The organism is Arthrobacter sp. P1_D12, assembly GCF_056406175.1.
In genome coordinates, this window is record NZ_JBFUAR010000037.1 from 1 (window position 1) to 56,429 (window position 56,429).

At 66.2% G+C, this 56,429-nt stretch carries 52 protein-coding genes and 3 pseudogenes (1 of these 55 running past the window's edge); 35 read left to right on the forward strand and 20 right to left on the reverse strand.

The genetic code is table 11. The features are described 5' to 3' along the window. The coding region (locus AC1DZV_RS20765) for a M20/M25/M40 family metallo-hydrolase (RefSeq protein WP_476954489.1) at nt 1-684 on the forward strand (684 nt) is incomplete at its 5' end. Between the two features lie 112 nt (nt 685-796). Here the strand turns inward: AC1DZV_RS20765 and AC1DZV_RS20770 are convergent. After that, on the reverse strand, nt 797-1,768 hold the full coding sequence (locus tag AC1DZV_RS20770; RefSeq protein WP_476951021.1) for a polysaccharide deacetylase family protein: 972 nt from the start codon (nt 1,766-1,768) through the stop codon (nt 797-799). 15 nt (nt 1,769-1,783) lie between these two features. Next, nucleotides 1,784-3,313 (reverse strand): purine-cytosine permease family protein, encoded by a 1,530-nt coding sequence (locus AC1DZV_RS20775; RefSeq protein WP_243178254.1) that lies wholly within the window; start codon nt 3,311-3,313, stop codon nt 1,784-1,786. A gap of 107 nt (nt 3,314-3,420) precedes the next feature. Between AC1DZV_RS20775 and AC1DZV_RS20780 the strand changes: the two genes are divergently transcribed. Continuing rightward, entirely contained in the window at nt 3,421-4,965 is a 1,545-nt protein-coding gene (locus AC1DZV_RS20780) for a PucR family transcriptional regulator (protein WP_476951020.1), read from the forward strand. 36 nt (nt 4,966-5,001) lie between these two features. Here the strand turns inward: AC1DZV_RS20780 and AC1DZV_RS20785 are convergent, their stop codons facing one another. From AC1DZV_RS20785 to AC1DZV_RS20800, 4 genes and pseudogenes are all read right to left on the reverse strand, one after another. After that, nucleotides 5,002-5,823: an IclR family transcriptional regulator gene (locus tag AC1DZV_RS20785; RefSeq protein WP_476954511.1), complete on the reverse strand. Its 822-nt coding sequence runs from the start codon at nt 5,821-5,823 to the stop codon at nt 5,002-5,004. Between the two features lie 45 nt (nt 5,824-5,868). Next, nucleotides 5,869-7,122 (reverse strand): annotated as a pseudogene (locus AC1DZV_RS20790) (aminopeptidase P family protein); the annotation flags it as partial. 61 nt (nt 7,123-7,183) lie between these two features. Then, entirely contained in the window at nt 7,184-8,593 is a 1,410-nt protein-coding gene (locus AC1DZV_RS20795; protein ID WP_476951018.1) for an MFS transporter, read from the reverse strand. 594 nt (nt 8,594-9,187) lie between these two features. Next, a complete protein-coding gene (locus AC1DZV_RS20800; protein ID WP_476951017.1) occupies nt 9,188-9,868 on the reverse strand; it encodes a GntR family transcriptional regulator in 681 nt (226 codons plus the stop codon). A 297-nt stretch (nt 9,869-10,165) separates the two neighbouring features. Here AC1DZV_RS20800 and AC1DZV_RS20805 point away from each other — a divergent pair, with 297 nt between their 5' ends. From AC1DZV_RS20805 to AC1DZV_RS20820, 4 genes are all read left to right on the forward strand, one after another. Continuing rightward, nucleotides 10,166-11,524 (forward strand): MFS transporter, encoded by a 1,359-nt coding sequence (locus AC1DZV_RS20805; protein WP_476951016.1) that lies wholly within the window; start codon nt 10,166-10,168, stop codon nt 11,522-11,524. 86 nt (nt 11,525-11,610) lie between these two features. After that, on the forward strand, nt 11,611-12,999 hold the full coding sequence (locus AC1DZV_RS20810) for a protoporphyrinogen/coproporphyrinogen oxidase (protein WP_476951015.1): 1,389 nt from the start codon (nt 11,611-11,613) through the stop codon (nt 12,997-12,999). 47 nt (nt 13,000-13,046) lie between these two features. Next, nucleotides 13,047-13,940, forward strand: a complete 894-nt coding sequence (gene dapA / locus AC1DZV_RS20815; RefSeq protein WP_476951014.1) for a 4-hydroxy-tetrahydrodipicolinate synthase — start codon at nt 13,047-13,049, stop codon at nt 13,938-13,940. Between the two features lie 3 nt (nt 13,941-13,943). Beyond that, a complete protein-coding gene (locus tag AC1DZV_RS20820; protein WP_476951013.1) occupies nt 13,944-15,452 on the forward strand; it encodes an aldehyde dehydrogenase family protein in 1,509 nt (502 codons plus the stop codon). A gap of 12 nt (nt 15,453-15,464) precedes the next feature. Here the strand turns inward: AC1DZV_RS20820 and AC1DZV_RS20825 are convergent, their stop codons facing one another. Beyond that, entirely contained in the window at nt 15,465-16,136 is a 672-nt protein-coding gene (locus AC1DZV_RS20825; RefSeq protein WP_476951012.1) for a GntR family transcriptional regulator, read from the reverse strand. Between the two features lie 143 nt (nt 16,137-16,279). Between AC1DZV_RS20825 and glyA the strand changes: the two genes are divergently transcribed. The 9 genes and pseudogenes from glyA (at nt 16,280) to AC1DZV_RS20870 (ending at nt 26,985) form a co-directional block, all read left to right on the forward strand. After that, on the forward strand, nt 16,280-17,620 hold the full coding sequence (gene glyA / locus AC1DZV_RS20830; protein ID WP_476954490.1) for a serine hydroxymethyltransferase: 1,341 nt from the start codon (nt 16,280-16,282) through the stop codon (nt 17,618-17,620). Beyond that, nucleotides 17,617-18,837 carry a sarcosine oxidase subunit beta family protein gene (locus AC1DZV_RS20835; RefSeq protein ID WP_476942735.1) on the forward strand — a complete coding sequence of 407 codons (1,221 nt, stop codon included), beginning with the start codon at nt 17,617-17,619 and terminating at the stop codon, nt 18,835-18,837. The genes glyA and AC1DZV_RS20835 overlap by 4 nt, the downstream gene beginning before the upstream one ends. 15 nt (nt 18,838-18,852) lie before the next feature. Then, a complete protein-coding gene (locus AC1DZV_RS20840) occupies nt 18,853-19,182 on the forward strand; it encodes a sarcosine oxidase subunit delta (RefSeq protein ID WP_028278136.1) in 330 nt (109 codons plus the stop codon). Then, on the forward strand, nt 19,179-22,136 hold the full coding sequence (locus tag AC1DZV_RS20845) for a 2Fe-2S iron-sulfur cluster-binding protein (protein ID WP_476954491.1): 2,958 nt from the start codon (nt 19,179-19,181) through the stop codon (nt 22,134-22,136). Before AC1DZV_RS20840 ends, AC1DZV_RS20845 begins: the two co-directional genes overlap by 4 nt. Beyond that, on the forward strand, nt 22,129-22,764 hold the full coding sequence (locus AC1DZV_RS20850; protein ID WP_476951009.1) for a sarcosine oxidase subunit gamma: 636 nt from the start codon (nt 22,129-22,131) through the stop codon (nt 22,762-22,764). The genes AC1DZV_RS20845 and AC1DZV_RS20850 overlap by 8 nt, the downstream gene beginning before the upstream one ends. Then, nucleotides 22,764-24,179, forward strand: coding sequence for an L-serine ammonia-lyase (locus AC1DZV_RS20855; RefSeq protein WP_476951008.1), 1,416 nt, complete (start codon nt 22,764-22,766; stop codon nt 24,177-24,179). Before AC1DZV_RS20850 ends, AC1DZV_RS20855 begins: the two co-directional genes overlap by 1 nt. A 2-nt stretch (nt 24,180-24,181) precedes the next feature. Next, the gene (gene purU, locus AC1DZV_RS20860) at nt 24,182-25,057 is read left to right on the forward strand and encodes a formyltetrahydrofolate deformylase (RefSeq protein ID WP_028278140.1); all 876 of its coding nucleotides are present in this window, start codon (nt 24,182-24,184) and stop codon (nt 25,055-25,057) included. A 10-nt stretch (nt 25,058-25,067) separates the two neighbouring features. Further along, a pseudogene (locus AC1DZV_RS20865) lies at nt 25,068-26,292 on the forward strand (N-acetylglucosamine-6-phosphate deacetylase). Between the two features lie 99 nt (nt 26,293-26,391). Further along, the gene (locus AC1DZV_RS20870) at nt 26,392-26,985 is read left to right on the forward strand and encodes an NADPH-dependent FMN reductase (RefSeq protein WP_476951006.1); all 594 of its coding nucleotides are present in this window, start codon (nt 26,392-26,394) and stop codon (nt 26,983-26,985) included. A gap of 55 nt (nt 26,986-27,040) precedes the next feature. Here AC1DZV_RS20870 and AC1DZV_RS20875 read toward each other — a convergent pair whose 3' ends face one another. Continuing rightward, on the reverse strand, nt 27,041-27,745 hold the full coding sequence (locus tag AC1DZV_RS20875) for an ANTAR domain-containing protein (RefSeq protein ID WP_476954492.1): 705 nt from the start codon (nt 27,743-27,745) through the stop codon (nt 27,041-27,043). 501 nt (nt 27,746-28,246) lie between these two features. On the opposite strand from AC1DZV_RS20875, the gene AC1DZV_RS20880 reads away from it, so the two are divergent. Beyond that, on the forward strand, nt 28,247-28,708 hold the full coding sequence (locus tag AC1DZV_RS20880) for a hypothetical protein (protein ID WP_459383551.1): 462 nt from the start codon (nt 28,247-28,249) through the stop codon (nt 28,706-28,708). 113 nt (nt 28,709-28,821) lie between these two features. Further along, nucleotides 28,822-29,499: a M15 family metallopeptidase gene (locus AC1DZV_RS20885; protein ID WP_476942741.1), complete on the forward strand. Its 678-nt coding sequence runs from the start codon at nt 28,822-28,824 to the stop codon at nt 29,497-29,499. Between the two features lie 90 nt (nt 29,500-29,589). On the opposite strand, the gene AC1DZV_RS20890 is transcribed toward AC1DZV_RS20885, so the two are convergent. From AC1DZV_RS20890 to AC1DZV_RS20905, 4 genes are all read right to left on the reverse strand, one after another. Beyond that, nucleotides 29,590-29,826: a hypothetical protein gene (locus AC1DZV_RS20890; RefSeq protein ID WP_476951005.1), complete on the reverse strand. Its 237-nt coding sequence runs from the start codon at nt 29,824-29,826 to the stop codon at nt 29,590-29,592. A gap of 281 nt (nt 29,827-30,107) precedes the next feature. Continuing rightward, nucleotides 30,108-31,724: a glycoside hydrolase family 32 protein gene (locus tag AC1DZV_RS20895; protein ID WP_476954493.1), complete on the reverse strand. Its 1,617-nt coding sequence runs from the start codon at nt 31,722-31,724 to the stop codon at nt 30,108-30,110. A 115-nt stretch (nt 31,725-31,839) separates the two neighbouring features. Beyond that, nucleotides 31,840-33,438, reverse strand: a complete 1,599-nt coding sequence (locus AC1DZV_RS20900; protein WP_476954494.1) for a glycoside hydrolase family 68 protein — start codon at nt 33,436-33,438, stop codon at nt 31,840-31,842. Nucleotides 33,439-33,750: 312 nt separating this feature from the next. Next, a complete protein-coding gene (locus AC1DZV_RS20905; RefSeq protein ID WP_476954495.1) occupies nt 33,751-35,229 on the reverse strand; it encodes an MFS transporter in 1,479 nt (492 codons plus the stop codon). Nucleotides 35,230-35,313: 84 nt separating this feature from the next. Between AC1DZV_RS20905 and AC1DZV_RS20910 the strand changes: the two genes are divergently transcribed. Beyond that, nucleotides 35,314-35,691 (forward strand): MarR family winged helix-turn-helix transcriptional regulator, encoded by a 378-nt coding sequence (locus AC1DZV_RS20910; protein WP_459383547.1) that lies wholly within the window; start codon nt 35,314-35,316, stop codon nt 35,689-35,691. A 124-nt stretch (nt 35,692-35,815) separates the two neighbouring features. Continuing rightward, nucleotides 35,816-36,691, forward strand: a complete 876-nt coding sequence (locus AC1DZV_RS20915; RefSeq protein WP_476954496.1) for a PhzF family phenazine biosynthesis protein — start codon at nt 35,816-35,818, stop codon at nt 36,689-36,691. Between the two features lie 5 nt (nt 36,692-36,696). On the opposite strand, the gene AC1DZV_RS20920 is transcribed toward AC1DZV_RS20915, so the two are convergent. Both AC1DZV_RS20920 and AC1DZV_RS20925 read right to left on the reverse strand, forming a co-directional pair. Next, the gene (locus AC1DZV_RS20920; protein ID WP_476951000.1) at nt 36,697-36,903 is read right to left on the reverse strand and encodes a hypothetical protein; all 207 of its coding nucleotides are present in this window, start codon (nt 36,901-36,903) and stop codon (nt 36,697-36,699) included. Between the two features lie 430 nt (nt 36,904-37,333). After that, nucleotides 37,334-37,591 (reverse strand): hypothetical protein, encoded by a 258-nt coding sequence (locus tag AC1DZV_RS20925; protein ID WP_079552554.1) that lies wholly within the window; start codon nt 37,589-37,591, stop codon nt 37,334-37,336. A 274-nt stretch (nt 37,592-37,865) separates the two neighbouring features. On the opposite strand from AC1DZV_RS20925, the gene AC1DZV_RS20930 reads away from it, so the two are divergent. After that, nucleotides 37,866-38,579, forward strand: coding sequence for a TetR/AcrR family transcriptional regulator C-terminal domain-containing protein (locus tag AC1DZV_RS20930; RefSeq protein ID WP_476950999.1), 714 nt, complete (start codon nt 37,866-37,868; stop codon nt 38,577-38,579). Between the two features lie 34 nt (nt 38,580-38,613). Here AC1DZV_RS20930 and AC1DZV_RS20935 read toward each other — a convergent pair whose 3' ends face one another. Next, nucleotides 38,614-39,090, reverse strand: coding sequence for a DUF4188 domain-containing protein (locus AC1DZV_RS20935; protein WP_476954497.1), 477 nt, complete (start codon nt 39,088-39,090; stop codon nt 38,614-38,616). A gap of 71 nt (nt 39,091-39,161) precedes the next feature. Between AC1DZV_RS20935 and AC1DZV_RS20940 the strand changes: the two genes are divergently transcribed. Next, the gene (locus AC1DZV_RS20940) at nt 39,162-39,779 is read left to right on the forward strand and encodes a MerR family transcriptional regulator (protein ID WP_476954498.1); all 618 of its coding nucleotides are present in this window, start codon (nt 39,162-39,164) and stop codon (nt 39,777-39,779) included. Here the strand turns inward: AC1DZV_RS20940 and AC1DZV_RS20945 are convergent. The 3 genes from AC1DZV_RS20945 to AC1DZV_RS20955 all read right to left on the reverse strand — a co-directional run bounded on the left by AC1DZV_RS20945 (nt 39,776) and on the right by AC1DZV_RS20955 (nt 41,506). After that, nucleotides 39,776-40,261: an N-acetyltransferase family protein gene (locus tag AC1DZV_RS20945; RefSeq protein WP_476954512.1), complete on the reverse strand. Its 486-nt coding sequence runs from the start codon at nt 40,259-40,261 to the stop codon at nt 39,776-39,778. The genes AC1DZV_RS20940 and AC1DZV_RS20945 overlap by 4 nt on opposite strands. A 32-nt stretch (nt 40,262-40,293) precedes the next feature. Then, nucleotides 40,294-40,644 (reverse strand): ArsR/SmtB family transcription factor, encoded by a 351-nt coding sequence (locus tag AC1DZV_RS20950; RefSeq protein ID WP_459383543.1) that lies wholly within the window; start codon nt 40,642-40,644, stop codon nt 40,294-40,296. A 121-nt stretch (nt 40,645-40,765) separates the two neighbouring features. After that, nucleotides 40,766-41,506 (reverse strand): aquaporin, encoded by a 741-nt coding sequence (locus tag AC1DZV_RS20955; protein ID WP_476954499.1) that lies wholly within the window; start codon nt 41,504-41,506, stop codon nt 40,766-40,768. A 45-nt stretch (nt 41,507-41,551) separates the two neighbouring features. Between AC1DZV_RS20955 and AC1DZV_RS20960 the strand changes: the two genes are divergently transcribed. The 11 genes from AC1DZV_RS20960 to AC1DZV_RS21010 all read left to right on the forward strand — a co-directional run bounded on the left by AC1DZV_RS20960 (nt 41,552) and on the right by AC1DZV_RS21010 (nt 50,424). Further along, entirely contained in the window at nt 41,552-42,226 is a 675-nt protein-coding gene (locus AC1DZV_RS20960; protein WP_476954500.1) for an arsenate reductase/protein-tyrosine-phosphatase family protein, read from the forward strand. A 163-nt stretch (nt 42,227-42,389) separates the two neighbouring features. Then, on the forward strand, nt 42,390-42,812 hold the full coding sequence (locus AC1DZV_RS20965; protein ID WP_476954501.1) for an arsenate reductase ArsC: 423 nt from the start codon (nt 42,390-42,392) through the stop codon (nt 42,810-42,812). Nucleotides 42,813-43,007: 195 nt separating this feature from the next. Next, nucleotides 43,008-44,438 carry an FAD-dependent oxidoreductase gene (locus tag AC1DZV_RS20970; protein WP_476954502.1) on the forward strand — a complete coding sequence of 477 codons (1,431 nt, stop codon included), beginning with the start codon at nt 43,008-43,010 and terminating at the stop codon, nt 44,436-44,438. After that, nucleotides 44,435-44,857 (forward strand): arsenate-mycothiol transferase ArsC, encoded by a 423-nt coding sequence (locus tag AC1DZV_RS20975; protein WP_476950994.1) that lies wholly within the window; start codon nt 44,435-44,437, stop codon nt 44,855-44,857. Before AC1DZV_RS20970 ends, AC1DZV_RS20975 begins: the two co-directional genes overlap by 4 nt. A gap of 3 nt (nt 44,858-44,860) precedes the next feature. Then, nucleotides 44,861-46,078 (forward strand): MFS transporter, encoded by a 1,218-nt coding sequence (locus AC1DZV_RS20980; protein ID WP_476954503.1) that lies wholly within the window; start codon nt 44,861-44,863, stop codon nt 46,076-46,078. An 81-nt stretch (nt 46,079-46,159) separates the two neighbouring features. Further along, nucleotides 46,160-46,702 carry a DinB family protein gene (locus AC1DZV_RS20985; RefSeq protein ID WP_476950992.1) on the forward strand — a complete coding sequence of 181 codons (543 nt, stop codon included), beginning with the start codon at nt 46,160-46,162 and terminating at the stop codon, nt 46,700-46,702. A gap of 69 nt (nt 46,703-46,771) precedes the next feature. Continuing rightward, complete coding sequence (locus AC1DZV_RS20990; RefSeq protein ID WP_223914797.1) at nt 46,772-47,149, forward strand: ArsR/SmtB family transcription factor; 378 nt, start codon at nt 46,772-46,774, stop codon at nt 47,147-47,149. Next, on the forward strand, nt 47,146-48,222 hold the full coding sequence (locus AC1DZV_RS20995) for a cation diffusion facilitator family transporter (RefSeq protein WP_476950991.1): 1,077 nt from the start codon (nt 47,146-47,148) through the stop codon (nt 48,220-48,222). The genes AC1DZV_RS20990 and AC1DZV_RS20995 overlap by 4 nt, the downstream gene beginning before the upstream one ends. Before the next feature lie 114 nt (nt 48,223-48,336). After that, nucleotides 48,337-49,251 (forward strand): alpha/beta fold hydrolase, encoded by a 915-nt coding sequence (locus AC1DZV_RS21000; RefSeq protein WP_476954504.1) that lies wholly within the window; start codon nt 48,337-48,339, stop codon nt 49,249-49,251. A 153-nt stretch (nt 49,252-49,404) separates the two neighbouring features. After that, a complete protein-coding gene (locus tag AC1DZV_RS21005; RefSeq protein WP_243178220.1) occupies nt 49,405-50,010 on the forward strand; it encodes a PadR family transcriptional regulator in 606 nt (201 codons plus the stop codon). 237 nt (nt 50,011-50,247) lie between these two features. Next, complete coding sequence (locus tag AC1DZV_RS21010) at nt 50,248-50,424, forward strand: CsbD family protein (protein ID WP_243178219.1); 177 nt, start codon at nt 50,248-50,250, stop codon at nt 50,422-50,424. Between the two features lie 48 nt (nt 50,425-50,472). Here AC1DZV_RS21010 and AC1DZV_RS21015 read toward each other — a convergent pair. Beyond that, nucleotides 50,473-51,387, reverse strand: a pseudogene (locus AC1DZV_RS21015) (5'-3' exonuclease); the annotation flags it as partial. Between the two features lie 166 nt (nt 51,388-51,553). Between AC1DZV_RS21015 and AC1DZV_RS21020 the strand changes: the two are divergent. Next, nucleotides 51,554-52,303 carry a phosphotransferase enzyme family protein gene (locus tag AC1DZV_RS21020; protein ID WP_476954505.1) on the forward strand — a complete coding sequence of 250 codons (750 nt, stop codon included), beginning with the start codon at nt 51,554-51,556 and terminating at the stop codon, nt 52,301-52,303. A gap of 23 nt (nt 52,304-52,326) precedes the next feature. Here AC1DZV_RS21020 and AC1DZV_RS21025 read toward each other — a convergent pair whose 3' ends face one another. After that, nucleotides 52,327-53,844 carry a CYTH and CHAD domain-containing protein gene (locus AC1DZV_RS21025; RefSeq protein ID WP_476954506.1) on the reverse strand — a complete coding sequence of 506 codons (1,518 nt, stop codon included), beginning with the start codon at nt 53,842-53,844 and terminating at the stop codon, nt 52,327-52,329. 417 nt (nt 53,845-54,261) lie between these two features. On the opposite strand from AC1DZV_RS21025, the gene AC1DZV_RS21030 reads away from it, so the two are divergent. Next, nucleotides 54,262-55,764 (forward strand): xylulokinase, encoded by a 1,503-nt coding sequence (locus AC1DZV_RS21030; RefSeq protein WP_476950986.1) that lies wholly within the window; start codon nt 54,262-54,264, stop codon nt 55,762-55,764. After that, a protein-coding gene (locus tag AC1DZV_RS21035) for an iron-containing alcohol dehydrogenase (protein WP_476954507.1) crosses the window boundary here: on the forward strand, nt 55,748-56,429 show its start. 725 nt of this gene lie beyond the right edge of the window; 682 of the gene's 1,407 nt are visible here — the first part of the coding sequence; its start codon is at nt 55,748-55,750; its stop codon lies off the right edge, out of view. The genes AC1DZV_RS21030 and AC1DZV_RS21035 overlap by 17 nt, the downstream gene beginning before the upstream one ends.

The following is a 56,429-nucleotide window of genomic DNA, read 5'->3' on the forward strand; positions in this document are numbered from 1 at the left end:
AACATCCTGGCCGACACCGCAGGGGACGCCGGGAACACGGTGGTGGTGGGCGGGCACCTGGACTCCGTGCGGGAGGGGCCCGGGATCAACGACAACGGCAGCGGGGTCGCGGCGGTCCTGGAGACCGCGCGGTGGATGAAGGASRSCGGGTTCAGCCCGGCGAACCGGGTCCGGTTTGCGTTCTGGGGCGGCGAGGAGGACGGCCTGTACGGGTCCCAGCATTACGTTGACGAGCTGAGCGCGGCCGAAGTCCGCCGGACGGCGCTTTACCTGAATGTGGACATGGCAGCCTCGCCGAACGGGGTGCGGTCCTTTCACGACGGCGACGGATCGGATTTCGGGGAGGCCGGGCCGATGGGCTCCCAGGAGATTGAGGAGGTCTTTTTCCGGTTCTTCGAAAGCAACTCGCTGCCGGCGGAAACAACGCCCTTTGTCGACGGCGACTCCGATTACGAACCGTTCCTCATGGCCGGCATTCCCGGCGGCGGGCTGTTCACCGGCGATGAGAAGTCAAAGACCAAAGCCCAGGTSCAGGCCTACGGCGGGGTGGCCGGCAAGGACCTCGATCCCTGCTACCACGAGGCGTGCGACACGATCGCCAACACCAACCCGGAACTGCTCAAGGAAATGGCCGGCGCCCTGGCCTACGGCACCGTGGCCTACGCGATGGCCAAGACCGGCTAAACACCAGCTTCGCCGCCGGCTCCGGGCCGCCCCGCAGGAAGGTCCCCGGCCCAGCCACCTCTGCCGAGGGGCCGGGCCGGGGACCTGTGCCTGCCAGGGCCGAATTTGTGCCCTAGATTCCGGCACCGCGCCGCGCCGTGGCTCCCTGGGGCTGCCGCACGGCGGCCGGCGTGAACTGTGCGCCGGTGTCCGGGAATCCGGGCACGGCAATGCGCGCGTGGGTGTGGATCTCCTCGACGGAGTCGCGCGTGTGCTGCGCGATCTTCTCCATGGTGGTGACCCACATGCCGTCCATCGACTTGACCCGGTCCATCAGCTGCTCCAGGGCCACGGCCTTGGACGGCCGGCCGGAAATGAAGGGGTGGTTGGTCAGGACGAAGCAGCTCCCGGCAGCGTGGTGGGCTTCGGCCTCGAGCGTCCACATTTCGAGGACCTTGGCCGGGCTTTCGATGACGCCGCTTCCGGTGACGCCCGGGTAGAAGGCATACTGCTCCCAGTCGTCCAGAGCCCAGTCGACGGGGATTTCCACGAGATCGCGGGGGTCTGCCTCGGCAACGCTGAAGCGGTACGGCGCGTCGCCGTCGAGCAGGCTTGAGTCATACAGGAACCCGCGGTCGGCAAGGAGGGCGGGGGAATGCCAGTTGAGCTCCCACCATGGTGCCCGGTAGCCGGCCGGCCGGACGCCGGCGGCCTTGGCCAGGGCATCCAGGCCCCGGTCCAGGTACCGCGCCTCCGTGGCGGCGTCGATGCCTTGCATGGGTTCGTGCAGGTACCCGTGGTGTGCAATCTCGTGGCCGCCGTCGGCTATCCGGCGGACCACGTCCGGGTAGCATTCGGCGGTGAATCCCGGGACGAAGAACGTCGCCTGGATCTGCTGGCGCTCAAGGATCTGCAGGATCCGCGGGACGGCGACCTTGGGCCCGTAGGACTGGTGCGTCATGAGGGACATGCGCCTGGTGCTCTGCGGGTCATGGGCGATGGTGCAGGATTCGGCGTCGACGTCGAAGGTGAAGGACGCCGCGGCACGATTGCCTTCGGGCCAGGTGATGGGATGGGCGGTGTCGGCGAACGCGGGGAAGTTCACGGGGTTGATCTCCTGCTAGAGGGCGGCGGGCGTGGTTGATGTGACCGGAAGGCCGGTTGCCTCAGGTGAATCTGCGGTCTGTTCGCTGGGGGTGGGGACATCCAGGAACTTCCTGTGGAACCGCGGACCGAGGACGGCGTAAGCCGCGGCGCTGGCCAGTCCCCCGGCGAGCCAAGACAGATCCCACCCACCCAGGGCGACGGCGATGGGGCCCTGCATGGCCGGCACCAGTCCGTACATGAACAGCCAGGTGGCGAAGATGCCGATGAGCAGTGAAGCGACACCGGCCGGATTCACGCCCGGCAGGCGTTTGGTGCCGACGGCGTCAAATAGCCGGGACGGGTCGCCGGGCCAGCGCTTCTCGATCCAGAAGTAATGGACCAGCATGACTCCGCCCCAGGCAGCCACCCAGGCGACCAGCCCAATCAGCCAGGCGTCCAGCACGGAGGCGAAATCCTCCTGGAAGATGAAGAAGATCACGGCCGCGAGGGAGAAGACGCCGACGAACAGGTTCAACTTGCGTCGGCTGATGGAGATGTCCAGGGCCTGCGTGGCGACGGAAAAGGTGTAGATGTTCAAGATGTTGGTCGCGATCGGGCCGTGCAGCACCATGAGCAGCACCGGAAGGGCCAGCGCGCCGAAGTTCTGGACGATGAGTTTGCCGGGATCAATTTCACCTGTGTTGGTGGCCAGGCTGGCCCCTAGGATGCCCAGCCAGACGACCGGGATGAACTGGCCCAGCACCGAGGCGAGGTAGACCTTGCGCTTGGGCACCGTGGTGCTGACAAAGCGGGAGTAATCCGCAGCGTAGGTAAACCAGGTGATGCCCCAGCCGATGCCGATGGCCGTCATGACCGCGCTCATCGCGGCGATGCGTTCCGAGCCTTCCAGGATGTGGCCGGCAGGACCGGCGTAGGTCCAGTTGATCTTCATGCCGAACCAGGCCACTGCCGACATCACGGTCAAGATGATGATGGTGGGCGGCACGGTCCACTTCTCGAAGGCAGCGATGGCTTTATAGCCGAACCAGGCGATGGCTACCTGTACAGCCATGATGAAGGTGGCGATGCCAATCTTCCAGGCATAGTTCTTGGCCTCCGGGTCAACCCAGCCGAGCGTTCCGAACAGGGCCATGACCAGATCCAGGATGATCCAGGTGTTGACCGCACACCAGCCGATCACCAGGAGGGCCTGGATGCCGGCGGGCAGGTAGTTGCCGCGCCGGCCGAAGGCGGCGCGGGCCAGCACCATGCCGGTCGCTCCGGTCTTTTGGCCCAGCAGGACGAAGCAGCCGAAGAGCAGCATCCCGATGAGGTTTCCGAGGACAAGAACCGTGACGGTGTCCGCGAATCCCAGGCCAAGCTGGATGCCGAGCGCTCCGAGCACCCAGTTGATCGGGGCGAGATTGGCGCCGGCCCAGATCCAGAACTGGCCGGAGACCTTGCGGGTCCGTTGTGATTCGGGGATGGGCTGGAGCCACGCTTCGTGGTCTACGCTCGCTTCCGGCGCGGTGCCGGCAGGGGCCGCTGGGGATTTTTGACGCATGTGGAGCCTCCGAGGATGTGTGGGATTCCTCAAGATTATGTGTCGTGGGCCACATATAACTATATACAATGTGTCTTAATATACCCAGAGCAACGCGACGGAGTGTAATGTCCATCCTTCTTCAAGACGTCCTGAACCATCCGACCATGGCTGCCGCCGACCCCATTGTCCGCGCCGCGGCCAGGGCCGCCGCCCGGGCGCAGCTGCGGTGGATCCACTCCAGTGAAATCATTGATATCGCGCCCCTGCTGGCCGGCGGGGAACTTCTGCTGACGGGCGGAGAAGCCCTGGCCCTCGCCTCAGAGGAGCGGCAGGTCAACTACATCCGCCAACTGGCGGAGCGGGGCGTTGCCGCCGTAGCTATCGAAACCGGGTCCGCCCTGCCGTCCCTGCCGTCCTCAATGGTGGCGGCCGCCGAAGCAGCCGGCCTTCCGCTGATCGAACTTCGCGGGGTGGTGCCGTTCGTCGGAGTCACGCAGGCCATTAATTCGATGCTGGTCAGTGACTCGGTGTCCCAATTGCGGCGGGCCGATGAGGCCAGTCACGCGATGGCTGTCGAACTGGCGCACGGCGGTGGCCTGGACCGGATCCTCGCCGTGCTGGCCGGCATCATCAATGCCGAGGTGACGCTGACGTCCATAGCCGGCGCGACCCTGGCCAGCGCAAGCCCGGGGCGGGCCGAGGCCGCCGGCCCCGATGCCTCCACCGTTGGGCCGCAGGAGCAGGCACGCCTGATTCACATCGACGTGCCGATCCGCGGCATCCTTGCGGCTCAGCTGTTGCTGCGGGTCCCGGCGGACGAGGACCAGAACCTGGCCCGGACGGCCGGAAATCGTTCTGTCGACATCCTGGCCCTGGCGTTGCTGCAGCGAATGTCCCCCGGGCTCAAGGAAGTCGCCGGGGCGGCCCTGCTTCGCGCGATTGATTCCGGCAGCCAGGCCTGGCGGCTCCAGCAATTGGCTTCCGCGGCCGGGATTCCGCCGGGTGCCACAATCGTGGCCATCATGGTCCGCTCCGGCATGCTCCAACACCTCCGCGCTTCTGTGGAGCAGCTCTTGGCCCGGCGGGCGCAGCCCAGCGCAACCTATGTCGATAATGCCGAGCTGCTGGCGGTGGTGGTCCTCCCGGGCGATAGTCCGCTGGACAGCAGGGACGCACTTCTGGCTGGCCTGCGGGCGCTACCGGCCCCATCAGACACGCTGGTTGCCGTCGGCCCGGTGGCCGTCGGGATTTCGGAAGCCCCCTGGTCCTTGTCGGAGGCCAGGCTGACCCTGGAATTGGCGGGCGCGCTGGGGCAACCACATACGGGAACCCAAGGTCCGCACGGTCCCGTGATCGATTGCGAGGCATTCGCCGTCGAACGCCTTGCCGTGGGGAGCCTGGACCCTGGCCAACGGCGGAACTTCGTGCGCCAGCAGCTGGGGGCTCTCTTGGATTATGATGCGCAACGCAATTCCCGGCTGCTTGGCACCCTGGCCATGTGGCTGGATTCCGGCTGCAACACGGCCCAGGCGGCGAGGGAACTGCACGTGGAGCGGCAATCGATGCATCAACGGCTGCAGCGGATCTTCGAGCTGTGCGGCGGCGACCCCCGGCGGACGGGCCGGCTCGCAGCGTTGCATTTGGCCGCGCGGCTGGCCCGGCTCAGCTGACGTGCGCTCGGCGCCTTAGTCCGGGCGCGGGCCGCGCTAGCCGTTGCTGGACGCGCGCCCGCCCAGCCGGCTGGTGATTTTGTCGGCCGCAGCGGCGCACGCTTCGCCCAGGCTCTGCAGAGCCTCGCGTGAGACGCGGAACCGGGGCGCCGGGATCAGGACGGCCGCCACGATGTCGCCGCGGTGGTCGTGGACGGGAGCGGCGACGCCCACTTCATCGATGGAGGATTCGCCGTAGTTGATGGCCCAGCCCCGGGCCGTCACGTCCTTGAGCTTGATCTGGTAGCCATCCAGGCCCGCGTCATCGAGTCCCGGGTAGCTGATCGCTCCGCTGCGCAGGAGCACACGGACGCGTTCGACGGGCGCTGCGGCCAGGAAGACCTGCACGGAGGCGCTCATGGCGTCGGTGTACCGGGCTCCCAGCGGGGTGGTGTGTTTGATCTGGTGGTGGCTGGCGATCTGCTCCACGCACATTGACTCTGCGCCGTTCCACACCATGAGGGCGCTGGTTTCGCCGGTCTGTTCGGTAAGTTCACGCAGGACGGGATACGCCACCCGCCGTTCTTCCAGTTCGGCCAGCAACGGCCCGGCGACGGCGATCAGTCCCAGCCCGAGACGGAAGCGGCGGGTTTCCGGATCGCGTTCCACCAGGTGTTCCTGCTCGAAGGTGGCCAGGATGCGGGAAACGGTGCTTTTGTGCAGACCCACCCGGTTGGCGATCTCGGTGACTCCGAGCAAAGGTTCGTCCGCCGTGAAGGTTCGCAGCACGGCGATGGCGTTAACGATGACGGAGGTGCCCTTGGTGTCGCCGTTTCCGGTGGTCCCGGGAGATTCTGCTGGGGTCATGGTGTCTACCATCATTCCGTATGAGGGCCGAAAAGCGGCGCCACGGTGGACGTGGCAGGCTCCGATGATGTTGTATTCAGGGCCGAACGGGAACTTCGTGATGTTCTCGGCCCCGTCTTCGCCGACCACCAGGATGTCGTGCTCGCGGTAGCCGCCGGCGCCGGGCTGGCCATCCAGGACCGTGATCATGGGTTCCATGGAAACCACCATGCCCGGTTCGAGCACGGTGTCGATGTCCTCGCGGAGTTCCAGACCGGCTTCGCGGCCGTAGTAGTGGCTCAGGACGCCGAACGAGTGTCCGTAGCCGAAGGTCCGGTTGGCGAGCAGTCCGTGGCCCACGTAGATCTCGTTCAGTTCGGCGGCGATGTCCTTGCAGACAGCTCCGGGCTTGATGAGCTCGAGGCCGCGCTTGTGGACCTCCACGTTGATGTTCCACAGCTCAAGGGAGCGGGCGTCGGGTTCGCCGTAGAACAGGGTGCGCTCCAGGGCCGTGTAGTAGCCGGAGGTCATGGGGAAGCAGTTCAGGGACAGGATGTCGTGTTCCTGGATCTTGCGCGTGGTGGCCCAGTTGTGGGCGCCGTCGGTGTTGATGCCGGACTGGAACCACACCCAGGTGTCCCGGATTTCCGAATCCGGGAAGGTCCGGGCGATTTCGTGGACCATGGCTTCGGTGCCGATCAGGGCGACCTCGTACTCGGTGATGCCGGCGGTGATGGCGTTGCGGATGGCTTCGCCGCCGAGGTCGCCGATGCGGGCCCCGTGCTTGATCACCTCGATCTCCTCGGCCGATTTGATCATCCGCTGGCGCATCGCGGCCTGGGCCACGTCCACCAGGGCTGCCCCGGCAAAAGCCGCCTGGATCTTGTTGCGGTTATCCAGCGGGAGCGAATCGTCTTCGACGCCGAGCCGGCGGGGGTTGATGCCGCGGGTGCGCAGCGCCTCCTGGATGGCGAAGATGTAGTTGTCCCGGCGCCAGTCCGTGTACACCACGTTGTCGCCATAGCTGCGCCGCCACGGCATGCCGGCGTCGATGTTGGCCGTGACGGTCACGGTGTCGTCCTTCGTGACCACCATGGCGTAGGACCGCCCGAAGTAGGTAAAGAGGAAGTCGGAGTAGTACTTGATGGAGTGGTAGCTGGTCAGGACGACGGCGTCCAGGTCCTTATCGGCCATGATGCGGCGCAGTCCGCCGAGCCGGCGCTCAAATTCGGCGTTGGAAAAGGTCAGCTCTTCCTTCTGCCCGTTGTGCAGGACTTTCAGTCGCTCCAGTTCGGCGATGGACGAAGCGTTGTTCGACGTTGCGATGGTCATGGTGGTGGTGCCTTTCTGCGGTTTGATTTCTTAGGAGGAAAGATGTGGGCGTCGGCCGGGACTACTCGTGGCGCAGCGGTTCCTTGCTGGTCTCACGGGAGAGGACGACGGCGATCAAGGAGATGACCGCGGCGCCGGCGAGGTACCAGGCAGGAGCCAGGGCATTGGCCGTCGCGGCGATCAGGAGGGTCGCCATGAACGGCGCGGTGCCGCCGAAGAGCGCGTTGGAGAGATTGAAACTGACGGCGAAGCCGCTGTAGCGGACACGGGTCGGGAACATTTCCGCCAGGAAGCTCGGAAGCGTGCCGTCATTGAGCGTGAGCATGCCGCCCAGCAGGATCTGGACCAGGACGATCACCAGGAAGTTCCCGGTGCCCAGCAGGGCGAAGGCCGGCACGGTCAGCACGATGAAGCTCAAGGAGGCGGCAATGAGGACCTTTTTGCGGCCGTAGCGGTCCGAGAGCATTCCGGTCAGGAAGATGAACCCGATGTACGTCACGAGTGCGATGGTGGTGGCCAGGAAAGATTCGGCAGCGCCGAGTCCCAGTTCCGAGGACAGGTAGGTCGGCATGTAGCTGAGGATCACGTAGAACCCGACGGCGTTGAGCAGCACTGCTCCGACGGCCTTCAGCAGCAACCGCCAGTGGTTCCGGAAGAGGCTGGATACCGGGGCCTTGATGGCATGATCCTCCTCTGCCAGTTCGCGGAACACCGGGGTGTCTTCGAGCTTGGTGCGGATGTAGCGTCCGATCAGGCCCATCGGGGCGGCGAGCAGGAACGGCAGGCGCCACCCCCAGCTCTGCATGGCCTCGGCGGTGAGCAGGATGGTCAAAAGGCCCGCGAGCAGGGAACCCAGCAGGAGGCCCGCGGCCGTGCTGGCCGGAACCACCGCTGCGTAGAGGCCGCGCTTGTTGGCCGGGGCATACTCCACCAGGAAGGCGGACGCGCCGGCGTATTCGCCCGAGGCGGAGAAGCCCTGGACGACGCGCACCACCAGGAGAAGGATCGGCGCCCAGATGCCGATGGAGTTGTACCCCGGGATAAGGGCGATGCAGAAGGTCGCTCCGGACATGATCAGGATTGACAGGGAAAGCGCGGTCCGGCGCCCCACCCGGTCACCGATGTGGCCCCAAACAAAGCCGCCGAGCGGCCGCACCAGGAACGAGATGGCGAAGAGGGCGAAAGTCAGCAGAAGCGCGGTCTGGGGATTGGACTCGGGGAAGAAGACCGCGGCGATGGTTGCGGCCAGGTAGCCGTAGACGGCGTAGTCGAACCATTCGACGAAGTTTCCGATGAAACTTGCGGCGACCACCCGCCGTCGGGTTTCCTTGCTGACTGCGGGATCGTGCCCGCCCGGGGCCGCCCGGCCGCTCACCGTGGCCTGTCCGGAGGAAGTACTGCCATGCCCGCTATTCGACTCTGGGCTGCTCGACCCCGCAAGTGCCGACGGGGAGAAATTTTCGTTACTCATGTGTCCACCAAAGAGTTTTGGGAGTTGCAATCAATGCAACGCTGTTGCACCAGAGTAGGCGTGACGCCTGACACAGTCAATGCTTTTTGTGATTTCTCCTACACGGATCAATCTGGATTAGAGACCCAGACAGCGCCGCGGGCACCCAGTCGGACCGCACAACAATAGTTGCAATGAACGAAGCGGTGTTGCATAAATTGCGCGATGTGTCCGTCAACTTGGGGAAAGCTTGAGCCGGGCGGCGCCGCGGTTCCGCCCAGTCCGGCGCGGTGGCACACTAAGTGGACTATCGAGTGACTGGGGGGATCCACGTCAGGAGATCGTCATGGGCATTCTGGTACGCACGCGCACTTCCGGCCGCCGGACGGCGGGCGAGCCATGATGGCCGGGTGGGCCTATCTCATGGCCGCAATCATGACCGTTGATTCGCTCCTGCTGGGGCTGCTTCTGATGAACGTGAAGTGGCCGAAGCGCTGGAAGTGAACCGGCCAAACCGGACGCGCATTTAGATCAGCGCCGCGGGAAATACCTGCCGCGGCCCGTATTCGGGTGTCGCTGGTTATTTCCCGCGTGCCGGGCACAAAGTGCGTCGGGTTAGCCCTCGCCCTGCGCGGCAAGTCGGGCCCTGATTCGGTCAGAGGCATCCAGAAGTGATGCCGCATTGATTGAAGCGGCCGCGTCGGCATCATTGCCCCGGGCGGCCGTGATCAGGTCCTGCTGGTACCGCCACAGGGAGTCGTCCCCTGTCGTGTCCAACGAACCCTGGGCGCCGACGATCTTGTACGCCCGGCAGTGCTGCCAGAGCGAGCGGATCGTTTGGACAAGAACGGGGTTCCCCGCAGCTTCGTAGAGGACCGTCAGCAGAGCCTCGTCATGATCCAGCAGCGCGATGACCCTGCGCTCGTCAATAGCTGCGCGCATCAGCTCGTACTCCGCCTGCATCTTGTCGCAGTCCTGAGCCGTGACCCGCCGGCTTCCCAGCCGCGCCGCCTCGGTCTCCAAAAGCCGGCGGACGTCGTAGACATGGATCAGTTCCTCCAGCGTGAGGCTCTTCACGACGGCGCCCTTGTGCGGTTCCCGCTCGGCCAACCCGGCCTCTTCAAGACGCCGGATCGCCTCGCGAACAGGCATAACACTGGTTCCGACCTGCTCCGCAAGATCGCGCACCCTTAACCTGGCACCAGCCGGGAGGTCGCCATTGAGGATTGCCTCGTGAATCATCGCGTAGACCTGATCGGTCAGCAGGGTTGGGACTACGCGCTTGGATATGACCACAGATCAAATATAGCCTCCTGCCGCCCTCTGGCACCTCCCGCACCTGCCGCCAGGGTTCCGGAACGCAGGAAAGTTCAGTTTCCCCTCTTGTGTGATTTGTGATCACATCCTACAGTGGTTTATGTCACACAGCCCGCTGACAGCCCCTCCTGAGACTCGGCGGGGATGGGCTCGCAAGTTCTACGCACACCGGTCGTTCGTTGCCAATGACGACTGCGCACAGGCCGGGAAACGGCAAAAATACTCTTCTCGGGGGCCCGCGATAACCGGTCCACCCAAGTTCCGAAAGGAAACGCAATGTCCCACCCACTCGATGACGCGCCCCTCTCGTCTTTCCACAAGAAACTGGCGCTGTATTCTTCCGGGGGCCCGTTCCTTGACGGGTACATCCTGAGCATCATCGGCGTTGCGATGATCCAGATCACTCCGCAGTTCAACCTCTCCGCCTCGGAACAGGGGCTGGTGGGGGCTGCCGCCCTGGGCGGCATCTTTTTTGGCGCTTTCCTCGGCGGCTGGCTGACCGACAAGTTTGGCCGGCACCTGCTCTTTACGGTGGACCTCATAGCGCTGGTGATCTGTTCGGTCCTGCAGGCCTTCGTCAATGACGCGTTTTGGCTGATCATCCTGCGCCTGCTCATCGGCTTCGCCGTCGGTGCTGATTATCCGATTGCCACCTCGCTGCTCGCCGAATTTACCCCGAGCCGCTGGCGCGGCCCTCTGCTGGGCGCCTTTGTCACCATGTGGTTCGTCGGTGCCGCAGCCGCGTACATTGTCGGCCAGTTCCTGCTCACGTTCGAAGACGGGTGGCGCTGGATGCTCGCCAGCGCAGCCATTCCGGGACTGATCATTGTCCTGCTGCGCATTGGAACCCCCGAATCGCCGCGCTGGTTGGCCAAAGTCGGCCGCGATGAAGAGGCCAACAAGGTGCTCGCCAAGGTGTACGGTCCGAATGTCTCGCTGGCCGATCTGCCTGAGGAAAGCGGTAAGAACGTCAGCGTCGGCGAACTCCTGAAGTCCGGCTACGGCAAGCGCATGGCCTTCATCACCATCTTCTGGACCTGCTCGATCGTTCCGCTCTTCGCGGTGTACGCGTTCGGCCCGGCCATCCTCGGGGCCCTCAAACTCGGCGCCGACCTGGCGCACCTCGGTTCCGCGGCCATCACCGTCATGTTCCTCGTCGGGTGCCTGATTGCGGTGGCCCTCGTCAACAGGATGGGCCGCCGGCCCCTGATCATCCACAGTTTCCTGTGGAGCGGCCTGGCGCTTCTGGGCCTGGGACTGTTCCCGGAGAGCGACCCGTGGATCATCTTGTCCCTCTTCGCCGCCTACGCCGTCTTCATCGGGGGCACCCAGATCATGCAGTGGGTCTACCCCAACGAGCTGTTCCCCACGGAAGTCCGCGGCTCGGCAGTGGGCCTGGCCTCATCCCTCAGCCGCATCGGCGCCGCCGTCGGAACCTACCTGGTACCTCTGGCCCTGACAACGCTGGGCATCGGGACCACCATGATCATCGCCGCAGTGGTCACCCTCGTCGGCCTCGCCGTATCCATCGCGTGGGCCCCCGAAACACGGGGCCTGACCCTGGGCGAGGCTGCTGCCCTCCCCGGCCGCACCGCCAAGGCAGGCAGTCCGATCAGGAAGCACGCCACGAGCTAGGTCCTCGAAAAAGGGTTTTCGGCGGAGTCGCCATCACCGGCGGCTCCGCCCCGCATCAACACAACAGCTATGAAGGAACGCGAACCATGAAAGATGTAGTTATCGTCGGAGGAGGTCTCGCCGGGCTCTCGGCAGCCTGGCGGCTGCGGCACTGGGACACCGTGCTGCTGGAATCGGGGCACCGCGTCGGCGGCAGGATCCGCTCGGAGCGCCGCGGCGCCTACTGGCTGAACTGGGGAGGACACGTCTTCGCCGGAGCCGGATCCTCCACCGATGCCTTGCTCGCTGAAGTCGGCGTGACGGCCGTCCAGATCCCCGGGTCCCTCCAGGCGCTGTCGATGAACGGGAAGTTCATCCGCGAAGGACACATCGCGACGTATCCGTTCCGCATTCCCATGTCCCTCACATCGCGCATCGACACCCTGCGGGCCGGTATGAAGGTGGTCAGCGGAGTAGCCAAGTACACGGCCGTCGTGAAGAAGCGTGCGGGCGAATCCGGCGCTATGCGGCAGCAGCGCATCTATGACTTCGAGAACGACAGCTCGTTCCAGGACTTCATCGGAAACCTCTCAGAAGACGCCGCCGCACTGTTCAAGACCACGGTCACACGCTCCGCGGGCGACATGAACGAAATCTCTGCCGGCGCCGGCATCGGGTATTTCAGCCTGGTACTGGGCATCGGCCAAGGACTCAGCCAGGGCATCGTCGGCGGCCCGTCCACCCTGACCGAGTCGATCGCGGCCTCGCTGGGCGACCGGATCCAGCTCGGAGCCACCGTGCAGGAGATCGTGCACAAGAAGAACTCCGTTCTCGTCCGGTACAGCCAGGGTGGTGCCGACCGGGAAGTGGAGGCCCGCGCCGTCGTCCTTGCCAGCACCGCCGATGTGTCGCACAAGATCGGCGTCGACCTGCCGGAAGACCTGCGCGGCGCACTCAGCCAGATCAAGTACGGCCCGCACGTCAGTACGGCCTTCCTGACCAACGAGACATCGGCAAGGCCCTGGGACGACATCTACGCCATCGCGGCGCCGAAGCGCTCCTTCGCGATCGCCCTGAACCAGGCGAGCATCGTCCGTGGCTCCGAGTCCGTGCGGAAGCCCGGCGGCAGCTTCATGACGTTCTCGCCGGCCAGTCTGGGGCGGGCGCTGCTGGATAAGAGCGACGAGGAAGTCATCCAGACCCATCTTGCCGATCTCGACCAGGTCCTCGGCCACGGATTCGCCGACAGCGTGGTGGAGGCCCAGACGGATCGGTGGAAGATGGCGTCTCCCTACTGCTTCCCCGGCCGGGCCAAGCTCCAGTCGACCCTCATGCGCGGGACCGACCGCGTCTTCCTGGCCGGAGATTTCCTCGGAACCCTCTACACCGAAAGCTCCATCACCACCGGCTTCTCGGCGGCCCAGGAAGCTGCCAGCCTACTGGCCACGGAACGGCAAAGCTCCACCACACACCTTCGCCTGGCATCCGGATCCTGATCCGGCCCCCTACGACCCCACATCCTAAGCAAGGAGAACAACCAACCATGTCAAAGCAACTCAAGGGCGTCCTCACCGCACTCGCCACCCCGTTTGACCAAGACGGCGCCATCGACGTCGACACGCTGCGGCGTATTGTCGACCGCTCCATTGACGCCGGCGTCGACGGCGTCGTGGCTGCCGGATCAACGGGCGAGGTCGGTGCCCTGTCCTCCGAGGAGCGGCTGCTCCTCATTGACACCGTCATCAAGCAGGCAAAAGGGCGCGTCCCCGTCATCGCCCAGACCGGCGCCACCTCGACGGCCGAGGCCATCCGGCTTTCGCAGGCGGCTGAGAAGGCAGGCGCGGACGTGCTCATGCTGATCACGCCCTACTACGAGCCATTGTCCCTGGCGGAAACCGTCACCTACATCAAGGACGTTGCCCGGTCGGTCAAGCTTCCGGTCATGCTCTACAACATCCCGGCCGTCACCGGCGTCAACCTGGATCCGGCAACGGTCCGTGCGCTGGTCGAGGAAGTGGAGAACATCCGGTATATCAAGGACTCGAGTGCGAACTGGGAACAGGCGCTGCAGCTGATCCACCACCACGGGGATGTCATCGGCACGTTCATCGGGTGGGATGTCTACCTCTACAGCGCCCTTGCTGAGGGCGCGGCCGGCGTGATGGCCGGCACGGCCAACGTCGTACCCGACGAAATCGTTGCCGTCAGCCGGCTGATCGCCGACGGCGACCTCACGGGTGCCCGTGACCTGTGGAACCAGCTGTACCCGGTCATCGATGCGCTCCTCTCCGTCCCCTTCATCCCGGCCGTGAAAGCCGGTCTATCCTTGCAGGGACTTCCGGCCGGCTCACCCCGGCGCCCCACGTCCGAACTCAGCGCCGGGGACCTTGCACGGGTTCAAGACGCCCTGTCCGCCCTCTACCAGAACGTGGGATAAGCGATGTCCATCTCGGTCAGCAACCCGGCACAGATCCGCCGGAGCCAGACGCCCGAAAAGCTCATCAGCGCCGAGGATCTGGCACCCGGCGAGCACTTCATTGACGGAGCCTTCCGGGCCGGCAGCTCCGGCGCCGTGACCGACGTCGTGGATCCCTGCAACGGGGAGCCGATCACATCAGTCGCCGACGGCACGGTCGGGGAAGTCGACGCCGCCGTGGCGGCCGCCGTCGCCGCGAAGAGGCAGTGGGGATCCCTGGTGCCCAAGGAACGCTCCGAAATCCTGCACCGGATCGCCGACCGGCTCAGCGAACACTCCGAGCTGCTGGCCCGGATCGAATCAGCGAACACCGGAAAGCCGTTCATGGTCTCCGAAGACGACGTCGCCGGAACCATCGATACGTTCAGGTTCATGGCAGGCGCCCTGCGGGCCACCACCTCCATGGCCGCCGGCACGTACGCGGCAGAGCATCTGTCCCTGATCCTGCGGGAACCGCTGGGCGTGGTGGGAGTGGTGACACCCTGGAACTACCCCCTGCTCATGGGCGCCTGGAAGATCGCCCCCATCCTGGCCGCCGGCAACACCCTGGTGCTGAAGCCGTCCGAACAGACACCGCTGACCACCCTGAAGTTCGCGGAACTCGTCGCCGACATCCTGCCGCCGGGGGTCTTCAACGTGGTCACCGGCCGCGGCTCGATCGTCGGGGCCCGGCTCTCCGACCATCCGGACGTGGATATGATCGCGCTCACCGGGTCCGTCAACAGCGGCCGTGCCGTTGCCCGCGGAGCCGCGGAATCACTCAAGCGCGTCCACCTCGAGCTCGGCGGCAAGGCCCCGGTGGTGATCTTCCCTGACGCCGACCTGGCGGCAGCCGCGAAGTCCCTGCGGGCCGCCGGCTACTGGAATTCAGGTCAGGAATGCGGAGCGGCCTGCCGGGTGCTGGTCCACGAATCCGCTGCCGACCGGTTCACGGAGCTGCTGGTTCAGGAGGTCAGCACGCTCAAGGTGGGCGAACCCGGTGCCGGGCCGGAGATCGAGATCGGACCCCTGACGTCCAAGGGACACTTCGACCGCGTCGTCGGCTACCTCGAGCGTGCCCGGCGCGCCGGCATCCGCGCGGCCGCCGGCGGCGCAGCCCTTGAGGGTCCGGGCTACTTTGTCGCGCCGACCGTACTGGTCAGCGTGCCCGACGGCGCCGAATGCTCCCGCGAGGAAATCTTCGGACCCGTCATCACCATCGAGACCTTTGAGACCGAAGAAGAAGCAATCGCCCGCGCCAACGATGTCCCGTTCGGCCTGGCCGCCTCCGTCTGGACCGAAGACGCCCGGCGCAGCCATGACGTGGCATCCAGGATCGACGCCGGCACCGTCTGGGTGAACTCGCATCTGGTGCTGGCCAACGAGGTCCCCTGGGGTGGATTCAAGGGTTCAGGCTACGGACGTGACCTGTCCATTTACGCCCTGGACGACTACTCCAGGACCAAACATGTCATGCACAACCGCGGCCGCTGACAGGGCGGACTCCTAGAGGACCTTGCGGATGGTCTCCTCGAAGCTGGTGACGTGGTGCAGGGCGAGTTCGCCGGCCCTGTCCGCGTCGCCCTCGGCCACCGCCTTGAGCAGCTCCACGTGCTCGCTAATGTGGCCGCTGACCGAGGGGACCTTGTCCAGGACCAGGCACCAGATGCGCGTGGCCAGGTTGTCGTAGCGGATCAGCGTATCCTCCAGGTGCGGGTTGGCCGCGGCCCGGTAGATCAGGCGGTGCACTGTCAGGTCGTAGCGCATCAGCTCCCGGGAATCTGCTGGGCTCGGGGCCAGTTCCGCAATGGTCTTGGCGACATCCAGCAGCTCGCGGCGCATGGCGGCGTTGGCCCGCGTTGCCGCCCGCCGCGCCGCCAGGGGTTCCAGCAGTTCCCGGATTTCCGAGACGTCGGCCAGTTCCGTGAAGTCCACGGTGGTGGCAAAGGTTCCCCTTCGCGGGTATGAAACCACCAGGTGGTCCACTTCCAGCCGCTTGATCGCCTCGCGCACGGGAGTACGGCCGAACCCGAGCTCGGCGGCGAGCTGCCCGTCATTGATGGGTTCGCCCGGCCGGATTTCGAGCATGATCAGCTTGTCGCGCAACTGCCTGTACGCGGCCTCCGCCTGGGAGATAGCTTCGTCCTCTGCGGGCGGCAGGACGGTGAGTGCATTCACAGCTCGGCTCCGTTTCTGGATTTCAACCGGAAGCCTGGTTCCACTTGGCTTCCAGCTATTGACTCTGGTGTGATCTCAATCATACCATTGTTCTCACACTGATATATCAGTCATAGCAATAGTGGTATTTCAAAGGAGTAACCGTGGTTGAGCAGTTGAACGAGCGACTTTCCGTAGTCGATCCCGAGGTCGAAGAGGCCGTGGCGCACGAACTGAAGCGCCAGCAGTCCACCCTCGAAATGATTGCGTCCGAGAATTTCGCCCCCGCCGGGGTCATGGAGGCACAGGGTTCGGTGCTGACCAACAAGTACGCCGAGGGATACCCGGGCAAGCGCTACTACGGCGGCTGCGAGCACGTTGACGTGATCGAACAGCTCGCGATCGACCGGGTCAAGGCCCTGTTCGGCGCCGAGTACGCCAACGTCCAGCCGCACTCCGGCGCGCAGGCCAACGCCGCCGCCATGTTTGCCCTCCTGGAACCGGGCGACACCATCATGGGACTTGCCCTCGCCCACGGCGGCCACCTCACCCACGGGATGAAAATCAATTTCTCCGGCAAGCTCTACAACGTGGTCCCGTACCACGTGAGCGAGCACAACCACCTGGTGGACATGGCCGAAGTGGAGGCCCTGGCCCTTGAACACCGGCCCAAGATGATCGTGGCCGGCTGGTCCGCCTACTCCCGGCAGCTGGACTTCGCCGAGTTCCGGCGCATCGCCGATTCCGTGGGCGCCTACCTCATGGTGGACATGGCACACTTCGCCGGCCTCGTGGCCGCCGGGCTTCACTCGAACCCGGTCCCCTACGCCGACGTCGTCACCACCACCACGCACAAGACGCTCGGCGGCCCGCGCGGAGGCGTGATCCTGGCCAAGGAGGAGTACGCACGCAAGATCAACAGCGCCGTGTTCCCCGGCCAGCAGGGCGGCCCGCTGGAACACGTGATCGCAGCCAAGGCCGTGGCTTTCAAGATCGCGGCGTCTCCGGAGTTCAAGGAACGCCAGGAGCGCACGCTCGAAGGCGCCGGGATCCTCGCGTCCCGGCTCCTGAAGGACGACGTCGCGGCGGCCGGGATCTCCGTGGTCAACGGCGGCACCGATGTGCACCTGGTCCTGGTGGACCTGCGGGACTCGGAACTGGACGGGCAGCAGGCCGAAGACCGGCTCCACCGGATCGGCATCACCGTCAACCGCAACGCCGTCCCGTTCGATCCCCGCCCGCCCATGGTCTCCTCCGGGCTGCGGATCGGCACCCCCGCCCTGGCCACCCGCGGCTTCGGTGCCGCGGAGTTCACCGAGGTGGCGGACATCATCGCCTCCGCCCTCATCTCGCAGGCGCCCGGGGACGAACTCAGCGACCAAACCGCCGCTGAACTGCGCGTACGCGTCAGCGCCCTCGCGGACCGGTTCCCCCTTTACCCGCATCTCGGCACCGGCACGACGGCGACCGGGCTTGAGGCAGAACTGATTGGAGCAGCACAATGACCACCGAACACCTGCCGGAGCACCCGGACTTCCTCTGGCGCAACCCGGACCCCAAGAAGAGCTACGACGCCGTGATTGTGGGCGGCGGCGGACATGGACTGGCGACGGCGTATTACCTGGCCAAGAACCACGGGATGACCAACATCGCCATCCTGGAAAAGGGCTGGCTCGCCGGCGGCAACATGGCCCGGAACACCACCATCATCCGCTCCAACTACCTCTGGGACGAGAGTGCGGCGATCTACGAGCACGCCCTGAAACTCTGGGAGATCCTGCCCGAAGAACTCGAATACGACTTCCTGTTCAGCCAGCGCGGGGTCATGAACCTGGCCCACACCCTGGGCGACGTCCGCGAAAGCGTCCGCCGCGTCGGAGCCAATAAACTCAACGGCGTCGACGCCGAGTGGCTGGACCCGCAGCAGGTCAAGGAACTCTGCCCCATCCTGAACATCAACGACAACATCCGCTACCCGGTCATGGGCGCCACCTACCAGCCGCGCGCCGGCATCGCCAAGCACGACCACGTCGCCTGGGCGTTCGCCCGCAAGTGCGACGAGCTCGGCGTGGACATCATCCAGAACTGCGAGGTCACCGGCTTCGTCAAGGACGGAAACCGCGTCACCGGGGTCAAGACCACCCGCGGCACCATCCACACCGAGAAGGTCGGTCTCTGCGCCGCAGGGCACAGCTCGGTGCTGGCGGAAATGGCCGGGTTCCGGCTTCCCATCCAGTCCCACCCCCTCCAGGCACTGGTGTCGGAGCTCCACGAGCCCGTCCACCCCACCGTCGTCATGTCCAACCACGTCCACGTCTACGTCTCCCAGGCGCACAAGGGCGAACTGGTCATGGGCGCCGGCGTGGACTCCTACAACGGCTACGGCCAGCGCGGATCCTTCCACGTGATCGAGCACCAGATGGCAGCCGCCGTCGAACTCTTCCCGATCTTCGCCCGGGCCCACGTGCTCCGGACCTGGGGCGGGATCGTTGACACCACCCTGGATGCCTCCCCGATCGTAGGCACCACCCCGGTGGAAAACATGTTCGTCAACTGCGGCTGGGGCACCGGCGGATTCAAGGGCACACCGGCGGCCGGGCTGACGTTCGCCCACACGATCGCCACCGGAGAACCGCACAAACTCAACAAGCCCTTTGCCCTCGAGCGCTTCGAAACCGGCGCCCTGATCGATGAACACGGCGCCGCCGCCGTGGCCCACTAGAAGAGAGGTACGGACATGCTCCTGATTCCCTGCCCCAACTGCGGTCCCCGCGACGAGACCGAATTCCACTACGGCGGCCAGGCCCACGTGGCCTACCCCGAAAACCCGGCAGAGCTCACGGACCGCGAATGGGCCGAGTACCTGTTCTACCGCGACAACACCAAGGGCGCCTTCGCCGAACGCTGGCTGCACAGCACCGGCTGCCGGCAATGGTTCAACATGCTCCGCGACACCGTCACCTACGACATCCAGGCCGTCTACCCGATGGGTCAGCTCCGTCCCGCCACAGGCCCCACAGCCCCCACCGTCACCAGCCCCGTCTCCCCGGAAGGAGCAGTCAAATGACCGCTCAGCCGCAGCCCGCGCGTCTTAGCACAGGCGGACGCATCGACCGCAGCGTCACGTGGCGCTTCACCCTGGACGGCCGTGAGTACACTGGCCACCCCGGCGACACCCTCGCCTCCGCCCTGCTGGCCAACGGCCGGCTCCGCGCGGGCGACTCCCTGTATGAGGGACGGCCCCGCGGCATCATGTCCGCCGGCGTCGAGGAATCCAACGCCCTGGTCAAGGTCGCGGCCCGGTTCCCGGGCCACGTGGCCGAATCCATGCTCCCCGCCACCACGGTGTCCCTCGTGGACGGCCTCAGCGCCGAATACCTCAGCGGACTGGGCAAGCTGGACCCGGCCGAGGACCACGCCGAATACGACAAGAAGTATGTCCACACCGATGTCCTTGTGGTCGGTGGCGGCCCGGCAGGCCTGGCCGCGGCCCGCGAGGCCGTCCGCTCCGGCGCCCGGGTCATCCTTATCGACGACCAGCCCGAACTGGGCGGATCGCTGTTGTCCGGCTCCACGGATCCGGCCCTCGCGGAGAGCATCGAAGGGCAGCCCGCCCTGGAATGGGTGGCCAATGTTGAAGCCGAACTGATCTCCGCGGCCGAATGCACCGTGCTGAACCGCACCAGCGCCTTCGGCTCCTACGACTCCAACTACGTCATTGCGGCCCAGAACCGGACCGACCACCTCCTGACCCCGGCCGCCCCCGGTGTTTCCCGCCAGCGGATCTGGCACATCCGGGCCGCCCAGGTCATCCTGGCCCCGGGCGCCCACGAACGCCCGCTGGTCTTCGAAAACAACGACCGCCCCGGCATCATGCTCGCGTCCGCAGTCCGCACCTACCTCAACCGCTACGCCGTCGCCGCAGGTTCCCGGGTGGTCATCAGCACCACCAACGACAGCGCCTACGCCTTGGCCGCGGACCTGCGCGCCGCCGGCGTCAAGATCGCCGCCGTCGTGGACGCCCGCCCCACGCTGACCGAGGTGGCTGCTGCCGCCGCCGAAGCCGGCACCCGGGTGCTGGTCGGCAGCGCGGTGGCCAACACCGCAACTGCATCGGAGTCCGCAGACGGCCGGCTTGCCGGCGTCACCGTCCGGAGCATTAACGACGACGGCGAACTCACCTCGGGCATCGAGCAGATCGCCTGCGATCTGCTGGCCGTCTCCGGCGGCTGGTCCCCCGTGGTTCACCTGCACTCGCAGCGGCAGGGCAAGCTGCGCTGGGACGACGAGCTGGCCGCTTTCGTGCCGAGCACCGTGGTTCCGAACCAGCAGACCATCGGCTCGGGGCGCGGCAGCTTTGAGTTGGCCGACTGCCTGGCTGAGGGCATCTCCGCCGGGGCGTCCGCCGCCATCGCCGCAGGCTTCGCATCCGCCGTCGAACCGTCCCCGCTCGGTGAGCCGAGGGCCTCCGCTTCCACCCGCCAGCTGTGGCTGGTCCCGGGCGAGCAGGGCGGCCCGGATGACTGGCACCACCACTTCGTGGACTTCCAGCGCGACCAGTCCGTGGCCGATGTCCTCCGCTCCACCGGTGCCGGCATGCGGTCCGTGGAGCACATCAAGCGCTACACCTCGATCAGCACCGCCAACGACCAGGGCAAGACCTCCGGGGTTAACGCGATCGGCGTCATCGCCGCCGCGCTCCGGACAGCCGGCGAAGCGTCCCGCGGGATCGGCGACATTGGCACCACCACCTACCGGGCACCGTTCACGCCCGTGGCGTTCGCCGCCCTGGCCGGACGCCAGCGCGGCGAACTCTTCGACCCCGCCCGCCTCACCTCCATCCACCCCTGGCACGTCGCCCAGGGAGCCCTCTTCGAAGACGTCGGGCAGTGGAAGCGCCCCTGGTACTACCCGCAGGACGGCGAGGACATGGACAGCGCGGTGCTCCGTGAATGCGCCGCCGTCCGGGAATCCGTGGGTTTCATGGACGCCACCACCCTGGGCAAGATCGAGATCCGCGGCAAGGACGCCGGCGAGTTCCTGAACCGCATCTACACCAACGCGTTCAAGAAACTCGCTCCCGGTTCGGCCCGCTACGGCGTCATGTGCACCCCGGACGGGATGATCTTCGACGACGGCGTCACCCTGCGCCTGGACGAGGACCGGTTCTTCATGACCACCACCACCGGCGGCGCGGCCAAGGTGCTGGACTGGCTGGAGGAATGGCTGCAGACCGAATGGCCGGAACTGGATGTGCACTGCACCTCCGTCACGGAGCAGTGGTCCACGATCGCCGTCGTCGGTCCGAAATCCCGCGCCGTTCTCGCCAAAGTGGCTCCGGAACTGGCAGCCGACGGCGGCCTGGACGCCGAGGCCTTCCCGTTCATGACGTTCAAGGAAACCACCCTGGCATCCGGTGTCCAGGCCCGGGTCTGCCGGATCTCGTTCTCCGGCGAACTGGCCTACGAAATCAACATCCCGTCCTGGTACGGGCTGAGCACCTGGGAAGCCGTGGCGGCGGCCGGCGCGGAGTTCAACATCACCCCGTACGGTACCGAGACCATGCACGTGCTGCGTGCAGAGAAGGGGTATCCGATCGTCGGCCAGGACACTGACGGGACCGTGACACCGCAGGACGCCGGCATGGAATGGGTCGTGTCCAAGGTCAAGGACTTCATCGGCAAACGCTCCTACACCCGCAAGGACGCCGGCCGCACCGACCGGAAACACCTGGTCAGCGTCCTCCCCGTGGACGGCACCATTCGGCTCCCCGAAGGCACCCAACTGGTGGAGCAGGGCATCACAGTCAACCCCGCCTACGGCCCCGTGCCCATGCAGGGATTCGTGACCTCGAGCTACCACAGTGCGGCGCTTGGCAGGTCGTTTGCCCTGGCCCTGATCAAGAACGGCCGCAACCGCATTGGCGAGACCCTGGTGGCCGCCGCCGGCGACCAACTCGTGGACGTAATCGTCGCAGAAACCGTACTATTTGACTCTGAAGGGGCCCGCAAAGATGGCTGACACTGCAGCACTCGAAAATTCCAAGAAGATCCAGACCCTCAGGAAGAGTCCGGCGTCGCTCCTGAGAACGGCTTTTGAAGCGGGATCCGTTGCGGGCACCGTGGAGCTGCGTGAGGTGCCGTTCCTGACCATGGCAGGGCTCCGGGTCGATCCTGCCGGCGACGCAGGGAAGCGGCTGGGCGCCCTCACAGGTGGCCTGCCCTCCGCTTCCGGGGAAGTCCGCGGCAGCGGCGACACCGCAGTGCTGTGGCTTGGCCCGGCAGAATTCCTGCTCGTGGCCCCCGCCGAATCCCACGAAAGCCTGGGCGGTGAGCTCCCCCGGACGTTCATCGCCGCACTGGGTGACGGCCAGGGCCAAGTGGTGGATCTCTCGGCTAACCGCACCACGCTCGAGCTCTCCGGACCCCGGGCCAGTGCCGTGCTGGAGAAGGGCTGCGCCCTGGACCTGCACCCCCGCGTCTTCCAGCCCGGAACGGCCCTGTCCACGGAAATCGGCGGCATCCCCGTCGTTCTGTGGAAGACCGGGGACGAGACCTACCGGATCTTCCCGCGGGCATCCTTCGCGGAGTTCCTCGGCCGCTGGCTCCTCGACGCCATGCGCGAATATGCCTCCACCGAGGTCCCCTGATGGCGCTCAGCGTCCTCGACCTGTTTTCTGTTGGCATCGGGCCGTCCTCCTCCCACACGGTCGGCCCGATGCGGGCGGCCAAGCGCTTCGCCGACGGGCTCAAGAGCGACGGGCAACTGAGTTCCACTGCGAGGGTGCAGGCCGAGCTGTTCGGTTCCCTCGGCGCCACCGGCCGGGGCCACGGTTCGGACAAGGCCGTCGTCCTGGGCCTCCAGGGCCAGGACCCCGAGACAGTGGACACCGCTACGGCGGATGACCAGGTGGCTGCCGCTGCCCTGGATGCTGAGCTGCAGCTCGCCGGCCATCACCGGGTGGATTTCAACTGGGACGAGGACGTGGTCCTGCACCGCCGCAAGTCGCTGCCCGCCCATCCGAACGGCATGACCTTCCGGGCCCTTGACCACGCCGGCGACGTCCTCAGCGAACGGAGCTTCTATTCGATTGGGGGCGGCTTTGTCGTCGATGGCAATGCACAAGGCGCCGACCACGTGGTGGCCGACGACACGGTGCTGCCCTACCCGTTCACAACAGCTGACGAACTCCTCGAAATATGCCATCGAGAGAATATGTCCGTCTCCGACGTCATGCTGGCCAACGAACTCGTCTGGCGCACCGAAGCCGACCTCCGGGAGAAGCTCTTGGCCCTGTGGGCGGTCATGCGCCAGTGCGTGGAAAACGGCTGCGCTGCCGAGGGAATCCTGCCCGGCGGGCTGAACGTCAAACGGCGCGCCCCGTCGTTGTTTCGGACGCTGGCAGCATCCGCCGTCAGCGCCGAGGCGGACGCCCGGAACCCATCGCCGGTCCAGGTCCCTGCCGACCCGCTGCTCGCCATGGAATGGGTGAACCTCTTCGCGCTGGCCGTCAACGAGGAAAACGCCGCGGGGGGCCGGATCGTCACGGCGCCCACCAACGGTGCCGCCGGCATTGTGCCGGCCGTGCTGCACTATTACGTCAAGTTCGTCCCCGGCGCCAACGACGACGGCGTGGTCCGCTTCCTGCTGGCCGCGGCCGCCGTCGGGATCCTGTTCAAGATCAATGCCTCCATCTCCGGAGCAGAGGTCGGCTGCCAGGGTGAAGTCGGATCGGCGTGCTCCATGGCGGCGGCGGGGCTCTGCGAAGTGCTGGGCGGCACCCCGGAACAGGTGGAAAACGCCGCCGAAGTCGGGATCGAACACAACCTCGGCCTGACCTGCGACCCCGTCGGCGGGCTGGTGCAGATCCCCTGCATCGAACGCAACGCCATTGCCAGCGTCAAAGCCATCAACGCCGCCCGCCTGTGCCTGCACGGGGACGGCAGCCATAAAGTCTCGCTGGACAAGGCCATTAAGACCATGCGCGAAACAGGAGCAGACATGAAAACCAAGTACAAGGAAACCTCCCGCGGAGGCCTCGCCGTGAATGTCGTGGAGTGCTGACCATGGCCGAGAACCAGAGCACCGAAACCGTGGAGCACATCCTGACCCTGGACTGCCCGGAAACGCGCGGGATCGTCCACGCCGTGTCCGGCTTCCTGCTGGACCAGGGCTGCGACATCCTGGAAAGCAAACAGTTCGACTCACAGCTGGACGGCCATTTCTTCATGCGGCTCCACTTCGCCTCGGCCGGGGACCAAACCACCCTGGACACGCTTCGGGAAGCCTTCGTTCCGGTCGCCGACAAATTCGGCATGCGCTGGGACCTGCGGCGGCACGGCAGCAAACGGCGGGTCCTGATCATGGTCTCGAAGTTCGAGCACTGCCTCAACGATCTGCTGTACCGGGCCCGCACCGGGGAACTGCCCATCGAGATCGTCGGCGTCGTCTCGAACCATCCCGATCACCGGCGGACCGTCGAATGGCACGGAATCCCGTTCTTCCATGTGCCCATCACCCCGGACACCAAGCCCGCGGCCGAGCAGCGGCTCCTGGAACTGATCGACCGGATGGACGTTGAACTGGTGGTCCTGGCTCGCTACATGCAGGTCCTCAGCGACAACCTCACCCGCCAGCTGGATGGCCGCGCCATCAACATCCACCACTCCTTCCTGCCCAGCTTCAAGGGCGCGAAGCCCTACCACCAGGCGCACGCCCGGGGCGTGAAGACGGTCGGCGCCACAGCCCACTATGTCAACGCCGAACTGGACGAGGGGCCGATCATCGCCCAGCAGGTGGTGGAAGTAGACCACACCTTCGGGCCCGAGGACCTCGTGGCCGCCGGACGCGACACCGAGTGTAAGGCGCTCTCCAACGCCGTCCGCTGGCACTGCGAGGGACGCGTCATCCTCCAGGGCAATAGGACGGTCGTGCTGCGCTAGGTTTGGCAGCATGATCCTGCCCTTCGAGGACCGCGAAGCCGCCGCCCCTGCCTACATCCTGCGGGGTGCCCTCATCACGGACGGCGACTGCACACCGGGCTGCGTGGTGGCGGTGAACGGCGGCCTGATCGCCTACGCGGGACCCGGCGACGGCTTTGACGCCGCACATTTCCCGGGTGCGGAGGAGCTCCCGCTGCCGCCCGGCAGCTCCCTGCTTCCCGGGCTTGTCGACCTCCATTGCCACGGCGCCGCGGGCGGCGGATTCCCGGCCGGCAACGACCGGGCCTGCCGGGCGGCCGTGGACTTCCTGCACCGCAACGGGACCACCAGCCTCCTGGCCAGCCTCGTCACGGCCCCGGAAGATGAGCTGGTGGGGTCGCTCGGCGTACTCAAGGTCCTGGCGGCCGAGGGCCTGATCGCCGGCGTGCACTGCGAGGGACCCTTCCTCTCCGCCGCCCGCTCCGGCGCGCAGGACCCGCACTGGCTCCGCGCCCCCGACCCTGCGCTGCTCCGGCGGCTGGTGGCGGCGGCCGGCGGAGCCCTGCGGACCATGACGTACGCCCCCGAACTGCCCGGCGCGGGTGAGCTCCTCCGGATCCTCACGGACCACGGGGTGATCCCCTCGCTGGGCCATACCGATGCCGCTGCCCCCGTGGCCGCGGCCTCACTGGCAGAGGCCGCGGACCTCATCCGCGGGGGCGCGGCTTCCGGGGCCTTCGGGCCGCGCGCCCGGCCCACGGTGACCCATCTGTTCAACGGCATGCCTCCCCTGCACCACAGGAGTCCCGGACCGGCGGCCGCGTGCCTGCGGCTGGCGGCACCTCGACCCGGAGACGGTCCGGATGGTCTTTGACCTGGTCGGAGCCGGGGGCATCGCGCTGGTGACGGACTCCATGGCGGCGACCGGGCTGCCCGACGGCGACTACGAACTCGGCCCCGCGGATGTGGTGGTGCACGACGGCGTGGCCACCCTGCGGAGCAACGGCGCCCTTGCCGGGGGAACGGCGACCCTGTTGGAGGTTGTCCGCGCCACCATCGCGGCGGGAGTGAGTCCGGCCGACGCCGTCGCGGCGGCCACCCTGGTCCCGGCCCGTGTCCTGGGCCTGGAGGCCGAGATCGGCGCCCTCCGGGCTGGAATGCGCGCGGATATCATCGCCGTCGACCCGGGTTTCGACCTCGTGGCCGTGCTGCGCGGCGGACGGATCCTGCCGGACCATCGACGTGCCGCGCGTTAGCCCCTGAACCCGCGGGGCCCACGGCGGTGCGGAAGTTTCGAGCCCCTCGTTTTGTTGTTCTGAGTGTGGGCAAACATTACTTCCGGAAAGGAGCCCGCCATGATCCGCATCGCTATCGTGCTCGGGAGCACCCGGCCCGGTCGCCTCGGAAAGGCCGTCGCCGACTGGGTAAGTGCCCGGGCATCAGAACGCGGCGATGCCACCTTTGACGTCCTCGACGTCGCCGATTTTGATCTTCCGCTGCTGGACGAGCCGCTGCCACCCTCCCTCGGCCGGTACAGCCAGCCCTACACCAGGGCCTGGTCCGAAGCTGTCGACGGATTCGACGGCTACATCTTCGTCACGGGCGAGTACAACCACTCGATTCCCGGAGCACTGAAAAACGCTGTGGACTACCTCTACAAGGAGTGGAACAACAAGGCGGCCGGGTTTGTCAGCTACGGAAGCAGCGGCGGCATCCGCGCCGTCGAACACTTCCGCGGAGTGTCCGCGGAGCTGCAGATGGCCGACGTCCGGGCCCAGGTGGCGCTGCCCCTGGCCACGGAGTTCGCGAATTACCGCACTTTCATCCCGACGGCGGCCGCGGAAAAGAGCCTGCAGATCCTGTTTGACCAGGTGATCGCGTGGTCCGGCGCGCTGAAGGTCCTCCGGCCAGGCCATGCCCACGGAACAGAAGACGCCAGCGCGGCCTGACCGCTGCCCTGGCTTAGCCCGGTTAGCCGTCCCGCGGGGGCGTGCCGGTGTCCGCCTACGCCGGAGTCCCCGTCCTGCGCCGCCGCCGACGGACGGGGGGCGTGTCTCCGCCGTGTGGCGCCGCGGCATAGGGACTGGGCTGGGGCACGTTCTGGCCCGGAACGGAATCTGGCACCAGGACGTGGACTGTGCCGCCGGATGATTCCCGCGCGGCTCCGCCTGCGACGCTGCGCAGGTAGTCCAGGGCGCCTTCTTCGCTGAACCCGTATTCCCGCACCAGCGTCCGCAGCGCCAGCCCGGCCAGTGCCCGGGAGAGCTGCGCCGAGGAAAGGTCTGCGCCGCCGCCGGACCTCAGCGCCAACTCCTGGACCAATCGCAGTGCACGGGAGATGTAGCGGGCCAGCCGAGCCGCTGCGATGATGTCTGCGCTGGTGAAGACGTGCGGCCACGCGGCGTAAAGGTTCACGGCGGCATGGAAGACCGCTTGTGGTGCCAGTGGAACGGATACGAGGGACCGGACCCCGAAGGCTGCGGCGGCGCTGGCGTATCCGGGCCAGCGCCCCGCGGTCAGCGTGAGTGCCTCCGCGGACCCGACCAGTGTCACTGCCCAGCTGATCCCACGGCCGGGACCACCGATGTCGTCGACAAACTCACTCACGGCTTCGCTGAGGAAGGCACCGACATCCGGGTCGTTGAAGTGCAGCTCCCAGAAGGAGGCATAACGATCCTGCCGGCCGTCTCTTGCAATTCCTTGGGTCATGTTCCACGCTCGAGATCAAAGCACGCAGCTCACTGCTGAACCGATGAAAACAGCATACGTCCGGGCGGACACCGCCGCGCCTCCCATTTGTCAGAGCCAGGGCCTCTGTCGCATTGGGATGGTTCCGGGCTGTCCCGGCGACCTGTTTCGATTAACTGTTCCTCAGCTGTTCCGGCAGCTGTTCCGCTGAGCTGTTCCCGTGACAGCGGGAAATCCGCTTCAGCGCCGCGGCGGCCCAGGGAGGCTTTTAACATCCGCCCTGGACCGCCCGCCCCGGCTTCAACACCAGTCGCGGAGGACCCGTCCCGCCGTGGCACAACCATTAATACCCGCGTTCCGCCGGTCCCAAAAGGGCCTTTGGGCCCGTGCGGGCCGGCAGGGCACTACCGCCCATTTCACCCCCGGCGGATGAGGTCCGCACCCGCGTCCCGGCAGACGATGGATATGCCCTTCGATGCCCCACTGCTCGGGGGCGATCCCAGCTGGGAGAGGAGCCCTCAAATGTCAAGACCGCACGCAATCACCGTGGGATCCATCGCGCTTGCGACCGCCGTCGTACTGCTCACCGGATGCAGCCCCACGAGTCCGCCGGCTGCCACCCCAAGCCCCACAGCGGCCATCTCGAGCCCGCCCGCGAGCGTGTCGGAAATCTGCGCTGCTGCCGATGCCCATGCCGCGGCTCTGGCGAATTTCAAGGCCACGCTGAAGCCGGACGCCACCATCGAGCAGGTGCGCGCGGCCCAAGACCAGGTCTCCAAGACCTATGAAGAGCTGGCCAAGGCAAGCGAGAACCTCGCCCAGCAACGGGCGGAGGCGGTGATGGCCGCCGAAGCCAAGTTCAATGCCGCAGTCGCCGCGGTGCCTGACAACGCCACGTTGACTCAAGCAGCTGATTCCCTCCGGGACGAAGCCTCCAACGTCGAGGCCGCGATTCGCGACCTCAGGACCGAGGTCAAGTGCTGACGGTCCCGTGCGGACCGCCGTGGGCGCGTAGTTGTTCCGGATCCCTCTCGACCACGGACCCTGCAGGCCGGTAGAGTTCCCGAATCTGTTCCGGACACTTCTAGGAGGCCACCGTGCTTAGAGGAATCAGCAGGATGACGGGTGCTGTGGCGGGGCTGGTGCTTTCGCTCGGCATGATCGCACCGTCCGTGACGGCAGTGGCCGCGGCGGGCTACGACTTTGATTCTGCCTCCAGCCTGCAGGTGGTGGTCAACAAGCACCGGCAGCTGAACCCGGCCGCTTATGTACCGGGGCAGCTGGTCAGGGTCCAAGCGGAACGGTTGCGGGCGCCGGCCGCGGACGCCTACAAGCAGTTTGCCAAAGCCGCCAAGGCGGCCGGCGTGAACGTCATGCCGATCAGCGGCTACCGTTCGTTCAGCGAGCAGGCCAGCCTCTATGACAGCTACGTGCGCCAGTACGGACAGGCGACGGCGGACACCCTTGCTGCCCGGCCCGGCTACAGCGAACACCAGACCGGCCTGGCGATGGACATCGGCAATGCCAGCGGAACCTGTGCCCTGCAAGCCTGCTTCGCCAATACCCCGGCAGGGCGGTGGGCGGCCGAGCACGGCTGGGAGTACGGATTCATCATCCGATATCCGGCCGGGGCCGAGGCCACTACCGGCTACACCTACGAGCCATGGCATCTGCGCTATGTGGGAAAGGTTATCGCCGAGGATATGCAAAGCACCGGGATTGCCACCCTTGAGAAGTACTTCGGTCTGGAAGCGGCGCCCGATTATCTCCAATAGAGGGTTCTCTGTCCCGTCGCGGCCGATTGGGCGCCAAGGACAGCTCGCCCACGCAGGACCCCCCGGAGACGGGGTTAGGGTTGGGCGGAATCAAAGAAAGCGGTCATCCGAAAGGCCGCGGGCGGCTTCGCGTGCCTTGCCCTGGATGAACTCCCTGTCCTCGTCGCTAAGCACGGCTTCGCCATGGGTGTCGATGTCGGCGTTTTCGCCCGTTTCCTTGTTGAAAATTGCCGTCAGGGTGCGGGGCAGCACCATGCATCCAGGGTTGTCCATCAGCCACTGCTGGGTGGTCGGATCGAGCCGGTTCCATTGTTCCTTGATGTGCATGTTAGTCACTGCTGCCTCTCAGGCATCGGTTCAACGAAAAACCTGTCGGGCTTTTGCTGACAGGGGAATACGTGCGATGCCATCGGGCTGACTGGATATTGACTGCCGATGCTGACAACCCTACGTGTTCCAGGTTCGAATGAACCGTCCGTCAACATGACAAAACTAAAAACTCGTAGCCTCGTTCCCATGGAACCTGGCCCAGGCCTCTTGCCGGTAGCAATAGAGCGGAATTTCATCTCATCGACGTGGATCTCTGTGATCCTCCAAACGGGTGCTGGTCAGTGTGTGGCGGCCAGCTGCCTGGAGCTGAAGGACTTCAGCGTCAGCGTGCCCCCCGCCGTGACGGCCTTGATGTTCGGCGTCCCCGCGGTGGGGAAGACCAGTGACGTGATGGTCTTTTCTCCGCCGTTGATGAAAACCTCCACCGAGCTGTAGTCGACGAAAATCGACAGCTCCACTTTCCCGTCTCGCGCTGGGCTGACTGCCCGCCGCGATGCCCGATAGTCCGGACTGAGTTCGGCCTTGCCGGTGGCGGCAGCATCAGCCTCGCGGGAGATGAATGCCGATTCTTCGGAAAAGTCATATCCGATCGTCGCGAACGTTCCGCCGTCGCTTCCGAGCTCGATCCTCGCTTCGGATCCGTCGTCTTCCTCCGTCCGCTCAAGAGTCACATCGAGCCGGTACGCCCGGCCCTCCGGAACCGGCAACTGCCCTGCGCCATCCTGTGTCAATCGACGTTCCCCAGTTGTTGCCGCCGGGCCTTCAATGGACTTCATGGCGGCGGTGGGGTTCGAGACAAGAGTCGGCTCTCCCGCGATTGTTTCCAGCCGAATGTCGCGCACAATGGTGTCGGCACCGCCGTGCCAGTCCTCGGTGGGCAGTTGCCGGGCGTACGCCCAGTTGTTCATCCACCCGAGAGCGTGCCGGGAGGACATCCGCTGGCTTTCGCTAAGCCTCGGATCATCCCACGTCACGGCGGCGTAGAAGTCGGAGCCGGCGTCGAGCCACTGATGCGGTCGGCCGGACGGGGTGAATCGGGTCCCGTCCCACTCGCCAGTCCAGTAGGCAACGCCCGTGGTGAATCCCTCTTCACTCCCGTTGGCGCTGGCGGCAAGGACCCAGGTCCGTTTGGCTGGATCACCGTCGAGATCCAGCTGGAAGAGGTCCGGGCATTCCAGGGTGCCAAGACCGGTGCGTTCGACGCCCGAGGCGTAGCGCCAATTCTTCAGGTCCGGCGAGGTATACATGCCGATTTTGCTCCCTTCGGCCAGGGCCATCACCCATTGGCCGTGGGCTTCATCGCGGATGATCTTAGGGTCCCGCCAGTCCGGTTCGCCAGGATTTTCCATGACCGGATTCTGCGAATACGCGGTGAATGAGTATCCGTTGTCGGTGGAATAGAACAAGGATTGGCGCTGGATGCCCTGGTCCTGCTGCGTCATGACCGCGATGACGGCTCCCTTGCCGAAGCCGGCCGAATTGTCGTGGTCCACCACGGCGCTTCCGGTCTCGATGTCGCCCAGCCCGTTTTTGTACTTGCTGATCGCCACCCCCTCCTCCTTCCAATGCACCAGGTCCGTGCTGGTTAAGTGGTACCACTCGGTGCCGTTCTCCTTCGGGTAACCCGCGTTGTAGAGGTAGTAGTAGTGCCACACGCCGTCGAGCAGGATGGGACGCTGCGGATCATTCATCCAGTGCTTTCCGGGCGTGATGTGATAGCTCGGCCGGAACTCGGATGCTCCCTCGGCCCGGCCGAAAGCTGAAACAGTGGGCGCCGGCTCGGCCTGGCTCTGGGGGCCCGGACGGGATCCCGTCGCAGGGACCAGCGCCACAGCGACAAGAACGGCCACGGCCGTTGCTGCCAGCACAATCCAGATCGTCCGACGGTTTTTCATGATTCAACATTCCTGGTTCTGGCGGAAGCCATCCCGCCCCACCTGTGGCTTGTATATGCGAAGGGCGGAAGCACCCGGGATTCCGGGCGCTTCCGCCTCATGACTGCCTACTGCACTACTTGTACAGCCCGGCACCGCCGACGTTGAGGTTCGTGGGCAGGTACCCGAACGGGCCCAGGCCGTTCTGGCCGAAAGTGCGGTCAACGGCCGAAACTCCGTTGCGGAAGTTGATCTTCACGGTGGGCGAGAGGGAACCGCCGCGGACGCCGTCCACGTTGTCGATAAAGGACTGCACCAGCCCGCCCGGCTGCACGTAGTGCGAGTAGGCCTGGAACTGGCGGCCATTCTGGCGGGGATCCGGCCCTTCGGGCGCATTGGCTGGCATGTTCAGGTCCGTGGGGGATGCCAGCGTCAGGCCGCTGTTGTTCATGGGCTGGTAGTCGGAACGGACGCCGTCGCCAACGAAGCCATAAACGCCGTCGGGGCCGCGCATTCCATCCGCATAGGTGAACTGGTGGCTGATGGTGAACAGGTAGTACTTGTTCTTGCCGCCCTCGCTCTGGATGAAGATCTGCGGACGCTCGGTCTGGTCGTTGACGCAGTTGGCGGACAGGATCGGCGGCAGGAAGTGCCACTTGGTCAGGTCTTTGTTGTCCGCCACGGCCAGGCCCACGTTGGCGGTCTGGAACCATGCACCGGTGGTGGCGTTGACGGTGTTCGCGGATTCGGCGCGGGTGTCCCCGGGCTGGTAGCCCAGGTCCTGGTCCGTGCACTTGTAGTCGCCCCGCTGGCCACCGGTGTTGCCTTCGAAGACCATGAAGGTCTTGCCCGGGTGCGCCGGGTCTGCGAACGTGTAGGGGTCCCGGAAGGCGAACCCTGGGTTCTGGGCCTTGTTCTGGTACATGACGCCGTCCGGCTCAAGGAGTTTGGTGTGCTCGAAGCCGTCGAAGCTCACGCCGTTCTTGTCAGCGTGGATGTTGCCCAGCGCCTTGGCAATCACGGCATCCGGGGCGATTCCGCCGCCGCCGGCGTTGCGCTCGGCAACGTCGTAGAACGTCGTTGCGGTGTAGAAGACGTTGACGTGGTTCCCCTGCATGAGGCGGGTCGAACCGGACCATTCGGTGTTGCCGACGGAGGTGTTGTCCAGGAACAGGTGTCCGCCGTAGTTCCACTTGTCCTTGGCCGGATCGGCGTTGGTCTTGCGGAAGAAATAGCCGATCCGGGCGTTCCAGTGCCGCTGGTCGAAGCCGTAGCCGGCGTGGCGGTCGGCAACGAGTGAGAAGATCACGTCCCAGCCCTTGTAGCTGATCTGGTTTGCGTTCTCGTCGGTCAGGGACCAAGTGTCCCAAACCCAGACGTCGTCGTTCATGACCGGGAAGTCCTGGGGGATTTCCGGCATGGTGACGTTCGGGCTCATGGAGTTCTGGCCCGGGGTTACGCTTGTGCTGCTTTGGGCCATAATCTGCTTGGCATCGGCACGCGTCCACTTGGAGGTGAAGGCGGCGGCCGGATCGAACGCCTGCTGGGTGTGCTTCGTGGGCAGGGGGAAGCCGGGGGTCGGAGCCGGCATCTGCCCGCCGCTCGGCGGATCCGAGGGCGTGTTTGCCTGGGCTGACGGAACGGCAAGGAAGACGGAGGCCGCCACGGCCGCCGCCAGTGCCGCGGCGACAGAACGCCACCGCAGCTTCCGGTGTGTATTGGGGTGCTCGTGCATTTTTGCTCTTCTCGCGGAGTTGAGGCCATTCGTGGAAGACGGGCATATGCCCTCATTCCCCGAAACTCCGGCGTGGGCCCGCTCACCCTCGTCAATGTAAGCGCTTGCACAACTCATTCCGCGCGCGTGCCATGACTCAAATTTTGAGTCAAATGTGTCAAATAAATATGTTTTATTTTGCAAGTTGCCGGCCGTTGCCCGTTTGTTGCTCCGTAGTCGTCCGCCATTCAGTCCACCACGGCGGATTGGCCATCGCGAACCAGAGCCCTCGGCCTAAGCCGAGGGCTCTGGCTGGAAGTCACGTCCAGCCGGTCAGTGTTCTACTGCCACCCGTTTCCGGCTCCGGGAGGGCGCCGCTGCGATCAGCAGGGCTGCAACCGCCACAGCTGCGCTCAGGATCAGGCCGGGGCGATACAGTTCCAGCATGGCCGCCGCATCCAGGCCAGCGCCGCCGTCGGACGCGTTGCCGTGACCGCTGACCATAGCGGTGGTGACGGCGAGAACCAGGGCGGCCCCCACCTGGGTGCTGGTCTGGATCAGGCCGGCTGCCAGGCCCTGTTCAGAATTCCGGATGCCCGCGGTGGCCTGGACGTTGATTGACGGGAACGCCAGGGCGAAGCCGACGCCCAGCAGCAGAACTGAGGGCAGAATGTCCGTCACGTAGTTCGGCGAGGTGCCCACGCGCAGGAACAGGAGATAGCCGAGCGCCAGCGAGGCCAAACCGGTCCGGATCAGCCACGGGGCGCCAAACTTGTCGATGAGCCGGTCCGCGAAAGGTGCGCTCGAGGCCACCAGCAGGCCCGTGGGAAGAAGCGCCAGGGCCATGCCGAGGGGGCTCCATCCCAGCACGGACTGCAGGTACAGCGTGAGGATGAACTGGAAACTCAAATATGAGCCGAACAATCCCACGGCGCTGAGGTTCGCCCGCGCCACCCAACCTTCCCTGAGGATGCTGAACCTGATCAAGGGGCGCCTGACCCGGTTCTCGATCAGGGCGAAGGCCGCCAGCACCGCTGCGGACGCCACGAATCCGGCGATAGTTGCCACAGATCCCCAACCGTTCCCGGGTGCCGCAACGAGCGTGTAAACGAGCCCCAGCATGCCGGCGGCGAGTGTGACGGCGCCCCAGAGGTCATGCCCGCTGTCCTGATTACTGCCTTCGGCCCTGCCGGCGGCGTTGTCCCGGGGGATGTATTTCAGGCCAAGAATCACGACGGCGACCGCCACCGGCACCGAGACCAGGAACGTCCAGCGCCAGCTCATCGCGGTCATCAGGCCTCCGACGACCAGGCCGAGTGAGAAACCGCTCGCACCGAAAGTGGTGAAGATAGACAAAGCCCGGTTGCGTTCGCGACCTTCCGCGAAGTTGGTGGTGATGATCGAGAAACCGGCAGGAGCGGTGAATGCGGCGGCAAGGCCCTTGAGGAAGCGGGTGCCGATCAGCAGGGCTGGGTCATCCACCAGGCCGCCGAGCAAGGAAGCTGCGGCAAAGACGCTGAGCGCGATCAGGAAGATGCGCCGCCGGCCGAGCAGATCGGCTATCCGGCCGCCGAGCAGAAGAAGACTTCCGTAACCGAGCACGTAGGCAGAGACGATCCACTGGAGGGACTCGGTTCCAAGGTGAAGTTCGGTTCCGATTGAAGGCAGTGCCACACCGACCATGGATACGTCCAGCGCATCGAGCGCCAAAACGGTGCACAGGACCAGGAGAAGCATCCACTGCGCACGGCTCCAGCGGACGGGAGCAAGCCGTTCTCCGGCAGGTCTTTCAAGAGTGGAAGTTGAGGTCATGGCACCAATTTATATGACGCGTCATTGAATGACAAGGAATATTATGACGTGGACTTTTATTTCGTCATGAACTAGAATTTCGGCATGGCAAGACCGCAGGACCGCCAGCTGGTAGAGCAATGGCGCAGCATCCAGACCACGTACTTTCGCACCGCGGGGGCGATCGACCGCGCCCTGGAGTCGCGGTTCAACATCGGCCTGACTGAGTTTGAAATCCTGGATCTCGTGGCCGAAAGCGCAGACTCAGCATGCCGGATGAAACAGCTGGGTGAGCGCACTCCCATGACCCAGAGCGCCATGTCCAAGGTGGTGGATCGGCTCGACAAGGCCGGGCTCATTTCCCGCCACTCCTGCGAAGATGACCGGCGTTCACTCTTTCTGGAACTCACCGACGCCGGCCGCGCACTCCACCGCGAAGCCGCCATCGAGCACCGCGCCCTGCTCAAGGAAAACCTGGCCTGAGCCGCATCGCCAGGATTTGCCGCGACGCGCCACCGCTTTTTACCTCTCCGTGATGCCCTGTCATAGACCGCCCGCATGGGTGGATCAACGCTGAGGCGGTGGCTGGAGGTGGGAGGATCGGGGTATGGAAAACACCCCCGAGGTCCTCCGTTATACGGCTTTTTCCACGACGCCAGACGGCGGTAATCCTGCCGGTCTGGTCCTGGATGCCCGCCATCTCGACGATGCCGGGATGCTGGCGGTGGCGGCCGCCGTCGGGTACTCCGAAACTGCCTTCGTGACGGAGCCGGGTCTCGGCGGGGACCCGCGCCGGAGCCGGGTTCGATACTTCTCGCCGATCGCCGAGGTGCCATTCTGTGGCCATGCGACCATTGCACTGGCCGTTGCGCTGAGCGCACGCGACAGGGCAGGATCCTTCACCTTCGACACCCCCGTCGGCCCCGTCCTCATCGAAACAGCGGGCGACGGCGACGACATCACCGCATCGTTCACGGGTGTTGAGCCACAGCTGGCCGTCTTCGACGACGACATCCTGGCTGACCTTCTGGGCTTGCTCGGCGTCGGGCTGACCGATCTCGATCCCGCTTATCCGCCGCGGATCGCGTATTCAGGGAACTGGCATCCGGTGCTGGTCTTCGCCGACAGCACCCTTTTCGACTCCTTTGCCTTCGATCCGGAGACGGTGCGCCAGCTCATGGACGCACAGGGCTGGGCCGCAACGGTAGCCGTCCTGCACCGGATTGCAGACGGCGAATTCGAAGCCCGGAACCTGTTCCCGGTGGGAACAATCACGGAGGACCCCGCAACAGGGGCCGCCGCGGCGGCGGTCGGCGCATACCTGCGCATCCTGGGCCTGGTCGAGCCCCCGTCGAGAGTCTTGATCCACCAGGGACGGCACGTCGGCCGCCCGAGCCTACTCACAGTGGACATTCCCGCGGCCGGCGGAATAGTGGTCAGCGGCAGGGCCGTCCGGATCCCCGCCGGTGCGGGCCACATCTGACTTGGTTAGCTGTTGCCGGTGTAGACGAGGCTGTCCGGGTCGACTTCGTTTGCCGGGGCATCCGCGAGTCCCTGCGGGGACAGATCCATGTCCATAAGCCCGGGTCGTTGAATGTGGGCCGCGGAGGGTCCGGTGATGGCAGTGCTGTGGCTGGAAACGGTATGCCCCTCATGCTTTGTTCGTTGCAGACCCTGGAGGGTGCTGTTTGTCACGGGCGGGGTATCTCCATCTGGAACCCGCACCGGCACCGGAGAACACGCGTCCGGAGATAGTCACCCAGAACATCCGGGCTCCCGGCGTGTGTGGACACCGCCCGGTGCGCACTTCGCCGTTCGGGGTCCACTGCGGACATCGGCTCCTGGCAGTGGCGGTATGCGTCCTCCCGGTGCATGGCGCCGCCGCTGTTCCCGTTCCGCGCCGGGATAATAGCGAGAAACGCCGCAGTCGTAGCTACCACGTGCGAGCTGCCGCAGTTGGTACAGCTGATGGCGGCCGCGAGGGTTTCCTGCTGCGGATTCATGGTGGCGACAGAGTCCAGGAGCAGGTGCCGGTCGGTCTCACAAGTCGCACACCAAGGCCGGCGCCCTCGGGGCTGGTGGGCATCCCGGGGCAAGTACGTGCTTGACGTGATTGTCACCCGGGTCAGACCAGGCCCGGGTAGCTGGCCAGGATGTAGTCCGCCGCGGCTGGTCCTTTCATGCGGAGGCCGTTGCGCTTGGGGTGGACCTGCTTTTCTTTCATGGCCGCCCAGAAGGCATCTTCGGGGCGGGGCGCGGTCTGGCTCAGGAAACACCAGCTGGTGTAGAGCCCGTAGAGGCAGTCCCGGCCCAAGGCGTGGTCGGATGCAGGGTCCCGGGTGGTGGCTTCCTGCAGGAATTGGTCGTATTGGGAAGTTGCCATGAGTGGCTCGTTTCTTCGCGGTGCATTGTGTGCCGCCGTGTGGCTACAGCAGCTGAGCGTCAAGGCCATGCACGGGGCGATGAAGCAAGATCCCGCACTGCTGCGTCACCGCAGATCCGGGAGTAAAGCGTTACTGGGCTGGCGGTCTACGTCCTGCGGAAACCAGCCAATGCAGCTTCTCTACAATGTAGACTGTAGGCGTAGACTACACATTAAGCAACCGGCTTTTCATCCCGGAACTGTAACCACTCTGTATCGACCCGAACGGAAAACCATGTCGCCCGAAGAGCACCCGGCGCCCCCTGCGGCTCCCGGCAAGAAGGCTCGCCTCAGCCGGGAGATTGTCCTGTCGTCGGCGCTGGCACTGGTGGATGCCGAAGGACTCGACGCCCTCACCATGCGCAGGCTCGGGCAGGAACTCGGGCGGGACCCCATGAGCCTGTACCGCTACGCCGCCAACCGCGCAGCCCTGCTGGACGGCGTCTCAGAACTCGTGCTGGATGAACTGGCCATCATTCCCGATGATCCCGACTGGCAGTCGCAGCTCCGGCGCATTGCCCACGACCTGCGGCTCCTGGCGCTCCGGCACCCCAACATCGTGCCCCTCCTCGTGACCCGCCCCCTGTCAACGCCCCTGGGTCTGCGGCCGCTGGGAACATTGCGTCCGCTGGAGCAGATACTGTCCCTGCTGATCGACGCCGGATTCGCCCCCGTTGACGCATTGCACGTCTACCGCGCCTACTACGGATACCTCTACGGGCACATCCTCAACGAACTGCAGGAATTCGTCGTCGACCCCGAGGAAAATGAGGCCCTTCTCCGCCTGGGCCTGCACCGCCTGCCGCCGAAGGAATTCCCCCGTCTCCGCGCCCTCGCCCCGGTCCTCGCCGACTACGACGGGATGGCCGAACTGGATGAGGGAATCACCATCCTGCTCACGGGGCTCGCGGCCCGCCTCCCGCTGCCGGACTCCCCGACCGAACCCTGATCCGGAATTTCCCCTTGGAAAGGCACCAGTCATCTCAGCCCGGGTTGGACAGCCGATCCTTCGCCTGGTGGCTTCCTGGCCCCACGGGCAGAAGCTCTGTGGCCTGCGCGAGACCTTCGGTAGGCATAGAAACATACATGCTCTCGGCCCTGCTTACCTGGAAGGTCTCATGCCAGATGCCGACAGCTTTTGGGGCCTTCCTTGCCTGGCGGTTGAAGGCAGCCCAGGCGGGTCTGTGCTCGGACTGGGGCGCGCTGGCGTAGGCATACAGCTTGTCCACCGAGTCCCAGTACTGCACAATGACCGGCCCGCCGGCTCCGAGGGCAAACCGGCAACCAAGGAGGCCGGAACCCGGCTCCCGGAAGAGTTCGGTCAGCATCCGGGGCATCGCAAGGAACACAGGCAGCCAGAGATCCGGACGCCAGGGCCTGTTGATGCGCATGCCGATGAGGAAGACCACCAAATCACCGGAACGGCGGTGAGTGAAACGCCCAGCATTGATGCGTGCCATACTTTTCTCCTAACTGGATACCGCTACTCCCCAATATTGGCGAGTGCGACTATCCAAGTCAAGGAGAAACTTTGCGCATCTCACAGCTGGCCGCTGCTACTGAGATTCCGGTGGCCACCATCAAGTACTACCTTCGGGAGAAATTGCTTCATGAGGGCGTGCTGACGTCCGCGACGCAGGCCCGCTACGACGACTCGCATGTTCGGCGGCTGAAGCTCATCCGGGCACTCATTGGGACCGCCGGGCTCAGCATCAGCGCCACCCGCCAGGTACTGCTTGGCCTGGAGAACCCGCCGGAGTCAGGCCGCGACCTGCTCGGAATTGCGCACCACGCGGTCACCCGGACCGCACCGGACGACGTCGACCTCTCCCCGGCACAGCGGCTCCTGGACCGCTGGGGATGGGGCGCAGAGACATGCGACCGCGATACTCAGGCCGCCCTGGTGGAGGCCCTGCACGGGCTCTCAGATGCCGGGTTCGATGCGCCGGCCGCGCTCTTGGACCGCTACGCCGCGGCAATGCGGGACGTCGCGGCGGCCGACGTCGAAAGTGTCCCCACGGATTCGGCCGAGGCCGCCATGAGGCACGTGGTTCTTGGGACACTCCTGATGGAACCGGTACTCCTGGCCATGCGCCGGCTTGCCCAGCAAAGCGCATCCTTCCAGCGGTTAGGCGAGGCGGAGTCCTAGACGACCGGGGAGCGCCGCTCGATCAGCACCGTATCCCGCCATTGCCCTTCGCTGGGGCCGTAGCTCATGCGGGGAATGCGGTTCCGCCGGCCGACGACGGCAAATCCGTTCGCGAGGTGGAGCTTCAGGCTTGCTTCGTTTTCGGGGAAGACACTGGCCTGGATCGTCCAGATCCCGCACCGTTCGGTCGATGCGGCCAAGGCCTGAAGCAGCGCGGCCCCGACTCCCTTGCCGCGGGCTTCCGCGGCGACGTAGACGGAGTGTTCGACCACGCCGGCATAAACGGGCCGCGCCGACACCGCGGAGACAGCCGCCCAGCCAAGGATCCCGCCCTCGGGAGCCTCGGCGACGAGGCGGTGCGCGGGAAGCCGGGAACTGGTGAAGCGTTCCCAGTCCGGCACTTCCGCCTCAAAGGTGGCGTGGCCGGTGGCGAGTCCTTCGCGGTAGATTCCCCGGACGGCCGGCCAGTCGTCCTCGCGCATGGAGCGGATCGTCACCGCGGACTGTTGCGCGGTCACAGCGTCGCCAGGAGCCCGGCCGTCTGCTCGAGCGCCCCGGGCACCAGGGAGTAGTAGGCCCACGTGCCGCGCTTTTCACGGTGCAGCAGCCCGGCCTCGACCAGGACCTTCAGGTGGTGGGAGACCGTGGGCTGGCCCAGGTCCAGCGGTTCGGTGAGGTCGCAGACGCATGCCTCCCCTGACTCGCCGGCCTTGACGATGGAGAGCAGCCGGAGCCGGTTCGGGTCGGCCAGCGCCTTGAAAACCAGGGCCCTCTGCTGGGCTTCCTCGGCACCCAGGGCAGGGGGCCCTGCCGGGGTGCAGCAGGATTCATCCGTGGCCGGCTCGAGTACAGGCAACAATTTCATGTACCCATTATGCCCTGATATTGATAGACATCAATGTATTGGAGCGGGGGCACGGGTCGGAAGCGTCCCCGGCGTAGATTTGCTTTGGGTGGGGGCGGCATTGTTCGGCCGCCGGCCAAGGCTAGGAGCGGGCGGTTTCGGCACTGTGCGCCAGGACGACGTCGTCCGCGATGCGGGCCGCGGCCGGGAACAGGATGAGGAGAAGGCCAATTCCTATTGCTGCGCCGATCAGCTGCGCCAGAACGTAGCCTGGAACTGAGGCCGGTGCGATGCCGGCGAAGGTGTCGCTGAAGATGCGGCCCACCGTCACTGCCGGATTCGCGAACGAGGTCGAGGACGTGAACCAGTACGCGGCTCCGATGTAGGCGCCCACCGCCGGCGCGGCAAGGACGCCGCGGGAGGTGGCAGCCAAGGCGAAGATCAGCAGGACCAGCCCCGCAGTGGCGACAACTTCACCCAGGAGATGCCCCGGTGTTGCGCGCTCCTTGGACGAGATGGAGGTGCCCACCTCAAACATGGCGTTCGCGACCATACTGCCGCTGACCGCACCCACGGTCTGGGCAACCACATAGGTGCCCAGCTCCGGCAGGGTCAAGCCGGTACCGGCGCGTCGGCCCAGGATCCAGTCGGCGAGGGAGACCACGGGGTTGAAATGCGCGCCGCTCACAGGCCCGAGCATCAGGATCAGCACCGTCAGGCCCAGCACTGTGGCGGTGCTGTTCTGCAGCAACTGCAGGCCAACGTCACTGGGTGAGAGCTGCTGCGCGGCGATCCCGGAGCCGACGACGATGGCCACGAGCAGGCTGGTACCGAGCAGTTCGGCGATGGCGCGGCGCCACAGCGGCGGCTGGTTGGAAATCATGGCAACAGCTTGACCGAAAGAATTAGCTCAGTCAAAATTGAACCAATGAATATTGAGGCAGCAGAGGGCTTTCGGGCGCGGGTAGCCAAGCACGCAGCCCTCGGCGATCCTGCGCGGCTGCGCATCGTTGATCTGCTGACACTCGGGGACTTCTCCCCGACGGAGCTGCAGGCCGAGCTGGGGATGCCGTCGAATCTGCTGTCCCACCATCTGCGCACGCTGGAAGATGCCGGACTGGCAACCCGACACCGCTCCGAAGCCGACAGGCGCCGCAGCTATATCCGGCTTGCTGCCGGCGCTCTGGAGGGCCTGGTGCCGGGGGCCGAACACGGGGCGCGCCGCATCCTCTTTGTCTGCACACGAAACAGCGCCAGGTCCCAGCTGGCCGCCGCTCTCTGGCAGCAGGTCAGTGAAATTCCCTCGACGTCGGCGGGAACGCACCCCGCAGACCGCATCGCCCAAGGCGCTATCGACGTCGCCCGCCGTCATGGCCTGGACCTTGCGGACCTTTCCCCGCGCACCCTGATCCAGGTAGCAGACGAGGGCGACTTCATCGTGACCGTCTGCGACAAGGCCCACGAGGAACTGCCCGGGCTGGGTGGAATCCACTGGTCGGTGCCGGATCCGCTGCGCCCGGGCACCAAAGAAGCTTTCGACATGGCGTTCAACGACATCACCCGCCGCATCAATGACCTTGCGCCCCGCGTAACCGCCGTCTAGGTCCGTCGCAGAAATCCACCGACAGCAAATATTGACATTCATCAATCTATAGCCCGATACTCTCTATATCGATCATCATCAATGTTCGGTTGAGAGTTTCAAGCCGGGCGCAAGACTCCAGACTGTATCGCCCACTCACCTCATTGATTCCAGGAGAAACCCCGTGAGCACCGAAACCGCCAAGAAGCCGTCCGTCCTGTTCGTTTGCGTCCACAACGCCGGCCGTTCCCAGATGGCCGCAGCCTTCCTGACCACCCTCGGTGAGGGGCGGATCGAGGTCCGTTCCGCCGGTTCCCAGCCCGCGGACAAGGTCAACCCGGCAGCCGTGGAGGCCATGGCGGAGCTCGGCATCGACATGTCCGCCGAAATCCCGAAGATCCTCACCACGGAGGCCGTGAAGGAATCCGACGTCGTGATCACGATGGGCTGCGGCGACGAATGCCCCTACTTCCCCGGCAAGCGCTACGAAGACTGGGTCCTGGAGGATCCGGCAGGCCAGGGTGTGGACTCCGTCCGCCCGATCCGCGACGAGATCAAGGGCCGCATCGAGGACCTGATCGAGTCCCTGACCCCTGCCGCCAAGTAAGGGGCAGCACCACACGTCTGACAGAGGACGGAGAGGGGGTGAGCTGAATGAACACCGGATGCTGCAGCGACGGATGCTGCGACGACGAGGATCAGGACTGCTGCTAACCCAACCCCGGCGCCTGCCGGCCCAACCCCGGCCGGCAGGGCCAACCGAAAACAACCGCAACACCACAACGGATGAAAGAGGACACCAATGGATTCAGCGAAGAACCTTCCCGTTGCCGTGATCGGCGCCGGCCCCGTGGGCCTGGCCGCCGCGGCCCACCTGATTGAACGCGGACTCGAACCGCTGATCTTCGAAGCCGGCCCCTCCGCCGGCGCCGCGATCGAGCAGTGGCGCCACATCCGGCTGTTCTCCCCGTGGCGGTTCAACATCGATGCCGGCGCCGTTCGCCTGCTCGAAGCCGCCGGCTGGGAGGCGCCCCGGCCCACCGCGCTGCCCTACGGCGGGGAACTCATCGATCGGTACCTGGCCCCGCTGGCCGCGCTCCCGGTCATCAGCTCCCGGCTGCAGACCGGCGCCAGAGTCATCGCCGTCACCCGCACAGGCATGGACAAGACCCACACCCGTAACCGCGAGATCACACCGTTCGTCGTCCGCGTCCAGCACCAGGACGGGGAAACCCGCGACCACACCGTGGCCGGGGTCATTGACGCCTCCGGTACCTGGTCCACCCGCAACCCGCTGGGGACCTCCGGGCTTCCCGCCATCGGCGAGGACTCCGCCGCGGACCGGATCTCCTCGCCGCTCCCTGACGTCACGGGCCGTGACCGTGGCGCTTTCGCCGGACGCCGTGTCCTGGTCGTCGGCGCCGGCCACTCCGCCGCCAACACCCTGATCAGCCTCGCGGACCTGGCCAAGGACGAACCGGGCACCCGGATCCTCTGGGCGGTCCGCGGTGCGTCCGCCGAGAAAGTCTACGGCGGCGGCGACGCCGACGGGCTGCCCGCCCGTGGCCAGCTCGGTGCCCGCCTGCGCCGCCTCGTCGAGGCCGGGACCATCGAACTGCATACCGGCTTCGGCATTGCTTCCCTCAAAGCCTTGGATTCCGGCGTGACTGTGGAATCCGTTGACGGACGCACCCTCGAGGCCGACGTCGTCGTCCCCTGCACCGGCTTCCGCCCGGACCTGGACATCCTGCGTGAGCTCCGCCTGAACCTTGACCCGGCCGTCGAAGCACCCGTGGAGCTCGGCCCGCTCATCGACCCGGAGTTCCACTCCTGCGGCACTGTTGCACCGCACGGCGCCAAGCTCCTGGCCCACCCGGACAAGGACTTCTACATCGTCGGCATGAAGTCCTACGGCCGTGCACCAACCTTCCTGCTCGCCACCGGCTACGAACAGGTCCGCTCCGTCGCCGCCGCCCTGGCCGGCGACCGCGAGGCCGCGGACACCGTCCAGCTCGAACTCCCCGAAACCGGTGTCTGCTCCTCCGACGCTGGCACCAGCTGCGACGTTCCGGCGGCCGTAGCCGTCGCATCAGGGTCCTCGTGCTGCGCCGCTCCCGAGCCGGTGCTCGTCGGCTTCCCCACCGGACTGTCCCACGGACGCTCCGGCGAAGATCAACCGGCAGTATCACTGCTCCACGAACCCAGCCCAGAGAAGGAAGAATCAAACGCATGACCGAGACCACGAAAACGCCCAGCGTCCTGTTCGTCTGCAGCAAGAATGGCGGAAAGTCCCAGCTCGCCGCAGGTTTGATGAACCATCTCGCCGATGGGAGCGTCACGGTGCACTCCGCCGGGACCAAGCCCGGTCAGTCGCTGAACCCCCAGGCCGTGGAGTCTCTGAATGAACTCGGCATCGGCATCACCGGCGAGTACCCCAAGCCCGTCACCGACGAGGTCCTGGACACGGCCGACGTCGTCATCGTCTTGGGCAACCAGGCTAAGGTCGAGCCCCGCAAGGGCCAGCGGCTCGAGTTCTGGGATACGGACGAGCCCTCCGAACGCGGCATCGAAGGCATGGAACGCATGCGCCTGGTCCGGGACGACATCAAGGCCCGGGTCCGGAAACTGCATGCGGAGCTAACCGGGGACTAGGCCATGCCCGCCCCGGCGTTGTCCCGGACAGTGGTCGCGGAGGGTGCACCGCGCGGCGGCCTGGCCGCGCTGTGTATCACCCAGACGACCGGGTGGGGCGTGCTCTACTACTCGTTGATCGCGGCGGTCCGGCCCATCAGCGAGGACACCGGCTGGGACCCGGCGCTAGTGACGGGAGCCTTTTCCGCCGGCCTGCTGGTCTCCGCTGCGGCCGGGATCGCCGTCGGCAGGAGGCTGGACAGGACCGGGCCGCGTGCGCTGATGATCGGCGGATCCCTGCTCGGAGTGCTGGCCCTGGTCGCGGTGGGACTGGCCCCTAATCTGCCAGCGTTCTTTGCGGCCTGGCTCGTCGCCGGGACCGCGCAGGCCACGGTGCTGTACCAGCCGGCCTTCACGGTGATCAGCCGCTGGTACGGACGCGCCCGGGTACGGCCCCTGACCGTCCTGACCCTCGTCGCCGGGTTCGCATCCACCATTTTCGCCCCGCTCACCGCAGCCCTGACATCCGCGTTCGGCTGGCGCGGCGCCTTCCTCATCCTCGCCGGGATCATGGGAATCATCTCCGTGCCGCTGCACGCCCGGTACCTGAACCGGAATTGGGCCCCGGCTGCCCCCGGAATCCCCGCCACGGACCACCAGGTGATGGTGCGGGCCGTGCGGCGAAGCCCGGAATTCCTGGGTCTGCAGGCGCTGATGGTCCTGCTCTGCCTCGGGCTCTACACCGTGACGCTGAACATCATTCCGCTGCTCGTAGAGAAAGGCGCCGACTATGCCACGGCCGCGCTCGGGTTCGGTCTTGTGGGCGCCGGTCAGGTCGGCGGCCGGCTACTGTTCGCAGCCATCCCGTCCGGCRCCCGGCTGCAGGTCATCGCCGGAACGGCGGCCTGCGCCGTCTTCCTGCTCGCGGCACTGCCCGGCCCGATGCCGGCGCTGATCGCGGCGGGTATGCTCGCCGGCGCGGTCCGCGGGTGCCAGACACTGCTGCAGGCCACCATCGTGGCTGACCGCTGGGGAACCCAGAATCTTGGCACATTGCAGGGACTGTTCGCGGCTCCGCTCACAGCTGTCACGGCCGTTGCCCCGGCGGCGGGACCCGTGCTGGCCGCCTGGCTCGGGACATACACGAGCATGGCGTACGCCATGACCGCTGCAGCCGCCACGGCCGCCATTCTCGCCGCTGCCGGAGGCGTGCGGCAGCTCAGGCCCTCCAGAACCAGCTAAGAGACCCGCTGCCCCTGAGGCTGATAGACACGGGACATAATAAGGGCACGACTGAAGGCGTGAGACTGCGAAGGGCACGTTGTGGAGCCGACGATGGACGAAATCCTGGCCGGGTACAGCCGCGCCCGCCGCCACCTCGACGCCCTGCTGCAGGACGCGGCGCCTAATGACCTCGGCCGCAAAAGTACGGGCACCCGCTGGACCAACGAGGAACTGCTCTTCCACATGGTCTTCGGCTACATGGTGGTCCGCGCCCTGCTTCCGCTGGTCCACGTCGTCAGCCGGCTCCCCCGCCCGGCGGGCCGGGCATTCGCTGCTGTCCTCAACGCGGGCACCGGTCCTTTTGATGTGGTGAACTACTGGGGTTCCCGGACCGCCGCCCGCGTCTACAACAGGCGCAGGATGAGCCGGAAACTGGATAGAACCATCGCCGCGCTCTCCCGCCGGCTCGAACACGAGAACCCGCAGACCCTTGCCAGGTCAATGCCGTTTCCCGACAGGTGGGACCCCTTCTTCACGCCGCTGATGACACTCAGCGATGTCTACGCCTACCCCACGCTTCATTTCGACTTCCACGCCAGGCAGCTGAGCCTTCGGAATCCGGACGCACCGGAATCGTCCTGATGGCCACTAACGGTATCCCGTTGAGTCGGCCGTCTTGAGTGGAGCGTGGTTATATGTAAGTATCTGCGTATGAATGCAGATAACAAGGCTTGCGCGCTCACCGCGGACAGCCAGTACGTCGAGCTGGCCGTGGAGGTGTTTGCCATGCTGGCCGACGCCACCCGGGTCAGGCTCATCCTGGCACTGCGCCACGGTGAACTGCCCGTCAACGTACTGGCCGAAAAGGCCGGGAAATCGGCGGCCGCGGTCTCCCAGCATTTGGCCAAGATGCGGCTGGCGCGCATGGTCGCCACCCGCCAGGAAGGCACTAAGGTCTACTACCGCCTGCAGGACGGGCACGCCTGGCAGCTCGTGGCCGACGCCATCCACCAGGCCGAACACACCCTCGGCACGGCCCCGCATCACAGCACAGCCCCGCACAGCCCTACAAGGGAGGCCGGCGCATGAACCGGCCAATGCATCCCGGCCACGATGTCCACCCGCACCCGCACGGACATGCTCACGACGACGCCCATCACCATGACCACGGCCCGCACGGCCATGTCCACGCGACCGGGTTCAAGGGCTGGCTGCAGGAGCTCTTCGTGCCCCACTCCCATGACTCGGCCGACTCAATCGACTCCGCCCTGGAGACAAGTTCCCAGGGCATTCGCGCCGTCAAGGTCTCCCTGCTCGGACTGGGGGCCACGTCATTGTTCCAGCTGGTCATCGTCCTCATCAGCGGCTCCGTGGCACTGCTGGCGGACACGGTCCACAATTTTTCCGATGCCCTGACCGCCGTTCCGCTGTGGATCGCCTTTCTGCTCGGACGCCGCCGCGCGACCCGGACGTACACCTACGGATTCGGCCGCGCCGAGGACCTCGCAGGGCTGTTCATTGTGGCGATGATCGCGCTCTCCGCCGTGGTGGCCGCCGTCGAATCCATCCGGCGTTTCTTTGAACCCCAACCCGTCCAGAACCTGGGCTGGGTGCTCGCCGCCGGGCTCGTGGGCTTTGCCGGCAACGAACTAGTCGCGATCTACAGGATCCGCGTGGGACGGCGGATCGGGTCCGCCGCGCTCGTCGCCGATGGCATTCATGCCCGCACCGACGGCTTCACCTCGCTGGCCGTCGTCGCCGGAGTCATCGGCATATGGCTCGGATTTCCGCTTGCAGATCCGATCGTGGGCCTGCTCATCTCCGCAGCCATCGCCGTGCTCCTCTGGGGAACCATTCGCGACATCGGGCGCAGGCTCATGGACGGCGTGGACCCGAACCTTACGGAACGCCTGGCGGCGGTTGTCACTGCCCACGCCCCCGCGGGCGCAACATCCCGGCTGCGCTGGTCCGGCCACCGGCTTCACGTCGAGGTCTCCATCCCCCTGACCACGATCACCGGCGTGGGCGAACTTGCCACAATCCACGACGAAATCGACCACGCCACCCGCCACGCACTCCCGAACGTGGGCTCCGTGACAATGGTCCCCACGTTCGGCCCGGCCGCGACGGCCGGACCACCGCCTCCCCCGAGCCGCGGATAACGGCGGCCTCGGAGGCCCTGATCCGCACCGGCCTCCACCGCCTCGAGCCTCGCGTCCGGTCCTGCACCCCCGCCGCTCCGAATCACCTTCAAAGACCACGAACAGAAGGTGTCCATGGGTGTTCAGCAGGAAACCGCAAGTACGGGGGCTGCCACGCTGCGGCGGCGCACCCTTGCCACGGAGCTGGGCCCCTGCACGGTGCATGTCCAGGAAGGCACCGGGGGCCCGCACGCCGTATCCGGGACGGCGGATGTCTACCTCCACGGCGCCGCGGGCTCCTGGACGTCCTTCCGGGAGCTTCTTCACGCGACAGCGGCACATGACCGGGTGCTGATAGACCTGCCGGGCTGGGGCGAGTCCACGCAGGACGCCCGGATGGCGAATTTGAGCATCGAAGCGATGGCACGCGCCGTCACCGGTACTTTGACCTCGCTCGGCTACCGGCGGTGGAACCTGGTGGGCCACTCCATGGGAGGCTTCCTGGCATTGCACATCGCCGCGGCCTGGCCCGGGCGGACCGCCAGCGTGACCGCGATTTCGGCGACCACCTTCGGCGTGTCCGAAGCGGCCGGCAAGCCACGGCGCAGCCTGTTCCGGTTCCCGATGTTTCTGGGCATGCTGCTGGCCATGCGCGCCGCGGCAGCCCTCGGCCCGGCAGGGCCCGCGCTGGTCCGTGCAATCGGGTCCACCGCCGTGATGCGGCCGCTGTTGTTCCCGTTTTTTGCAGAACCCGCATCCATCTCCGCGGGGGTGCTTCGAGGGCTTGGCGAGGACGCCCGGCCGGCCTGTTTCTCCGCGGCAGCCCGGGCCGCGGCGCACTACGATTTTGGCCAGTGGCGGGGCATTCTGTGTCCGGTGCTGGCGATCCGCGGGGACAGCGATGTGTTCACACCACCCTCTGACCTGCTCCGACTGGCCGAGATAATCCCACGCGTCCAGACGGTGACACTCCCGCATTGCGGCCACTTCGCGAACATCGAGCGGCCGGAGCATGTGCAACGGCTGCTCGATGACCTGCTGTATCCGTGACCTGTACGGCAGCGGCTGGCAGCGTCCGCGAGTCAGCGGATGCCGGGGCAAATCGACTCTTGACCGCCGATACTCACCGATATATCGTTAATTATCGCCGAACAATCGGCGACCATCATTGATCACAACTGATTGAGAAAGGTCGATGCCGCTATGAAAGGCATGCATGACGACAAATTCACGGACGGCGGACCCGCCCAGGCACGTTTCGGGCGCGGCAGGAGCCGCCGCGGACCCCACGGACACGGTGGTTTCGGCCCGGGCCGCGGGTTTGGACCGGGCTTCGGACCGGGCTTCGGACCGGGTTTTGGCCCCGGCGGGTCGCGGCGGGCCAGCAGGGGCGATGTTCGTTCGGCGATTCTCTCCCTCTTGGCCGAATCACCGTCCAACGGCTACGGGCTGATCAAGACCATTGCGGAAAAAACCTCGGGCGCCTGGCGTCCGAGCCCGGGGTCCGTCTACCCGACGCTCCAGCAGCTCGTTGATGAAGAGCTCATTGCGCCCGTAGGTGATGGCCGGCGCACCGAGTTCACCCTCACCGATGCGGGCAAGGCCTACGTGGCCGATCACGCCGAGGAGCTGGGGAACGCCTGGAACACCGACCCGGAGGGATCCGGGCCGGCGTTCCACCAAAGCGTCGGAAAACTCATGGGAGTCATCCACCAATTCCGCTTCTCGGCAACCGAGGAACAACGCAATGCCGCAATGACGGTCATCGATGACACCCGCCGCGCGCTCTACCGCATTCTTGCCGACTAACACCGCCGCTTCGGCCGGCGCACTGCCACCGCTGCCAAGGGTCCCTGCCCGAATAACTTCGGCTGGCGGCATTTGTATTCTGGAACCGTGACCGCCTGACCTGGATTGTTGTCCCGGAGCCGGGAATGGCCCGGACCGCACCAAATGGCCCCCGCTTTCCACGGTTCCGTCCCTACAATTAAGTGTGGCCTCCATGGCATTCACGTCGCGGGGGCGACATAACTAAGGAGGTTCATCATGGGCCTGGGTGACAAGATCCACAATGCCGCCGAGAAACTCCACGGCAAAGGCAAAGAGGCGGCCGGCAAAGCCACCGGCGACGACAAGATGAAGGCCGAGGGCAAAAGCCATCAGGTCAAGGCAGACCTGAAGCAGGCCGGCGAAAAGGTCAAGGACGCCTTCAAGAAACACTGAAAACAGGCCGCCGGCGGGCGGAGGTGCGGTCCGGATCGCACCTCCGCCCAGGAGCCGGCCGACCGAACCGCCGAGGTTCCATTCTGTGGCGAGACGCTCAAGCTCGGCCCGCGAACCGCCGGAGACAGGGTGCAGCCGCGCGCCGGCCTCCTCGAGCGTCGGCAGTTCCAGGTCCCTCACGATCTTCACGACGGTGGGCGCGACCGTGAGGTAGTCCGCCGCCGCGGCGAGTTTCGACCGCACTGCGGTGGACAGCCCGCTCCCTGCATCCGCGGCAGCCGCGAGCAGCGCATCGAGCGTGCCGTACTCACCGAGCAGCGACGCGGCAGTCTTCTCGCCGATGCCGGCGACGCCTGGCAGCCCGTCGGAGGTGTCGCCGCGCAGGGTCGCGTAGTCGGCATACTGCACGGGCAGCACACGGTACTTGCCGACGACGTCGGCGTCGGTCAGGACTTCGAGGTTCCTCATGCCGCGCGCGGTGTAGACCACCCGCACCTGACGGGCGTCGTCGACAATCTGGAAGAGGTCGCGGTCGCCCGTCACCACGTCGACCGGAAGCTCGGCGTGGCTGGCGTAGGTGCCGATGACGTCGTCGGCCTCGTGGTCGGCAGCCCCGACGACGGCGATGCCGGCGAGCTCGAGCACACGGCGGATCATCGGAATCTGCGCCTCGAGCGCGTCCGGCACCACCTCCACATCGGGGGCGCCTGCCACCTCCTCGGCGACCCGATGCGACTTGTAGCTCGGGATGAGGTCCACCCGCCACTGCGGGCGCCAATCGTCGTCCCAGCACGCGACGAGATGCGTCGCACCGTAGTCGGTGGTGAGCCGTGCGATCATGTCGAGCAGCCCGCGAACAGCGTTCACCGGGGTGCCGTCGGCGCGGCGGATCGTGTCGGGCACGCCGTAGAACGCGCGAAAGTATAGCGACGCGGTGTCGAGGAGCATCAGGCGGTCGGTCATGACTGATCCTGACACGGATGCGCCCGCTGGCGGTGGAACGTCACGGTCCAACTTCGGAGGGGCACAAAGTGACGCAGTCGACGCCACCGTCCAAGCCGTTGGAGACCGGCCGGGTCTTCCGCTCCCCCGGTCCTGGGCAAAGGTCGACGGGGGTAGATTTGGGCGGATGGACGAAGAAGAAGTTCTGACCGGAGGTAATTCGACTCTCGTCACGCGGGTCGGCCGAACGGTGCGCCGGACCGCGGGGCCGTGGACGCCGGCCGTCCATTCGCTCCTCGAAGCCCTTCGGCATGCTGGCGTCACTGAGGTCCCCCAGGCACTGGGCATGGACGACCATGGCCGCGAGGTCCTCAGCTTCATCGACGGCGATGCAGCACATTACCCGTTGCCCGACTGGATTTGGGATCCTTCCGTTCTGCGCGACGCCGGAGCCCTGCTCCGCCGCATCCACGACGCCAGCGTCGGACTGGCCCGGGCGGATCTCTCGTGGCAACTGCCCACTCACCAACCCGCAGAAGTCGTGTGCCACAACGACGCCGCGCCGTACAACATGGTGTTTGCCGATGGGCGGCTAACCGCGCTCATCGACTTCGACACGGCCTCGCCGGGACCACGAATCTGGGACTTTGCCTACCTCGCGTACCGGCTCGTGCCGCTGGGGGAAAACGGCGGCCCCGGGGCTCCCGAAGAGCAGCAGCGGCTGTCCCGCCTGGATGCCCTCATTGACGCGTACGGTGTCAGCTTCGGACACGTGCAAGTGTTCCAAACCCTCGCGGCCAGGCTGGACGAACTGGCAGAGCTGACGGACGGGCGCGCTGCGGCCACCGGACGGGAGGATTTCCTCGAGCACTCCGCCATGTACCGCAGGGATCGCGGCAGAGTTTCCGCAATGGCCGGCAGCCTGTCCGGCCATTAACCCGACGCTCGACGCGTCCAGGATCAGGGTCGCAGCCGCAAGCGGCGAAGCTTCTTCCCTGCCTTGCGGGCTTTGTTCTCCGTCTTCCGGGCAATGCGTTCTTCCATCTCCAGCAAACCCTCGAAGCCGAGGTCGGCATCGGCGGGCCGGTCCGGGGTGGCCGCGAGTCTGCGCAGGAGGTCGGTCGCCATGACGCTGTCCTGATGGTCGCCGAGTACTGTCTGGAGCCGTCCGGCCGCTTTGGTGAGTTTGGCGGCGCGCTTGCCGTGGATCTCCAGGACCGACTCACCCGCGTGGCGGAGGCGCTTGGCGTCTTTTCGGACCTCGTGCAGCGCTGTGTCGCGCGCGGCCCTGTCGGCCGAGCCTTTGACGGCCTTCCGGGCACGCTCCACCCGCTTCGCGGCTTTGTTGACCAGCTTGGCCGTCACGCTGCGCGCGGGCCGGAAGGCGCGTGGCTTGGCAGGCGGGTTGTCCCGGAAGTCCTCCAGGGAGCCCAGGAGACGGAAGTAGCGGCCGGTCCGGAGGGTCTCCAGGACGTTTCTGTAGCCCGCGTCGTGGGCTGCGACCAGCTCCTGATCGATCATCTGGGCCAAGAGGCCGGACCTCTGTTCTTCCGGGAGCTCCAGGATGTGCTGGCGAAGCCGCTCCAGCATGACTTCGGCATCGCGGGCCGGGCCCAGGATCTGGCCCAGCCACTTCAGTTCAGCCTGGAGTTCCCGCACCGCTGAGCGGTTGAAGAGTTTGCGGTACGTGGCCAGGGCGGAGCGCGCCCGGCGGGTCGCGGACCGCATCTTGTGGACGGAATCCGGTGTGCCCATCCGCACACCCGGATCATTGGCGATGAAGTCACCAATCCGCGCGTCTAAATAGGCGGTCACGACGTCGACTGCCGGTCCCTTCTTCCGGGGTTTTGGAGTCCGGGGACTGAACTCGGCCGGCCAGGCACCGCCCAGGGCACGGGCGATCTTGGAAGGATAAGCGGAGTGGCCGGCTCCGGTAGACGTCAGAGTTGCGGCGGCAGCCTCAAAGAGCTCCGCTGTGCCGTGGACGAGTTCGAGCTCCCATTCACGCCAGTCGACGGCCGGCCCCGGCGGCCGCAGGGCCTCGGCATGAACGTGGTCGTCGGCGAAGTCGGCCAAATGCTCACCGCCTGGCCCGTAAAGCCGGTAGGTGGTGCGCCGCGTACTGAGCCGGGCGACGGGCTCGAGTTCGTCGCCCCGGATGAGGACCTGCAGATGGTCGGACAGTTCTTCCGGAACGGTCTCCGGCTGCCCCAGCGGCGCATGGATCTCCTCCCGCTGGTCCGCCCCGGCGGGAAGCTTGAGGTGCCAGCCCTCGTCCACCCCGCCCGTGCGGCGCCTAAGGGTAATGCGACGCGCCGCGAGGACCAGGGCCGGGGTATCGAAGTACACAGCCTCGAGCTGATCCGTCACAGGCTCCGCGACGTGGTCCACACCTTCGATTTCCTGCAGATCCGGCAGCGCCGCAGAGGTCCCGGCGTCGTACTTTTGTTCCGTTTCAAGTTTTCCCGTGGTGTCCATAGCGGTCAGGACCCCCCACCGGACGCGCGTTCCCGCGGCAGCGAACTGTTGGGCCTGTTGATGACCGCCATGGCGGGCCTCCCCTATCGGCACCGCTGGAACATGGACGTGATCTCCGGCGGGCGTGTCCGGCCGGTGCCTTGGCCCGGTGCGCCTAGCCCGATTCTAGGCTCTGCGCGAATCGGCGACCAGACCGCGGTCGGCCCTTGACAACGTCCGTGACGGCTTCACCCCGGGCCAGCGGCTCGTGACGCAAGCGAGGCCGGGGACCTCGGCGGGGGTGCTCGTGCCGGAAGGACATCGGCGGGGCTTGACGGCCGGGAGCCGCACCCGTAACCTAGTTATTAGACGTCTGACGACTTACGCAGATGGTGATGGCTTCGGGGGAAGGCCACTGGGATACAGAGGAGTATTTCATTGGGATATGTAATTGGCTGTGATCTTGGCTCGCAGAGCGCGAAGGCGGTGCTGATGTCGCCGGAGGGCGTGATCGTCGCGACCGCAAGCAGCGCGTATGCGATGGCGCACCCGCACAGTGGCTGGGCAGAGCAGGATCCGGCGCACTACCGGCACGGGATTGCCTCCAGTGTCCGGGCCGTGCTGGCCCGGACCGGCGTGAAGCCGGCCGAGGTGACCCATATCGGGCTCTCGAGCCAGGTGGACGGCGTCGTGCCGGTGGACGCCGACATGCGTCCGCTGCGGCCGGCCATTATCTGGCTGGACCGGCGCGCCACCGAACAGGTTGCCCGGCTCGGGAACGCGATCGATCCGGACTGGCTGTTCGCCCGGACGGGGCTGAACCTGGACGCCAGCCACACCGGACCAAAGCTGATGTGGCTGGCCGACAACGAGCCCGAGGTGTACCGGCGGGCCGCGTCGCTGCCCTCGGTCGGGGGCTACGCTGTCGCATGGATGACCGGCCGTTCGATCCAGGACCACGCGAATTCCTCGTCCTCGCTGCTCTATGACGTAGTGACCCGGGACTGGAGCGATGAACTCATCGACGCCGCCGGGCTGGACCGGGCCAAGCTTCCGGAGATCGGCCGCGCCACCGACGTCGCCGGGACCCTGACCGCGGAGGCGGCTGCGGCGCTGGGGCTGACCACGGGCTGCGCCGTTGTGGTCAGCACCGGGGATGACCACGCCGCATGCCTGGGCGCCGGCGGGGTCCGGCCCGGGGTGGTCGTCGATATCCTCGGCACGGCCGAACCGGTCGGCGTCTCCAGCGCCGTCCCGGTCTTCGACGAGACCAAACTCGTCGAGACCCACGCGCACGCCGTGGACGGCACCTACCTGATCGAGAACCCCGGGTTCGTCTCGGGCGGCAACACGCTGTGGTTTGCCCAGAACGTCCTCGGCGTCAGCCAGCAGGAGTTCTTCGACCGCGCCGCCCGCTCAGAGCCCGGCGCCCGCGGGGTCCGCTTCATCCCGGCACTGACCGGCTCCATGGCGCCCCGGTGGAACGACTCCCTGCGCGGGACGTTCGCCGGGCTGTCGATGAACCACGACTCCACCGACATGGCCCGGGCGATCATCGAGGCGAACTGCTTCGCGTTCCGTGACATCTACGACCGGATTGATGCGATGGGCCTGGCCCAGTCGGTCCGGGTCGTCGGCGGCGGGGCCCGCTCCGCGCTGTGGCTCTCGGCGAAGGCCACGCTCTGTAATACCCCGATCCAGAAGGTGCTCACCGAGGAGACCAGCGCCACCGGCGGGGCACTGCTCGCCGCCGTCGCCGCCGGCACCTTCGCCAGCCTCGAATCCGCCGTCGATGCCGTGGTCGAACTCGACCCGGTCAGCATCGACCCCGACCCTGCCCATGCCGAGGCCCTTGAAATGGCCTACCAGGACTACCGCTCCCTCTTCGACGCCGTCGAATCCATCCCGCAGAAAGTGACACGCCATGACGCTCTCGTCTGACCTCGACCGCTACCTCTCCCACCCCCTGGTCGGCCTCGACCAGGTCGTCATCGGCGCCGACGTGCTGGACTCCGTCCACGACATCGTCGCCGCCCTCCCGGCCCATAACAGCATCGCCGTCCTGACCGACGAGGACGTCTACACCACCGGCTCGGGTACCTACCTCAAGCCCGCCGTCACGGCCCTCCTGGAAACCCTCGGCACGGTCACCACCGTGGCCCTCCCGGGCCACGTCCACGCCGACGAGACCACGGTGAGCGCTGCGACCGCCGGCTGTGCCGGCGCAGACGTCATCGTCACCATCGGCTCCGGCACCCTGTGCGACATCGGCAAGGTCGCCGCCGGGACCCGGCCGCACGTCGTCGTGCAAAGCGCCGCCTCCGTCAACGGCTTCGCCGATGACCAGTCCGTGCTGCTGATCAACGGCGTCAAGCGCACCGCCCACTCCGGCTGGCCCAGCGCACTCGTGGTCGACAGCAACGTCCTGGAAGGGGCGCCGGCACTGCTGAACCGCTCCGGACTCGGCGACATGATCTCGATGTTCACCGCCCCCGCGGACTGGTACCTGTCCTCCCTCGTCGAGATGGACCGCGGCTACTCCGCCGAGGCCGCGACCATGACCCGCCGCCACGGCGCCGAACTCCTGGGCCTTGCCCCCGGCGTGG

Bases quoted from the DNA above. Each gene is read 5' to 3' on its own strand.
- AC1DZV_RS20910 (WP_459383547.1), top strand. From the start codon at position 35,314: ATGGCAAGACCGCAGGACCGCCAGCTGGTAGAGCAATGGCGCAGCATC.
- AC1DZV_RS20970 (WP_476954502.1), top strand. From the start codon at position 43,008: ATGGATTCAGCGAAGAACCTTCCCGTTGCCGTGATCGGCGCCGGCCCC.
- dapA (WP_476951014.1), top strand. From the start codon at position 13,047: ATGTCAAAGCAACTCAAGGGCGTCCTCACCGCACTCGCCACCCCGTTT.
- AC1DZV_RS20820 (WP_476951013.1), top strand. From the start codon at position 13,944: ATGTCCATCTCGGTCAGCAACCCGGCACAGATCCGCCGGAGCCAGACG.
- AC1DZV_RS21000 (WP_476954504.1), top strand. From the start codon at position 48,337: ATGGGTGTTCAGCAGGAAACCGCAAGTACGGGGGCTGCCACGCTGCGG.
- AC1DZV_RS20875 (WP_476954492.1), bottom strand. From the start codon at position 27,745: ATGACCCAAGGAATTGCAAGAGACGGCCGGCAGGATCGTTATGCCTCC.
- AC1DZV_RS20890 (WP_476951005.1), bottom strand. From the start codon at position 29,826: ATGCACATCAAGGAACAATGGAACCGGCTCGATCCGACCACCCAGCAG.
- AC1DZV_RS21025 (WP_476954506.1), bottom strand. From the start codon at position 53,844: ATGGACACCACGGGAAAACTTGAAACGGAACAAAAGTACGACGCCGGG.
- AC1DZV_RS20845 (WP_476954491.1), top strand. From the start codon at position 19,179: ATGACCGCTCAGCCGCAGCCCGCGCGTCTTAGCACAGGCGGACGCATC.
- AC1DZV_RS21010 (WP_243178219.1), top strand. From the start codon at position 50,248: ATGGGCCTGGGTGACAAGATCCACAATGCCGCCGAGAAACTCCACGGC.
- AC1DZV_RS20900 (WP_476954494.1), bottom strand. From the start codon at position 33,438: ATGCACGAGCACCCCAATACACACCGGAAGCTGCGGTGGCGTTCTGTC.
- AC1DZV_RS20925 (WP_079552554.1), bottom strand. From the start codon at position 37,591: ATGGCAACTTCCCAATACGACCAATTCCTGCAGGAAGCCACCACCCGG.
- AC1DZV_RS20975 (WP_476950994.1), top strand. From the start codon at position 44,435: ATGACCGAGACCACGAAAACGCCCAGCGTCCTGTTCGTCTGCAGCAAG.
- AC1DZV_RS21020 (WP_476954505.1), top strand. From the start codon at position 51,554: ATGGACGAAGAAGAAGTTCTGACCGGAGGTAATTCGACTCTCGTCACG.
- AC1DZV_RS20840 (WP_028278136.1), top strand. From the start codon at position 18,853: ATGCTCCTGATTCCCTGCCCCAACTGCGGTCCCCGCGACGAGACCGAA.
- AC1DZV_RS20955 (WP_476954499.1), bottom strand. From the start codon at position 41,506: ATGATTTCCAACCAGCCGCCGCTGTGGCGCCGCGCCATCGCCGAACTG.
- AC1DZV_RS20915 (WP_476954496.1), top strand. From the start codon at position 35,816: ATGGAAAACACCCCCGAGGTCCTCCGTTATACGGCTTTTTCCACGACG.
- AC1DZV_RS20870 (WP_476951006.1), top strand. From the start codon at position 26,392: ATGATCCGCATCGCTATCGTGCTCGGGAGCACCCGGCCCGGTCGCCTC.
- AC1DZV_RS20785 (WP_476954511.1), bottom strand. From the start codon at position 5,823: ATGGTAGACACCATGACCCCAGCAGAATCTCCCGGGACCACCGGAAAC.
- AC1DZV_RS20930 (WP_476950999.1), top strand. From the start codon at position 37,866: ATGTCGCCCGAAGAGCACCCGGCGCCCCCTGCGGCTCCCGGCAAGAAG.
- AC1DZV_RS20990 (WP_223914797.1), top strand. From the start codon at position 46,772: ATGAATGCAGATAACAAGGCTTGCGCGCTCACCGCGGACAGCCAGTAC.
- AC1DZV_RS20995 (WP_476950991.1), top strand. From the start codon at position 47,146: ATGAACCGGCCAATGCATCCCGGCCACGATGTCCACCCGCACCCGCAC.
- AC1DZV_RS20805 (WP_476951016.1), top strand. From the start codon at position 10,166: ATGTCCCACCCACTCGATGACGCGCCCCTCTCGTCTTTCCACAAGAAA.
- AC1DZV_RS20960 (WP_476954500.1), top strand. From the start codon at position 41,552: ATGAATATTGAGGCAGCAGAGGGCTTTCGGGCGCGGGTAGCCAAGCAC.
- AC1DZV_RS21005 (WP_243178220.1), top strand. From the start codon at position 49,405: ATGAAAGGCATGCATGACGACAAATTCACGGACGGCGGACCCGCCCAG.
- AC1DZV_RS20935 (WP_476954497.1), bottom strand. From the start codon at position 39,090: ATGGCACGCATCAATGCTGGGCGTTTCACTCACCGCCGTTCCGGTGAT.
- AC1DZV_RS20775 (WP_243178254.1), bottom strand. From the start codon at position 3,313: ATGCGTCAAAAATCCCCAGCGGCCCCTGCCGGCACCGCGCCGGAAGCG.
- AC1DZV_RS20780 (WP_476951020.1), top strand. From the start codon at position 3,421: ATGTCCATCCTTCTTCAAGACGTCCTGAACCATCCGACCATGGCTGCC.
- AC1DZV_RS20835 (WP_476942735.1), top strand. From the start codon at position 17,617: ATGACCACCGAACACCTGCCGGAGCACCCGGACTTCCTCTGGCGCAAC.
- AC1DZV_RS20905 (WP_476954495.1), bottom strand. From the start codon at position 35,229: ATGACCTCAACTTCCACTCTTGAAAGACCTGCCGGAGAACGGCTTGCT.
- purU (WP_028278140.1), top strand. From the start codon at position 24,182: ATGGCCGAGAACCAGAGCACCGAAACCGTGGAGCACATCCTGACCCTG.
- AC1DZV_RS20950 (WP_459383543.1), bottom strand. From the start codon at position 40,644: ATGAAATTGTTGCCTGTACTCGAGCCGGCCACGGATGAATCCTGCTGC.
- AC1DZV_RS20895 (WP_476954493.1), bottom strand. From the start codon at position 31,724: ATGAAAAACCGTCGGACGATCTGGATTGTGCTGGCAGCAACGGCCGTG.
- AC1DZV_RS20850 (WP_476951009.1), top strand. From the start codon at position 22,129: ATGGCTGACACTGCAGCACTCGAAAATTCCAAGAAGATCCAGACCCTC.
- AC1DZV_RS20880 (WP_459383551.1), top strand. From the start codon at position 28,247: ATGTCAAGACCGCACGCAATCACCGTGGGATCCATCGCGCTTGCGACC.
- AC1DZV_RS20810 (WP_476951015.1), top strand. From the start codon at position 11,611: ATGAAAGATGTAGTTATCGTCGGAGGAGGTCTCGCCGGGCTCTCGGCA.
- AC1DZV_RS20945 (WP_476954512.1), bottom strand. From the start codon at position 40,261: ATGCGCGAGGACGACTGGCCGGCCGTCCGGGGAATCTACCGCGAAGGA.
- AC1DZV_RS20855 (WP_476951008.1), top strand. From the start codon at position 22,764: ATGGCGCTCAGCGTCCTCGACCTGTTTTCTGTTGGCATCGGGCCGTCC.
- AC1DZV_RS20795 (WP_476951018.1), bottom strand. From the start codon at position 8,593: ATGAGTAACGAAAATTTCTCCCCGTCGGCACTTGCGGGGTCGAGCAGC.